At 75.5% G+C, this 46,770-nt stretch carries 47 protein-coding genes and 1 pseudogene; 25 read left to right on the top strand and 23 right to left on the bottom strand.

The features are described 5' to 3' along the window. Positions 1 to 61: 61 nt before the first annotated feature. Positions 62 to 2,212, bottom strand: coding sequence for a coagulation factor 5/8 type domain-containing protein (locus tag ACWEO5_RS19130; protein ID WP_452163481.1), 2,151 nt, complete (start codon positions 2,210 to 2,212; stop codon positions 62 to 64). Between the two features lie 247 nt (positions 2,213 to 2,459). On the opposite strand from ACWEO5_RS19130, the gene ACWEO5_RS19125 reads away from it, so the two are divergent. From ACWEO5_RS19125 to ACWEO5_RS19095, 7 genes are all read left to right on the top strand, one after another. Further along, on the top strand, positions 2,460 to 3,926 hold the full coding sequence (locus tag ACWEO5_RS19125; protein WP_452163480.1) for an aldehyde dehydrogenase: 1,467 nt from the start codon (positions 2,460 to 2,462) through the stop codon (positions 3,924 to 3,926). 29 nt (positions 3,927 to 3,955) lie between these two features. Next, positions 3,956 to 5,032, top strand: a complete 1,077-nt coding sequence (locus ACWEO5_RS19120) for a zinc-binding dehydrogenase (protein ID WP_452163479.1) — start codon at positions 3,956 to 3,958, stop codon at positions 5,030 to 5,032. 115 nt (positions 5,033 to 5,147) lie between these two features. Next, positions 5,148 to 5,768 (top strand): TetR/AcrR family transcriptional regulator, encoded by a 621-nt coding sequence (locus ACWEO5_RS19115; RefSeq protein ID WP_452163478.1) that lies wholly within the window; start codon positions 5,148 to 5,150, stop codon positions 5,766 to 5,768. An 83-nt stretch (positions 5,769 to 5,851) separates the two neighbouring features. After that, positions 5,852 to 7,039, top strand: coding sequence for a GDSL-type esterase/lipase family protein (locus tag ACWEO5_RS19110; protein WP_452163477.1), 1,188 nt, complete (start codon positions 5,852 to 5,854; stop codon positions 7,037 to 7,039). Positions 7,040 to 7,239: 200 nt separating this feature from the next. Then, positions 7,240 to 8,490, top strand: a complete 1,251-nt coding sequence (gene wecB, locus ACWEO5_RS19105) for a non-hydrolyzing UDP-N-acetylglucosamine 2-epimerase (RefSeq protein WP_452163476.1) — start codon at positions 7,240 to 7,242, stop codon at positions 8,488 to 8,490. Further along, positions 8,487 to 8,810: a hypothetical protein gene (locus ACWEO5_RS19100; RefSeq protein WP_452163475.1), complete on the top strand. Its 324-nt coding sequence runs from the start codon at positions 8,487 to 8,489 to the stop codon at positions 8,808 to 8,810. The genes wecB and ACWEO5_RS19100 overlap by 4 nt, the downstream gene beginning before the upstream one ends. Beyond that, positions 8,807 to 10,090 (top strand): glycosyltransferase family 2 protein, encoded by a 1,284-nt coding sequence (locus ACWEO5_RS19095; protein ID WP_452163474.1) that lies wholly within the window; start codon positions 8,807 to 8,809, stop codon positions 10,088 to 10,090. The genes ACWEO5_RS19100 and ACWEO5_RS19095 overlap by 4 nt, the downstream gene beginning before the upstream one ends. Here ACWEO5_RS19095 and ACWEO5_RS19090 read toward each other — a convergent pair. Further along, the gene (locus ACWEO5_RS19090) at positions 10,087 to 10,533 is read right to left on the bottom strand and encodes a winged helix-turn-helix transcriptional regulator (protein WP_452163473.1); all 447 of its coding nucleotides are present in this window, start codon (positions 10,531 to 10,533) and stop codon (positions 10,087 to 10,089) included. The two genes, ACWEO5_RS19095 and ACWEO5_RS19090, sit on opposite strands and share 4 nt — an antisense overlap. Before the next feature lie 101 nt (positions 10,534 to 10,634). Between ACWEO5_RS19090 and ACWEO5_RS19085 the strand changes: the two genes are divergently transcribed. The 5 genes from ACWEO5_RS19085 (at position 10,635) to ACWEO5_RS19065 (ending at position 14,847) form a co-directional block, all read left to right on the top strand. Further along, positions 10,635 to 11,489, top strand: coding sequence for an alpha/beta fold hydrolase (locus ACWEO5_RS19085; protein WP_452163472.1), 855 nt, complete (start codon positions 10,635 to 10,637; stop codon positions 11,487 to 11,489). A gap of 344 nt (positions 11,490 to 11,833) precedes the next feature. Next, positions 11,834 to 13,078: a S53 family peptidase gene (locus ACWEO5_RS19080; protein ID WP_452163471.1), complete on the top strand. Its 1,245-nt coding sequence runs from the start codon at positions 11,834 to 11,836 to the stop codon at positions 13,076 to 13,078. 429 nt (positions 13,079 to 13,507) lie between these two features. Continuing rightward, positions 13,508 to 13,882, top strand: a complete 375-nt coding sequence (locus tag ACWEO5_RS19075; RefSeq protein ID WP_452163470.1) for an EF-hand domain-containing protein — start codon at positions 13,508 to 13,510, stop codon at positions 13,880 to 13,882. 195 nt (positions 13,883 to 14,077) lie between these two features. Then, positions 14,078 to 14,608: an Asp23/Gls24 family envelope stress response protein gene (locus tag ACWEO5_RS19070; protein ID WP_452163469.1), complete on the top strand. Its 531-nt coding sequence runs from the start codon at positions 14,078 to 14,080 to the stop codon at positions 14,606 to 14,608. 50 nt (positions 14,609 to 14,658) lie between these two features. Beyond that, a complete protein-coding gene (locus ACWEO5_RS19065; RefSeq protein ID WP_452163468.1) occupies positions 14,659 to 14,847 on the top strand; it encodes a hypothetical protein in 189 nt (62 codons plus the stop codon). 24 nt (positions 14,848 to 14,871) lie between these two features. On the opposite strand, the gene ACWEO5_RS19060 is transcribed toward ACWEO5_RS19065, so the two are convergent. From ACWEO5_RS19060 to ACWEO5_RS19050, 3 genes are read right to left on the bottom strand one after another with little or no spacing between them, the layout of a single operon-like run. Beyond that, positions 14,872 to 17,004, bottom strand: a complete 2,133-nt coding sequence (locus tag ACWEO5_RS19060) for a xanthine dehydrogenase family protein molybdopterin-binding subunit (RefSeq protein WP_452163467.1) — start codon at positions 17,002 to 17,004, stop codon at positions 14,872 to 14,874. Beyond that, positions 17,001 to 18,005 (bottom strand): FAD binding domain-containing protein, encoded by a 1,005-nt coding sequence (locus ACWEO5_RS19055; protein WP_452163466.1) that lies wholly within the window; start codon positions 18,003 to 18,005, stop codon positions 17,001 to 17,003. The genes ACWEO5_RS19060 and ACWEO5_RS19055 overlap by 4 nt, the downstream gene beginning before the upstream one ends. Beyond that, complete coding sequence (locus tag ACWEO5_RS19050) at positions 18,002 to 18,571, bottom strand: (2Fe-2S)-binding protein (protein ID WP_452163465.1); 570 nt, start codon at positions 18,569 to 18,571, stop codon at positions 18,002 to 18,004. Before ACWEO5_RS19050 ends, ACWEO5_RS19055 begins: the two co-directional genes overlap by 4 nt. A 376-nt stretch (positions 18,572 to 18,947) precedes the next feature. Here ACWEO5_RS19050 and ACWEO5_RS19045 point away from each other — a divergent pair, with 376 nt between their 5' ends. Both ACWEO5_RS19045 and ACWEO5_RS19040 read left to right on the top strand, forming a co-directional pair. After that, positions 18,948 to 21,131, top strand: a complete 2,184-nt coding sequence (locus ACWEO5_RS19045; protein ID WP_452163464.1) for an MMPL family transporter — start codon at positions 18,948 to 18,950, stop codon at positions 21,129 to 21,131. Positions 21,132 to 21,254: 123 nt separating this feature from the next. Next, on the top strand, positions 21,255 to 22,184 hold the full coding sequence (locus tag ACWEO5_RS19040; RefSeq protein WP_452163463.1) for a DUF389 domain-containing protein: 930 nt from the start codon (positions 21,255 to 21,257) through the stop codon (positions 22,182 to 22,184). Positions 22,185 to 22,203: 19 nt separating this feature from the next. On the opposite strand, the gene ACWEO5_RS19035 is transcribed toward ACWEO5_RS19040, so the two are convergent. From ACWEO5_RS19035 to ACWEO5_RS19020, 4 genes are all read right to left on the bottom strand, one after another. Continuing rightward, entirely contained in the window at positions 22,204 to 23,832 is a 1,629-nt protein-coding gene (locus ACWEO5_RS19035; RefSeq protein WP_452163462.1) for an MFS transporter, read from the bottom strand. A 64-nt stretch (positions 23,833 to 23,896) separates the two neighbouring features. Next, complete coding sequence (locus tag ACWEO5_RS19030) at positions 23,897 to 24,394, bottom strand: flavodoxin family protein (RefSeq protein ID WP_452163461.1); 498 nt, start codon at positions 24,392 to 24,394, stop codon at positions 23,897 to 23,899. Between the two features lie 7 nt (positions 24,395 to 24,401). Further along, positions 24,402 to 25,292: a universal stress protein gene (locus ACWEO5_RS19025; RefSeq protein WP_452163460.1), complete on the bottom strand. Its 891-nt coding sequence runs from the start codon at positions 25,290 to 25,292 to the stop codon at positions 24,402 to 24,404. Between the two features lie 125 nt (positions 25,293 to 25,417). Continuing rightward, positions 25,418 to 27,808, bottom strand: a complete 2,391-nt coding sequence (locus ACWEO5_RS19020) for a glycoside hydrolase family 65 protein (protein ID WP_452163459.1) — start codon at positions 27,806 to 27,808, stop codon at positions 25,418 to 25,420. Positions 27,809 to 27,928: 120 nt separating this feature from the next. Between ACWEO5_RS19020 and ACWEO5_RS19015 the strand changes: the two genes are divergently transcribed. The 3 genes from ACWEO5_RS19015 to ACWEO5_RS19005 are packed head-to-tail and all read left to right on the top strand — an operon-like array spanning position 27,929 to position 29,995. Then, positions 27,929 to 28,699 (top strand): response regulator, encoded by a 771-nt coding sequence (locus ACWEO5_RS19015; RefSeq protein ID WP_452163458.1) that lies wholly within the window; start codon positions 27,929 to 27,931, stop codon positions 28,697 to 28,699. Between the two features lie 40 nt (positions 28,700 to 28,739). Further along, on the top strand, positions 28,740 to 29,021 hold the full coding sequence (locus tag ACWEO5_RS19010) for an SHOCT domain-containing protein (RefSeq protein WP_452163457.1): 282 nt from the start codon (positions 28,740 to 28,742) through the stop codon (positions 29,019 to 29,021). Next, a complete protein-coding gene (locus ACWEO5_RS19005; protein WP_452163456.1) occupies positions 29,009 to 29,995 on the top strand; it encodes an Acg family FMN-binding oxidoreductase in 987 nt (328 codons plus the stop codon). The genes ACWEO5_RS19010 and ACWEO5_RS19005 overlap by 13 nt, the downstream gene beginning before the upstream one ends. A gap of 22 nt (positions 29,996 to 30,017) precedes the next feature. Here the strand turns inward: ACWEO5_RS19005 and ACWEO5_RS19000 are convergent, their stop codons facing one another. Beyond that, positions 30,018 to 31,736, bottom strand: a complete 1,719-nt coding sequence (locus ACWEO5_RS19000) for a GAF domain-containing protein (RefSeq protein WP_452163455.1) — start codon at positions 31,734 to 31,736, stop codon at positions 30,018 to 30,020. 176 nt (positions 31,737 to 31,912) lie between these two features. On the opposite strand from ACWEO5_RS19000, the gene ACWEO5_RS18995 reads away from it, so the two are divergent. Further along, positions 31,913 to 32,956, top strand: a complete 1,044-nt coding sequence (locus ACWEO5_RS18995; RefSeq protein ID WP_452163454.1) for a zinc-dependent alcohol dehydrogenase family protein — start codon at positions 31,913 to 31,915, stop codon at positions 32,954 to 32,956. Between the two features lie 18 nt (positions 32,957 to 32,974). After that, the gene (locus tag ACWEO5_RS18990; RefSeq protein ID WP_452163453.1) at positions 32,975 to 33,658 is read left to right on the top strand and encodes a helix-turn-helix domain-containing protein; all 684 of its coding nucleotides are present in this window, start codon (positions 32,975 to 32,977) and stop codon (positions 33,656 to 33,658) included. Between the two features lie 20 nt (positions 33,659 to 33,678). On the opposite strand, the gene ACWEO5_RS18985 is transcribed toward ACWEO5_RS18990, so the two are convergent. Then, complete coding sequence (locus tag ACWEO5_RS18985) at positions 33,679 to 34,539, bottom strand: universal stress protein (RefSeq protein ID WP_452163452.1); 861 nt, start codon at positions 34,537 to 34,539, stop codon at positions 33,679 to 33,681. Positions 34,540 to 34,723: 184 nt separating this feature from the next. Between ACWEO5_RS18985 and ACWEO5_RS18980 the strand changes: the two genes are divergently transcribed. The 3 genes from ACWEO5_RS18980 to ACWEO5_RS18970 all read left to right on the top strand — a co-directional run bounded on the left by ACWEO5_RS18980 (position 34,724) and on the right by ACWEO5_RS18970 (position 36,972). Further along, entirely contained in the window at positions 34,724 to 35,170 is a 447-nt protein-coding gene (locus tag ACWEO5_RS18980) for a universal stress protein (RefSeq protein ID WP_452163451.1), read from the top strand. A 48-nt stretch (positions 35,171 to 35,218) separates the two neighbouring features. After that, positions 35,219 to 35,893, top strand: a complete 675-nt coding sequence (locus ACWEO5_RS18975) for a CBS domain-containing protein (protein WP_452163450.1) — start codon at positions 35,219 to 35,221, stop codon at positions 35,891 to 35,893. A 404-nt stretch (positions 35,894 to 36,297) separates the two neighbouring features. Next, positions 36,298 to 36,972 (top strand): hemerythrin domain-containing protein, encoded by a 675-nt coding sequence (locus tag ACWEO5_RS18970; RefSeq protein ID WP_452163449.1) that lies wholly within the window; start codon positions 36,298 to 36,300, stop codon positions 36,970 to 36,972. 935 nt (positions 36,973 to 37,907) lie between these two features. Here the strand turns inward: ACWEO5_RS18970 and ACWEO5_RS18965 are convergent. From ACWEO5_RS18965 to ACWEO5_RS18940, 6 genes are all read right to left on the bottom strand, one after another. Further along, a complete protein-coding gene (locus tag ACWEO5_RS18965; RefSeq protein WP_452163448.1) occupies positions 37,908 to 38,498 on the bottom strand; it encodes a TetR/AcrR family transcriptional regulator in 591 nt (196 codons plus the stop codon). A 28-nt stretch (positions 38,499 to 38,526) separates the two neighbouring features. Then, the gene (locus ACWEO5_RS18960; RefSeq protein ID WP_452163447.1) at positions 38,527 to 39,243 is read right to left on the bottom strand and encodes an ABC transporter ATP-binding protein; all 717 of its coding nucleotides are present in this window, start codon (positions 39,241 to 39,243) and stop codon (positions 38,527 to 38,529) included. After that, positions 39,240 to 40,361: an FtsX-like permease family protein gene (locus tag ACWEO5_RS18955; protein WP_452163446.1), complete on the bottom strand. Its 1,122-nt coding sequence runs from the start codon at positions 40,359 to 40,361 to the stop codon at positions 39,240 to 39,242. The genes ACWEO5_RS18960 and ACWEO5_RS18955 overlap by 4 nt, the downstream gene beginning before the upstream one ends. A 16-nt stretch (positions 40,362 to 40,377) precedes the next feature. After that, on the bottom strand, positions 40,378 to 40,689 hold the full coding sequence (locus tag ACWEO5_RS18950; protein ID WP_452163445.1) for an antibiotic biosynthesis monooxygenase family protein: 312 nt from the start codon (positions 40,687 to 40,689) through the stop codon (positions 40,378 to 40,380). Positions 40,690 to 40,828: 139 nt separating this feature from the next. Then, positions 40,829 to 41,065 (bottom strand): DUF1918 domain-containing protein, encoded by a 237-nt coding sequence (locus ACWEO5_RS18945; RefSeq protein ID WP_452163444.1) that lies wholly within the window; start codon positions 41,063 to 41,065, stop codon positions 40,829 to 40,831. Between the two features lie 27 nt (positions 41,066 to 41,092). Then, positions 41,093 to 41,515 carry a hypothetical protein gene (locus ACWEO5_RS18940; protein ID WP_452163443.1) on the bottom strand — a complete coding sequence of 141 codons (423 nt, stop codon included), beginning with the start codon at positions 41,513 to 41,515 and terminating at the stop codon, positions 41,093 to 41,095. Positions 41,516 to 41,851: 336 nt separating this feature from the next. Between ACWEO5_RS18940 and ACWEO5_RS18935 the strand changes: the two genes are divergently transcribed. Then, complete coding sequence (locus ACWEO5_RS18935; protein WP_452163442.1) at positions 41,852 to 42,550, top strand: CBS domain-containing protein; 699 nt, start codon at positions 41,852 to 41,854, stop codon at positions 42,548 to 42,550. A 51-nt stretch (positions 42,551 to 42,601) separates the two neighbouring features. On the opposite strand, the gene ACWEO5_RS18930 is transcribed toward ACWEO5_RS18935, so the two are convergent. Next, entirely contained in the window at positions 42,602 to 43,006 is a 405-nt protein-coding gene (locus ACWEO5_RS18930; RefSeq protein ID WP_452163441.1) for a putative PEP-binding protein, read from the bottom strand. A 154-nt stretch (positions 43,007 to 43,160) separates the two neighbouring features. Continuing rightward, a pseudogene (locus tag ACWEO5_RS18925) lies at positions 43,161 to 43,979 on the bottom strand (PEP-utilizing enzyme); the annotation flags it as partial. A gap of 85 nt (positions 43,980 to 44,064) precedes the next feature. On the opposite strand from ACWEO5_RS18925, the gene ACWEO5_RS18920 reads away from it, so the two are divergent. Then, positions 44,065 to 44,415 (top strand): beta/gamma crystallin domain-containing protein, encoded by a 351-nt coding sequence (locus tag ACWEO5_RS18920; RefSeq protein WP_452163440.1) that lies wholly within the window; start codon positions 44,065 to 44,067, stop codon positions 44,413 to 44,415. Positions 44,416 to 44,495: 80 nt separating this feature from the next. Here the strand turns inward: ACWEO5_RS18920 and ACWEO5_RS18915 are convergent, their stop codons facing one another. Continuing rightward, positions 44,496 to 45,050 (bottom strand): Rv1733c family protein, encoded by a 555-nt coding sequence (locus tag ACWEO5_RS18915; RefSeq protein WP_452163439.1) that lies wholly within the window; start codon positions 45,048 to 45,050, stop codon positions 44,496 to 44,498. A gap of 72 nt (positions 45,051 to 45,122) precedes the next feature. Between ACWEO5_RS18915 and ACWEO5_RS18910 the strand changes: the two genes are divergently transcribed. Then, positions 45,123 to 45,686, top strand: coding sequence for an alcohol dehydrogenase catalytic domain-containing protein (locus ACWEO5_RS18910; RefSeq protein WP_452163438.1), 564 nt, complete (start codon positions 45,123 to 45,125; stop codon positions 45,684 to 45,686). Here ACWEO5_RS18910 and ACWEO5_RS18905 read toward each other — a convergent pair. The 3 genes from ACWEO5_RS18905 to ACWEO5_RS18895 all read right to left on the bottom strand — a co-directional run. After that, a complete protein-coding gene (locus ACWEO5_RS18905; protein WP_452163436.1) occupies positions 45,603 to 45,950 on the bottom strand; it encodes a PRC-barrel domain containing protein in 348 nt (115 codons plus the stop codon). The genes ACWEO5_RS18910 and ACWEO5_RS18905 overlap by 84 nt on opposite strands. Positions 45,951 to 46,167: 217 nt before the next feature. Then, entirely contained in the window at positions 46,168 to 46,341 is a 174-nt protein-coding gene (locus ACWEO5_RS18900) for a CsbD family protein (protein WP_452163435.1), read from the bottom strand. Then, on the bottom strand, positions 46,338 to 46,770 hold a 433-nt coding region (locus ACWEO5_RS18895), incomplete at its 5' end, for a DUF5709 domain-containing protein (protein WP_452163434.1). The genes ACWEO5_RS18900 and ACWEO5_RS18895, both read right to left, overlap by 4 nt.

Below are 46,770 nucleotides of genomic sequence, written 5' to 3'. Positions count from 1 at the left end.
GTCGCCGCCGGCGCCAACCCGATGGCGACGTTGCGCAGACCCTCGCGGATCCTGCGGTCGGCTACGGGTAGGCGACCACGTTGACCGGGACGGTTCCGGTCGGGGTGACGCCGCCGGTGTCGTTGATGACGTGGGAGATGGTGCCCTGGTAGCCGAGCGAGACGCTGAGCACGTCGTGGAACTTCACGCCCGCCGTGTTCGGCACCTCGAACGCGTGGTACGCGTTCACCGCCGGGTTGACGTTGAAGTAGCAGTAGCTGCCCAGGCCCCAGGCCTCGTGGCTGGTGACGCCGGTGCCGACCTTGTAGGCGGCGTAGCCGTTCAGGCCGGACGGTGACTTCCAGGCGGCCTGGTTGGGCACGTCGTACGGCATCTCGTTCTGGAAGAAGATCGTCCGTCCGTTCTGGCCGTTCCAGGTGACCTCGTACTTCTGGTAGTGCTCGACGAACAGGCCGGTCGCCAGGACGTTGTTGCCGTTGACGACGACGCCGTTGTCGGCGGTGTTGACCGTCCAGCCGACGGTGCCCGCGTTGCCGTGGTCGGCGCGCCAGGCCCAGATGTGGTCGATGATCGTGTTGTTGCTGTTGACGACCAGGCTGGTGGTGGCCCGGCCGGCGATCTCGCCGCCGATCCGGAAGAACACGTCCTGGACGGTGGTCGGGTCGGCGGCGTGGCTCGCGGTGGAGCCGTTGGCGCCGACGGTCAGCAGGGCGGCCGAGTTGACGGTGCCCGCGTCGAACAGCAGGCCCTTGAGCCGGACGCCGTCCACGTCGGCGACCTGCATGGCGTTGACGCCGTTGTCGGGGACGAAGGTCGGGTAGCCGATGCCGAGGACCACGGTGTCCGCCCGGGTCACGTTGAGGGTCTGGTTGAGGTGGTAGACCCCGGGGGTGACGAACAGGTTGCAGCCCTGGGAGAGCGCGTTGTTGATGGTCGCGGCGGTGTCCCCGGCCTTGACCACGTAGAACCGGCTCATCGGCAGCGAGCTGCCGGGGGTGCTGCCGGACGCCCAGCTGGGGCCGGTGGCGTTGGTGCGCAGGCTGGGCAGGAAGACCCGGTACTTGCCGGAGCCGTCGACGTACAGGTAGGGGACGTCGCGGGAGACCGGGGTGGTGGCCAGGGTGGTCTCGGGCGGGTTGGGGAAGGTGGTGGCCGGGGCGCCCTGGACGCCGGAGAAGACCATGTTCCACACCCCGCCGTCCCAGCTGCCGAGGCTGCTGTCCCGGGTGTACCACTGCTGCTGGGAGATCGAGGCGGCCTGGCCGGTGACCTTGGTGTCGGCGACGTAGCCGCCGCTGGCCCAGCCGTAACTGGCCGGGTACAGCGCCAGGTTGCCGTGCACGTCGATCCGGCGGAACGGGGCCGCCTGGGCGACCGCCCAGCGGTTGGTGCCGCCGCCGGGGTTGATCGCCAGGTTCTCGGCGGAGCGCCAGAAGTTCTGGGTGGCGTTGCCCGCGTCGGAGGCGTTGAAGGCGTCGACGGTGACGTTGCCGTTGATGGTCACGTCGTCGGGGTTCTGGCCCAGGCCGGCGATCGAGGTGTAGAAGCCGACGTTGTCGTTGACGTTGTAGGTGCCGGGCTTGAACAGGTCGGCGACCCGGTTCTCGGAGAACTGGGCGCTCTGGGTGTCCTTCATCTGGTTGAAGTGGGCGTCCAGTTGGGACTGGATGGTGGCGCTGGACATGCTCGGGTCGTAGACGTGCACGTTGGGCCCGAAGTTCGGGGTGTCGGACTGCGCCGGGCAGGTGGTGCCGCCGGTGCCGCCGGTGCTGGTGGGGGTCGGGGTGGGGGTCGGCGTCGGCGTGGGGCTGGTGCCGGTGCTGCCGATGGTGACGGTGAAGTGCGGGCTGTCGTACTGCGGTCCGCTCTTCTCGTAGGTGAACCAGTACTCGACGGTGTTGCCGGTGGCCAGCGCGTTGACGGTCCAGTTCCAGGTGCCCGCGGTGTTGGTCATCCGGACGTTCTGCTGGTTGGCGCCGTTGACCAGGTAGTGCACGTCCACGTAGAGCGCGGGCGTGGTCGGGGTGAAGGCGATCTGCAGCTGGGTGGCGCTCGGCTGGGTGGCGCTCTGGGTGTAGTCGGCCGCGGCGGAGGCGGGGCCGGCGGTGGCGGCCAGGCCGAGCAGGGCCGCGACGGTCAGCGCCAGCGCGGTGAGCAGGGCGAGCACCCGCGGGTGGGGGCGGGGGCGGGAGAGGGCGGTCGTCCTTCGCATGGGGGTCCTCTCGTCTGGCTTCGCAAAGTGAACGCCAGATCGAAGTGGGGAAGGGGTGGTGTCGCCTTTCTGGCGGGTCCGATCGATTGAGAGCGCTCTCTGAACCCGTACGGAAGTGTTGGGGGGCTGAAGGCTCACCGTCAAGTGGCGTGCAGCGTTCACTTCTCGAAGGCAATCTCCGCCCCTGGACTCTAAACAGTCAGCTGTGTACGTTTAGGGGGTCATCGCAGAGCAGAAGGAGTCGGCCATGGCCGAGGCACCCGCCGTACACGGCACCCTTTTCATCGGCGGACGGTGGGAGACCCCCGCCGGAACCGACACCATCGAGGTCGTCTCGCCGCACGACGGGACGCTGATCGGCCGCGTCCCGCACGCCTCGCCGCAGGACGTGGACCGGGCGGTGGCCGCCGCCCGGGAGGCGTTCGACCACGGGCCGTGGCCCCGGCTGCCGCTGGAGGAGCGGCTGGCGGTGCTGGAGCGGATCCAGGCCCTGATGCTGGAGCGCAAGGACGAGTTCGCCCGGGTGATCAGCGCGCAGAACGGCTCCCCGGCCTCGTTCAGCACGGTCAACCAGGCCGCGGCGGCGGCCGTCCAGTACGGGCTGGTGGCCGCGGCCGCCCGGGAGTTCCCGTTCGAGGAGCGGCGCGCGGGCCTGCGGCAGCCGCTGCTGGTGCTGCGCGAGCCGGTCGGCGTGGTGGCGGCCGTGGTGCCGTGGAACGTCCCGCAGTTCGTCACCGCCGCCAAGCTGGCGCCCGCGCTGGCGGCCGGCTGCACGATGGTGCTGAAGCCCAGCCCGGAGACGCCGCTGGACGCCTACCTGCTGGCCGAGGTGTGCGAGGCGGCCGGGCTGCCGGAGGGCGTGCTGAGCGTGCTGCCCGCCGACCGGGAGACCAGCGCGTACCTGGTGGCGCACCCGGACGTGGACAAGGTCTCGTTCACCGGCTCGGTGGCCGCCGGGCGCCAGGTGATGGCGTCCGCCGCGCAGCACCTGGCCCGGGTGACCCTGGAGCTGGGCGGCAAGTCGGCGGGCATCGTGCTGCCGGACGCCGACCTGCCCTCCACCGTGGCGGGCCTGGTCGCCGGGTCGCTGCTGAACAACGGGCAGGCGTGCGTCGCGCTGACCCGGATCCTGCTGCCCGCCTCCCGCTACGAGGAGTTCGCCGGCGCGCTGACCGCCGTGTTCGCCGGGCTGCGGGTCGGCGACCCGCAGGACCCGCAGACCCAGGTGGGCCCGCTGGTCTCCAAGCGGCAGCAGCAGCGCAACCTGGACTACATCCGGATCGGCCAGGAAGAAGGCGCGACGCTGCTGGCCGGCGGCGGCGTCCCGGACGGGCTGGAGGCGGGCGCGTACGTGCGGCCGACGCTGTTCGGCGACGTCACCAACGAGATGCGGATCGCCCGCGAGGAGATCTTCGGCCCGGTGGTCTGCCTGCTCCGGTACGAGGACGAGGACGAGGCGGTGCGGATCGCCAACGACTCCGACTTCGGCCTGTCCGGCGCGGTGTTCACCGCCCGCACCGAGGAGGGCGTGGCGCACGGCGTCGAGCTGGCCCGCCGGATCCGCACCGGCACGTACACCGTGAACGGCTTCACCATCGACCTGCGCGGCCCGTTCGGCGGCTACAAGAACTCCGGCGTGGGCCGGGAGTTCGGCGCCGAGGGCCTGGGCGAGTACCTGGAGCACAAGACCGTCGCCCTGCCCGCCACCGTCTGACGAACCGTCAATAGCTAGGAGTACCCACCATGTTGGCTGCAATGATCACCGCCCCGGGCGCCACCGAGCTGGAGGTCCGCGACGACGTCGAGGCGATCGGCTTCGGCCCCGGCACCGTCCGGGTCGCCATCCGGGCGACCAGCCTGTGCCACTCCGACCTGTCCGGCATGAACGGCACCATCCCCGCGCCGATGCCGCTGGTGCTCGGCCACGAGGGCGCCGGCGAGGTGCTGGAGGTCGGCGAGGGCGTCACCCACGTCCGCCCGGGCGACCGGGTGATCGTCAACTGGCGGCCGTCCTGCGGCGAGTGCGCCTGGTGCGTGCGCGGGCAGGGCCAGCTGTGCCAGAGCGGCAACGCCGCGATGATGACGCCGGCGTTCCGCTCCGGCGGGCAGGACTTCTTCCGCTTCATGGGCGCGGGCACCTTCGCCCAGGAGGTGGTGCTGAACGCGGGCTTCGCCAGCCCCGTCCCCGACGGCGTCTCCTACGACGCGGCCGCGCTGATCGGCTGCGGCGTCACCACCGGCGTCGGCGCGGTGTTCAACACCGCCGGGGTGCGGCCGGGCGAGACCGTCGCGGTGATCGGCTGCGGCGGCGTCGGCATCAGCGCGATCCTCGGCGCCAAGGCCGCCGGGGCCTCGCACGTGGTCGCCGTCGACCCGGTCGCGGCCCGCCGCGAGTGGGCGCTGTCCTTCGGCGCGACGGCCGCCGTCGCCCCCGAGGAGCTGGCCGACGCGGTCGCCGGGGCCACCGGCGGCCTCGGCTTCGACCACGTGATCGAGGCGGTCGGCCGCCCCGCCACCTTCCGCTCCGCGTACGACGCCACCCGGCGCGGCGGCAACGTGGTGCTGGTCGGCGTCGGCGGCGCCAAGGACGAGTTCCCGATCAGCATGTGGGAGCTCTCGGCGGGCGAGAAGCGCGTGCTGCCCTCGTTCTACGGCGGCGACACCGTCACCCGCACCTACGCCCGGATCGCCGAACTGGTCCGCACCGGCCGCCTCGACCTGGAGCGGCTGATCACCCACCGGCTGCCGCTCACCGGGATCAACGAGGCGCTCGGCCTGATGCGCAGCGGCGAGGCGCTGCGCATCGCGCTGACCGTCTGACGACCCGTTCCGCCGCCCGACCCCGTGCTCCCCGGTGCCCTCTGAGCGGGCCCCGGGGAGCACGGCCGCCCTCAGCGCTCCCGGCCCGGCACCCGGGCGCGGGTAGGATTCCGGCATGCCCGCACCCTCCGACGACACCCGGCAGCGCCGGGTCCAGCAGCGCGCGCTGGAGACCAGGGACCTGCTGCTGCGCGCGGCGGTGGACGTGCTGTGCGACAGCGGGTACGCCGGGTTCTCCACCCTCGCGGTCGGGGAGGCGGCGGGGGTGAGCCGGGGGCGGCTGGTGCACCACTTCCCGACCAAGAACGCGCTGATCGAGGCGGTCACCGACCACCTGGTCCGTTCGTACGCCGAGCTGGCCCCGGCGCAGGTCCGGGAGTTGGCGGCCGCACCGCAGCCGGACCGGGTCGCGCAGGGCCTGGGGATGATCTGGCAGCTGATGAACACCCGGGACTACCAGGCGTTCTTGGAGCTGCTGATCGGTACCCGGCACGATCCCGAACTGCGGCCGGTGGTGCGGGAGTTCGAGCGTCGACTGGAGAGCGAGCTGATGGCCGCGGTGCGGGCGCTGTCCGGCCCGACCGCCGACTCCCCCGCGTTCGCCGCCTCGCTGCTCACCGCGCTGCAGGCGATGCGCGGGCTGCTGCTGATCTCCTCGGCGGGCGGGCACGACCTGGCCGCCGAGTGGGAGACCGTCCGCGGGCGACTGCTGCTGCTGTTCCCCCCGGTCGCCTGAACGCACCACTCGCACTGGTCCATTCGGAGGCGAACGGGCCTTCGGCCGTAACCCCGCGACGGGCAACTGCCGACACCGTGGGCATGACCTCTTCTTCTTCGTACAGCCGCAAGGGGCTGGCCGCGCTGGCCGCCGCCGTCTGCGTGGCGGGCGTGACCGGTTTCGCCTCCGCGCCCGCCTCCACGCCCGCCTCCGCCCACCGGGTGCCCGCGGCCGACGCGCCGTGGGTGGTGTCGCTGGGCGACAGCTTCATCTCCGGCGAGGCGGGCCGCTGGTCCGGCAACAGCAACGAGTCGGAGGACGGCTGGTCCGGCACCGACCGGGCGTACGACCCGGAGACCGACGAGAGCGACCCGTCCCGGGTCTACGGCGCCTCGTACGAGAACGGCTGCAACCGCTCCGACGTCGCCGAGGTGCAGTCCCTCACGCTGGACGTCCGCAAGCTCAACCTGGCCTGCTCCGGGGCGACTTCGACCGCCGTCAAGCTGCCGGAGCACGGCGGGGCGCCGTTCAAGGGCGAGCCCTCGCAGGCCGGGCAGCTCCAGGCGGCGGTGGACGGGCAGCCGGTGCGCGCCGTGGTGGTGTCGATCGGCGGCAACGACCTCGGGTTCTCGGACATCATCACCGACTGCACGAAGCGGTTCCTCAAGCCGATCGGCGGTTCCCCGTGCGCACCGGACGCGGCCAAGCTGGTCAAGGACCGGCTGCCCGGCGTCCGGCAGGCCGCGGTGGACGCGCTGTCCGACGTGAGGACCGCCCTGGAACGGGCCGGCCACCAGCCCGGCTCCTACCGGCTGGTCCTGCAGTCCTACCCCTCCCCGCTGCCCGACGCCGGCCGGGTCCGCTACCCCGGCCAGAAGTACGACCGCTTCATCGAGGGTGGCTGCCCGTTCTTCGACCGGGACCTCACCTGGGCGCACGACGACCTGGTCCCCGAGATCAGCACGACCCTCGCCGGGGCCGCGCACGAGGCCGGGGCGGAGTTCCTCGACCTGTCCGGCGCCTTCGAGGGCCGGGAGGTCTGCTCGAAGACCAGTCGGCAGGCCGACCTCCAGAACCCGCCCTCCGGCGAGACCAGCGAGTGGATGCGCTTCCTGACCACCGGCGCCGGGCAGGGCCAGCTCCAGGAGTCGCTGCACCCCAACCGCTTCGGCCAGCAGGCCCTCGGCACCTGCCTGAGCCTCCAGCTGGAGCAGGACGCCGCCGACCGCCGCTGCGCCAACACCCCCGGCAAGGGCCCGGCCGACATGACCCTGGCGCCCCTCGCCTGACCAGGCGTCAGCCGACCGGCGCAGCACGGCGGGTGCCGGGGCGCCGGTCGGTCCAGGATGGTGACCGTCCGTGGCCGCGGCAGTAGGGGAGCACAGTGGTGGAGCAGCAGCACGATCCCGGGACCGGCGGAGGCCGTGGCGGAGGCGGGGACGGGGGCCGTGACGGGGGCGGGGGCGGGGACCGGCGGACCCGGGTGCTGGTGGCGGTCGGGACCAGGCCCGAGGCGATCAAGATGGTGCCGGTGATCCGGGCCCTGCGCTCCAGCTCCCGGCTGCGGCCGCTGGTGGTCTCCACCGGGCAGCACCGGGAGCTGCTGGCCGAGGTGTTCGACCTGGCCGGGGTCCGGCCGGACGTCGACCTGGCGGTCGGGGAGCCGGGCCTGCCGCTGAACCACCTGTTCGCCCGGGTCCTCTCCGGCCTGCAGGACGCCCTCGCCGACCTCCTCGGCCCCGCCGACAGCGTGACGGTCGACGGCCCGGCCGCCCGCTACCCGGCCTGGGCGCTGGTGCACGGCGACACCAGCTCGGCCGCGGCCGTCGCGCTCGCCGCGTTCCACCTGCGGATGCCGGTCGCGCACGTCGAGGCCGGGCTGCGCACCCACAAGACCGCCACCCCGTTCCCCGAGGAGCTCAACCGGCAGCTGGTCGCCCGGATCGCCGCGTTCCACCTGGCGCCCACCTCGCTCAACGAGGAGAACCTGATCCTGGAGGGGGTGCGCCACGAGCAGGTCTTCGTCACCGGCAACACCGCGATCGACGCCCTGCTGTGGGCCGCCGCCGCCGTCCGCTCCTCCGGGCGGCCCGAGGTGGACGCGCTGCTGGCCGACCCCGGGCGCCGGATCGTGGTGGTGACCGCGCACCGCCGGGAGAACCTGGCCACCGGGGCGCTCGGCCACGTCGCCGCCGCGCTCGCCCAGGTCGCCGCCGAACGGCCGGAGACCGTCTTCGTACTGCCGCTGCACCCCAACCCGGCCGTCCGCGCCCAGCTGCGCCCGGCGCTGGACCCGCTGCCGAACGTCCTGCTGACCGAGCCGCTGCCGTACCCGGTGTTCGCCGCGCTGCTGGGACGCGCCGCGCTGGTGGTGACCGACTCGGGCGGCGTCCAGGAGGAGGCGCCCGCCCTGGGCGTCCCCGTGCTGGTCACCCGGGAGAGCACCGAACGCACCGAGGGCGTGGACGCGGGCACCCTGCGGCTGGTGGGCACCGAGACCGGCGCGGTCGCCGCGGCCGTCCGCCACCTGCTGGACGACGACCGGGCCCGGGCCGCGATGGCCGCCGCGGACAACCCGTACGGCGACGGGCATGCGGCCGAGCGGATCGTGGCCGCCCTGGAGCACCTGACCTTCCGCACCCCGAAACCGGCCCGCTTCGGCAGCGGCTACCGGCGGGCCGCGGTGCTGCGGGCGGCGGGCTTCGACGAGACCGCGATCCACCGGGCGGAGCGGGCGTGACGGCGGGCATCGAGGGCCTGGGGGGCGCGACGGGCGGGCGGCACGGGACGTGGGGGCGCCGGATGCTGTCGGTGCTGCTGGGGACGGGCGTGCTGCTGGCCGGGTGGGCGCTGGCCGGGTCGAACCGGCCGGCCGGGCGGGCCGCGTGGCTGGTGCTGCGGGACGGGGCGCTGACGCTGGCGGTGGCGGCCGGGCTGTTCACGGCCGTCGCGGGGCTGGCCTGCGCGCTGCGCGCCGTCGGGGTGCCGCGCCGCCGCGAGGCGCCGGTGGCCGGGCCGGTGCCGGAGGGCCCCGGCGGAGCACCTCGGAGGTCGCGGTGAACCTGCCCGTCGGTCCGCTGGCCACGTTCACCCTGCTGGTGCTGGGCTACGGGCTGACGTACTTCCTGGTGCTGCAGTTCTCCGGGCGGCTGCGGGTCCGGGCCGAGCTCCGGCAGAGTACCCGAGCCGCCCCGGCGGACGGGGAGTTGGTGTTCTGGTTCCTGGTGCCCTGCCTGGACGAGGAGGCGGTGATCGGCGCGACGGTGGCCAACCTGCTGGCCCAGGATCCGCTGGCCCGGGTGACGGTGGTCGACGACGCGTCCGCGGACGCCACCGCCGAGCGGGCCCGGGCGGCGGGCGGCGACCGCGTCGAGGTGCTGTCGCGGCGGCTGCCGCAGGCCCGGCAGGGCAAGGGGGCGGCGCTGAACGCGGCGCTGCCGCACCTGGTGGCGGCGGCGGAGCGGCTGGGCGTGCCGGAGGAGCGGGTGGTGGTGGCGGTGATGGACGCCGACGGGCGGCTGAGCCCCGGCGCGCTGGCGCACGTCGCCCCGCTGTTCGCCGACCCGGCGGTGGGCGGGGCGCAGTTGGCCGTCCGGATCCGCAACCGGGACCGGCTGCTGACCCGGATCCAGGACGCCGGGTTCTGGGGCGCCGCCGCGACCGCGCAGTACGGGCGCGACCCGTTCGGGACGGTCAGCCTGGGCGGCAACGCCCAGTTCGCCCGGCTGTCGGCGCTGCGCTCGGTGCCCGGCGCGCCGTGGACGGACTCGCTGACCGAGGACCTCGACCTGGCGCTGTCGCTGGCCGTCCGGGGCTGGCGGCTGCGCACCACCACCCTGGCGCACGTCGTCCAGGAGGGGCCGGAGCGCCTGCGGGCGCTGCTGCGCCAGCGCACCCGCTGGGCGCAGGGGCACATGGTCTGCGCCGGGCGGCTGGGCGAGGTGTGGCGCGGCTCCCGGCTGGGCACGGCGGCGGCGCTGGAGCTGGCGCTGTACCTGCTGCAGCCGTGGTGCCTGGCACTGCCCTGGTCGGTGCTGGCCCACCTGCTGGCAGTGCTGGGCGTGCTGGCGACGCTCGCGGTGGGCGCGCACAGCGGGGCGGCGGCGGCCGTGGCGACCGCGGTGGCGGTGTACCTGCTGGCCTTCGCGCCGCACCTGTACCAGGCCACGCTGTACCACCGGCGCACCCGGCACTACGGCTGGTGGCGCTCGGTCGGGCTGCACCACGCCTCGTACCTGCTGACGTACGTCACCTACCTGGCGACCTGGCGGGCGCTGTGGCGGATCGTCCGGGGGCGGCGGGACTGGGCGAAGACCCGGCGGGTGGCCCGGGCCGCCTAGGCGTTCCGCGGTTCCGCGGCGGCGGCCGACTCGTCGGCGAGCCGGTTGTTGCGGCTGATCTGCGACATGTGGGTCTCGGCCCACTCGCGCAGGGCGGAGAGCGGTCCGTCGAGGGAGCGGCCGAGTTCGGTGAGCCGGTAGTGGACGGCGGGGGGCACGGTGGGTTCCACCCGGCGCGCGACCAGGCCGTCGCGGACCAGGCTCTGGAGGGTGACGGAGAGCATCTTCTGCGAGATGCCCGGGACGCGGCGGCGCAGTTCGGCGAAGCGGAGTTCGGCCGGGGCCTCCTCGGCCAGCGCCTTGACCGCGATCGACGTCCACTTGGTGCCGACGCGGTCGAGCAGCCGGCGGGTCGGGCAGAGCGGGTCCAGCAGGTCGCCGCGTTCGCCGGGCTCGCCAGGCTCGCCGGGACTGCCGGGACTGCCGGACTTCGACGTGGTCACTCGGAGCTCACCACCTGAGGGGGAAGTGCCGTCTTGGAGCGGCCAGCATAGTTCCCTAGCGTGAGCTGGTCACCATTCCTCACCACCATGCTGGAGCCCTCGTGCCCGAACTGCGCCGCGTCCTCGCCAACGGCGTCGAACTGAACGTCGCCCTCGCCGGATCCGGCCCGGCCGTCCTGCTGCTGCACGGCTTCCCGCACACCTGGGAGGTGTGGACGGACGTCATCGCCGACCTGTCGGGCCGCTACCGGGTCATCGCGCCCGACCTGCGCGGGTTCGGTGCGAGCGGCCGGGCCGCCTCCGGGTACGACGCGGGCACCCTGGCCGAGGACGCGGCGGCGCTGCTCGGCGCGCTCGGCGTCGGCTCGGCCGCGGTGGTGGGCATCGACGCGGGCACCCCGCCGGCCGCCCTGCTCGCCCTGCGCCGGCCCGACCTGGTCCGGCGCCTGGCCGTCATGGAGTCCCTGCTGGGCCGGCTGCCCGGCGCCGAGGACTTCCTGACCGGCGGGCCGCCGTGGTGGTTCGGCTTCCACGCCGCCGCGCCCGGGCTCGCCGAGCGCGTGCTGGAGGGCCACGAGGCCGCCTACGTCGACTGGTTCCTGGACGCGGGCACGCTGGGGGACGGGGTGCGGCCCGCCCTCCGGGACGCCTTCGTCCGCGCGTACACCGGCCGTTCGGCCCTGGGCCGCGCGTTCTCGTACTACCGGGCGCTGCCCGAGAGCGCGGCGCAGATCGAACGGGCCGTCGCCGCCGCCCGGCTGACGGTGCCGGCGATGGCGGTGGGCGCCCGGCCGGTCGGCACCGCACTGGAGCGTCAACTTCGGCCGTTCACCGATGAGTTGACGGGGCACGTGATCGAGGACTGCGGCCACATCGTCCCGCTGCACCGGCCGCGCGAACTGCTCGCGCTGCTGCACCCGTTCCTGGCGGCGGACGGGGACCCGCGCCCGGCATGACCGCGGCGGCGGGGCAGGGGCGGTGGCGGCGCGACCGGGGCGGCGGGGCCGGACAGGGCGGGGCCGGAAACGGAGGCAAACCCTCCCCAGGCGAAGGGGCGTCGATCGACCAAGCGTCAGACCCCTTGGGCAAAGGGCTGGTTCGGATCGGCGCCGACTCCTTGTTGGGCATGAGCATGACCCCCTAGTGTCGAACGCCAGCCCGTCCCCGTACGGGCTGCCCGGCCGAACGGCGGCCCCGATCCCCGCCTTCGCGCCCGCCCCGCCGCGCTCCCGGACACCATCCGTCCGCGCGGCCCGGCATGCACCGCTTCCGGTCACCCCAGCCAAGGAGGCACTTCCGCATGCGCACTTCCGCCGCCGCCCGCCGCACGGCCATCGCCGTCGCGGGCACCGCAGCCCTCGCCCTCTCCGCCCTCACCACCGCCGCCCCGGCGGGCGCGACCGCCGCCCCGCAGGCGCCCGCCCGGGGCGGCACGTCCTGGGTCCGGGCGTGCGACACCCTCGCCCACGGCGACACCGTGGCCTGCCACGCCCTGCGCGTGACCAGCACCGTCGAGCCGGTCGCCGCGTTCGGCGTCAGCCCGCACCTCACCCCGTCCGGCTTCGGCCCGAGCGACCTGCTCGGCGCGTACAAGCTGCCCGCGAACGGCGGGGCGGGCACGACCATCGCGATCGTGGACGCCTACAACGACCCGAACGCCGAGGCCGACATGGCCGTCTACCGCTCCCAGTACGGCCTGCCCGCCTGCACGAAGGCCAGCGGCTGCTTCAAGCAGGTCAACCAGACCGGCGGCAGCACCCTGCCCGCGAACAACTCCGGCTGGGCCGGGGAGATATCGCTCGACCTCGACATGGTCTCGGCGATCGCCCCCAACGCCCACATCGTGCTGGTCGAGGCCAGCAGCGCGACCATGGCCAACCTCGGCACCTCGGTGAACACCGCGGTGAGCCTGGGCGCCAAGTACGTCTCCAACAGCTACGGCGGCGGCGAGTCCTCCGCCGACACCTCGTACGACAGCTCCTACTTCAACCACCCGGGCGTCGCCATCACCGTCTCCTCCGGCGACTCCGCGTACGGCGCCCAGTACCCGGCCGCCTCCAAGTACGTGACCGCGGTCGGCGGCACCGCCCTCAAGCGGGACAGCAGCACCCGCGGCTGGTCGGAGAGCGTCTGGCTGACCAACGCCAGCGAGGGCACCGGCTCCGGCTGCTCCAAGTACGACGCCAAGCCGACCTGGCAGAAGGACACCGGCTGCACCAAGCGCACCATCGCCGACGTCTCCGCCGTCGCCGACCCGGCCACCGGCGTCGCCGTCTACCAGACCTACGGCGGCAGCGGCTGGGCCGTCTACGGCGGCACCAGCGCCGCGGCCCCGATCATCGCGGGCGTCTACGCGCTGGGCGGCGCCCCCTCCTCCGGCTCCAGCCCGGCGTCCTTCCCGTACGCCCACACCAGCGCCCTGTTCGACGTCACCTCCGGCTCCAACGGCTCCTGCTCCCCGACCTACCTGTGCAAGGCGGCCGCCGGCTACGACGGCCCGACCGGTCTCGGCACCCCCAACGGCACCGCCGCCTTCACGGGCTGACCCCGGTACACCCCGATGGGGGCCGCCACGCCGTCCGCGTGGCGGCCCCCACCACCGGGCGGATGAGCACGCCGTGCCGGAACTGGCCCGCCTGAAGCGCTTCGAGCGCGACCTGCCCGACCGGGTGCTGTTCCCGGCGCCGGACCGGCTGGAGCCGCCGCCGGGGCGGGGCGGCGGAGTGGCGGGCCGCACCGCCTGGGCGCCACCTCGGCCCGGGCGCGCTGCCGAGCCGGCGGAGGTGGCGATGACCGGGGTGAACCGGGTGCTGGAACGCCAGATCGACGTGTGCTTCGGCTTCGCCGACCAGAACCGCGGCGGGGTGATCGACTCCGCCGACGTGCTGACCCTGACCGCCCGGCTGATCGCCGCCGCCGGGGTGCCGTTCGACTCCCCGAAGCCGGTCGCGGTGCTCCGCGTCGGCGCCGCCTGGTGGGAGGCGCTGCGCGCCGAGCTGGACGGCGACGGCGACGGCGACGGCGACGGCCGGATCGACCCGGACGAGTACCGGGCCGGGGCGCTCCGCCTCTCCGGCGCCCGGGCCGGCCCGCCGGGACGCTCCGGGCGCTGTGCGACCGCGACGACGACGGCCGGGTCACCGCGGAGGAGTTCACCCGCTTCCACCGCGCCCTGGGCCTCCCCCCGGGTACCGCCGGCCTGGCCTTCGAGCGGCTCGACCTGGACGGCGACGGCACCCTCTCGGTCGCCGAACTCGCCGCCGCCCTCTGGGAGTTCTGGACCAGCGAGGACGCCGGGGCGCTCGGCAACTGGCTGTTCGGCGACGCGTTCCTCACCGCCGCCGGCTGACCGGCCCGCCGGCGGCGGGGGTGCGGGGCCGGAGCCGCCCCGGGCGGTTCCTCCGGCGTGTGTGGTTCTTCCGGTTTGTGGGCATGCGCGCCCCCGGCGAGCCGACGCCCGCAGGAACCGCCCCGCGGGCGGATCGGCCGAGCCCCCGGCCGGGTCCGTACCGGGTCCGACCGGGCCAGCAGCTAGGAGGCCGTCATGACCGACACCGGAAACGTCCGCTCCCCCGGCAGCCCTCCGCAGTCCCCGCCGGGCGCTCCGCGCCCCGGTGCGGGCGCGGCGGCGGCCGGAGGGCGGGGGAGGACGACCGTCGCCGACGGGGTGGTCGCGAAGATCGCGGGTCGGGCCGCGCGGGAGGTTCCGGGCGTGCACGCGCTGGGCGCCGGAATGTCCCGGGCCCTGGGCGCGGTGCGCGACCGCGTCCCGGGCGGCGGGAGGGGCGAAGCCACCCGCGGGGTGAAGGTCGAGGTAGGCGAGCGCCAGGCCGCCGTCGACCTGGAGCTGGTCGTCGAGTACGACCTGCCGATACCCGGGATCGCGAAGGACGTCCGCGCGGGCGTCGTCGAGGCGGTGGAACGCCTGGTCGGCCTGGAGGTCGTCGAGGTGAACATCGCGGTCAAGGACGTCCACCTGCCCGGCGAGGAGGACGACGAGGACGAGGACGAGGGGGACGGGAGCGGCGAGGGCCGCGCGAGCGGCGCGCCCACCGGCCCCCGGCGGGTGGCCTGAGGGGCACGGCACGGCGGCCGTGACCGCCGCCGCGGAGAGGAGCGTACGAGATGAGTACCGCCGCCATCGGGCTGTTCGCCGGGATGGCCCTGGGGTTCGCCGGGTACTTCGGCGGCTTCTGGGCCTTCCTGCTGGTCCTCGTCCTCGGTGCGGCCGGCCTGGTCGTCGGCCGGTTCCTGGAGGACGGCCCCGACGTCAGGGAGTGGCGCAGGCCCCGCTCGGGGGACCGGCGCCGCTGACCCGCCGGCCGGCCCGCCGGCGCGTCACCGCCCGGACGGGTCCTCCCGCCCCCACGACGCCGGGAGGGCCTCCAGGGCGGGCAGCACCTTGTCCAGCGTGACGGGCAGGTCCCGCACGCGCGCACCGCAGGCGTGCCACACGGCGTTGGACACCGCGGCGGCCGTGCCGACGATGCCGATCTCCCCGATGCCCTTGGTGCCCAGCGCGTTGACGTGCGGGTCGTGCTCGTCGAGCCAGTGGGCCTCGACCTCGGCCACGTCCGCGTGGGCCGCGATGTGGTAGTCGGCGAGGTCGTGGTTGACGACGTGGCCGGTCCGGGGGTCGAGGACGCCGTTCTCGTGCAGCGCCATGGACAGCCCCATGGTCATGCCGCCGACGAACTGCGAGCGCGCGGTGCGCGGGTTGACGATCCGGCCGGCGGCGAAGACCCCCAGCAGGCGCGGCACCCGGATCTCCCCCGTGTCCAGGTGGACCCGGGCCTCGGCGAACTGGGCGCCGAAGGCGTGCATCGCCCAGCGGTCGTCCGCCGGCCGGACGGAGCCGGACGCCTCGGCCCGCTCCGGCGGCTCGCTCCCGTACCGGGCGCGGAAGGCGCGGGCGGCCTCGACCACGGCCGAGCCCCAGGTCGCCGTGCCGGAGGAGCCGCCCGCCACCGACGCCGTCGGGTAGTCGGTGTCGCCGATCCGCACCTCGACCCGTTCGACCGGGACGCCGAGCGCGTCCGCGGCGATCTGCGCCAGCGTGGTCCAGGTGCCGGTGCCGAGGTCCGCGGCGCCGATCTCGGCGACGTACCGGTCGCCCTCCCGCCGGATCACCGCCGTCGACTCCGACATCAGGTGCACCGGGTAGGTGGAGGCGGCGACGCCGGTGCCGACCAGCCAGTCGCCGCTGCGGCGCACGCCGGGCCGCGGGTCGCGCCCGCTCCAGCCGAAGCGCGCCGCTCCCTCGCGCAGGCAGCCGACCAGGTTCCGGCTGGAGAAGGGCTTGCCGGTCTCCGGGTCGGTGGCGGGCTCGTTGCGGACGCGCAGTTCGACCGGGTCGAGGCCGAGGCGCTCGGCCAGCTCGTCCATCGCCACCTCGGGCCCGAACATGCCGGGGCACACCCCGGGCGCGCGCATCCAGGACGGCACGGGGACGTCGAGGGCGGCGAGGCGGTGGGTGGTGCGCCGGTTCGCGACGGCGTACATCATCCGGGCGGGCACACCGGTCTGCTCGGCGAACTCCTTGATCCGCGAGGTCTGTTCGACCACGTCGACGGCGAGGGCGGTCAGCCTGCCGTCGGCCCCGGCGGCGAGGACGCAGTGCTGGACGGTGGGGGTGCGGTAGCCGGCCAGCGAGAACATCTGCTGCCGGGTCAGCGCGAGCCGGACCGGCCGGCCGGGGACGGCGCGGGCGGCCATCGCGGCGAGCACCACGTTGACGTGCGGGGTGCCCTTCGACCCGAAGCCGCCGCCGACGTACGGGCTGACTACCCGGACCTTCGCCTCGTCGAGGCCGAACACCGACGCCACGGCGCTCCGGGCGGGGTGGACGCCCTGGGTGGAGTCCCACAGGGTGAGGAAGCCGTCGCCGGGCTCCCAGCGGGCGGTGGTGGCGTGCGGCTCCATCGGGTTGTTGTGGTACGTCGCGGTGGTGTACGTCTGCTCGACCACCGCCGCGGCGGCGGCCACGGCGGCCGGGACGTCACCCTCCACGGTGTCGGTGGCGAAGTCCGGGTTCACCCGCTCGGGCGCGTACAGGTCGTCCCGGTCGGCCCGCAGTTCGCTGTCGTGCGCCTGTGGCGCGTAGTCCACCCGGACCAGGGAGGCGGCGTGCCGGGCCGTCTCGGAGCCGTCGGCGACGACCAGCGCGACGACCTGGCCGCGGAAGGCGACCTCGTCGTCCTGGAGGGCCGCCAGCTCCCGGTCCTCGGTGGAGGCCAGGCGTTCCGCGGTGGCGGGGGTGAGCACCGCGAGCACGCCGTCGAGCGCCTCGGCGGCGGCGGTGTCCAGCGCCGTGACCCGCCCCCGGGCCACGGTGGCCTGGACGGGGTGCGCGTAGGCGGCGTGCTCCACCGGCGTCTCGTAGGCGTAGACGGCGGTGCCCAGCACCTTGGCCGCGCCGTCCCGGCGGGGCAGGTCCAGGCCGATGGCGGCGGGGCGGTCGACGAACGTCATCGGGCGTCCTCCCGGACGAGTCCGCGCAGGGTGGCGGCGAGGGTGCGGCGCAGCAGCGGGATCTTGAAGGCGTTGCCGCCGTCCAGCCCGTCGGCCGGACGGGCGTCGGCGAGTTCGGCGTCCGCGGCGGCGCGGTAGGTCTCTTCGGCGGCCGGGGCGCCGCGCAGCACCCGCTCGGCCCGGTGCGCGCGCCACGGCACGTGCGCCACGCCGCCGAAGGCGACCCGCGCGTCCGTGATCACCCCGTCCCGCACCTCCACCGCTGCGGCCACGCTGACCAGGGCGAACGCGTACGAGGCCCGGTCGCGCACCTTGCGGTAGGCCGAGCGGTGGGCGAGCGGCAGGGCCGGCAGGTCGATCGCGGTGATCAGGTCCCCGTGGTCGAGCACCGTGTCCCGCTCGGGGGTGTCGGCGGGCAGCCGGTGCAGGTCGGTGAAAGGGATCGTGCGCTCGCCGTCCGGCCCCAGCACCCGGACCTCGGCGTCGAGGGCGGCCAGCGCCACCGCCATGTCGGAAGGGTGGACCGCGAGGCAGTGCTCGGAGGCGCCGAGGATCGCGTGGTGGCGGGTCCAGCCGCCGACGGCGGAGCAGCCCGAGCCGGGCTGCCGCTTGTTGCACGCCGTCGTGACGTCCTGGAAGTAGGCGCAGCGGGTGCGCTGCAGCGGGTTGCCGCCGGTGGTCGCCATGTTGCGCAACTGGCCGGACGCGCCCGACAGCAGCGCCTGGGAGAGCACCGGGAACCGCTCGCGCACCCGCCGGTCGGCGGCGAGGTCGCTGTTGCGGACGCCCGCGCCGATCCGGAGGGCTCCGCCGTCGAGCTCCTCGATCCCGGCGGGCAGCAGGTCGGCGACGTGCACGACCAGGTCGGGCGCGGCGACGCCCAGCTTGAGGTGGTCGACCAGGTTGGTCCCGCCGCCGAGGAACACCGCGCCCGGGACGGCCGCGACGCTGCGGACGGCCTCCGCCGCGTCGCCCGGCGTCCGGAACTCGAACGGCTTCATCCGGCCGCCTCCGCGCTCGACGCCACCGCCGTGCCGGAGGCGGCCGCGGCCTGCTGAACGGCGGGCACGATGTTGACATAAGCCGCGCAGCGGCACAGGTTGCCGCTCATCCGCTCGGCCACCTCGGCGCGGTCCAGCCGCGGCGGCCGGGTGCCCTCGGTGACGGCGCTCGGCCAGCCCCGCGCGAACTCGTCGAGCATCCCGACCGCCGAGACGACCTGCCCCGGGGTGCAGTACCCGCACTGGAACGCGTCGCGGTCGATGAACGCCCGCTGCACCGGGTGCAGCCCGTCGTCGTCCCGCTGCTCGCCGTCGTGCCGTGCACGGGCGGCGAGCCCTTCCGCGGTGACCACCCGGGCCCCGTCCTGGGTGACCGCCAGGGTGAGGCAGCTCAGCACCCGCCGCTCCCCGGAGAGCACCGTGCACGCGCCGCACTGCCCGTGGTCGCACCCCTTCTTCGGACTCGTCACCCCCAGCCGCTCGCGCAGGGCGTCGAGCAGGGTGGTACGGGTGTCGACGGTCAGCCGTCGCGGGGTTCCGTCGACATGGACGGTGATCTCGCTCATCACCGCACGAAGGTTCCCGACCCCGGCCCCCCTCACACGACCCCCGCCAGGACTCACCCGGCCGGGCGCCCGGCACCCCGGCCCGCGACCGGCCGGCCGACCGACCGACCGCCCACCTTTGCCCGCTTTATACCCCCGGGGGTATTGTCGAGGAACAGCGGCGGTCCGGAGGCGGCGAACGGGGCAGGTCGACGACGAGGCGCCCGGCAGGGCCGCCCGGACCACCCCGGCCGGCGCCCGGCCGCCCGCGCAGCCTGACGCCGCCCGCGTCAGGTCCACCCCGGAGGCCCGCCACCGGCGGGCCCGTTCTTCGGCCTTCCATATACCCCCACACGTATTTTTCGGCCCGCGTGGGCCGCTCAGGAATGGAGCACCCGTGAAACACTCCGCCAGCACCCTCGGCGGGTCGCCCGGCGTCCCCGCCACCGGCGCCCCCGCCACCGGGGGCCCCGCCCCGTCACCGGGCCTCCTGGGCCGGCTCGGCTCCTGGTCGGTCCGGCACGCCAAGGCCGTCCTGGCCGGCTGGCTGCTGCTGGTGATCGGACTGGGCGCGTTCGCCCCGCAGGTCACCACCGCGCTGTCCGGCGCGGGCTGGCAGGCCAACGGCTCCGAGTCGGTGAAGGTCCGCACGCTCGCCGAGGAGCACTTCGCGGGCAACGCCTCGTCCTCGATCCAGATCGTGGTCGCCGCCGACCGCCCGGTCACCGAGCCCGGCGTCCAGCAGGTGATCGACCGGGCCGGGGCCCTCGCCGCCGCCGACCGCCGGATCTCCACCGTCGTGGCGCCGCAGCCCGGCGCCACCATCAGCCAGGACGGCCGCACCGCCATCCTGCTGGCCGGCGCCAACGCCTCCCCCGACGACATGGTCCGCGCCGCCGACGACCTGAAGGAACCGCTGGGCGCTCTCTCCGGCGACGGCGTCGAGGTCCACGCCACCGGCGCGTCCGTGCTGTGGAGCGACTTCAACACCGCCAACCACGACGCGATGATGAAGTCCGAGATCATGTCCTGGCCGGTCACCCTGGCCATCCTGGTGCTGGCCTTCGGCTCGCTGGTCGCCGCCGGGCTGCCGCTGCTGCTCACCATGGCGGGCCTCGCCGCCTCGGCCGGGTCGCTGGTGCTGATCAGCCACCTGTTCCCGGTCTCGATCTGGGCGATGAACTTCGCCATGATGTTCGCGCTCGCCCTCGGCATCGACTACGCCCTGTTCCTGGTGGTCCGCTTCCGCGCCGCCCGGGCCGCCGGCAAGAACGGCCCGCAGGCCGTCGCCGAGACCATGGACACCGCGGGCAAGGCCGTCCTGCTCTCCGGCGCGACCGTGCTGGTCAGCCTCTCCGCCGTCATGCTCGTCCCCTCCCCCGCGTTCCGCTCGATGGCGGGCGGCATCATGCTGGCCGTGCTGTTCGTGCTGGCCGCCACCCTGACCCTGCTGCCCGCCGTCCTCGGCAAGCTCGGCCACCGCGTCGACTCCCTCGCCCTGCCCTGGGCCAAGCGGCAGCAGACCGCCTCCCCGCGCTTCGCCGCCTGGGGCGAACGCCTGTGGAAGCACCCGCTGCGCTGGGGCGCCCTCGCCCTGGCCGTGCTGATCGCGCTCGCCGCCCCGGTGATCGGACTGCGCACCGCGATGCCCTCGATCACCGTGCTGCCCACCGACGCCAGCGCCCGCGCCGGCTACACCGCCGTCCAGCAGGCCTTCGGCCCCGGTGCGCCCGGCACCCTGCAGATCCTCACCCCCGCCGGCCAGGCCGACAGCACCGCCCAGATGATCGCCGCCAACCCCGGCATCGCCGGCGTGATGCCCGCCCAGGACGCCGCCGACGGCTCCGGCTGGTCGATGATCCAGGCCGTCCCCACCGTCGACCCCTCCAGCCCGGACCTGTCCGGCACCGTCCACTCCCTGCGCGACGCGCTCCCCGCCGACGCGCTGGTCGGCGGCGCCGCGGTGGAGAACCTCGACCTGCAGCACCTGCTGACCGAGAAGACCCCGCTGGTGATCGGCGTCGTCATGGCCCTCGGCTTCGTCCTGCTGCTCCTCGCGCTGCGCGCCCCGCTGATCGCCGCCCTCGGCACCCTCGCCAGCCTGCTGTCCACCGGCGCCGCGTTCGGCGTGGCCCGGCTGGTCTTCCAGGACGGCCACGGCGCGAACCTGCTCGGCTTCACGTCCCAGGGGTTCCTGGACGGCTGGGCACCGGTGTTCTTCTTCGCGATGATCTTCGCGATCGCGATGGACTACACCGTCTTCCTGCTCGCCTCCGCCAAGGAGCAGTACGAACGCACCGGCGACCCCAAGCAGGCCATGGTCGGCGCACTCGCCCACTCCGGCCGGGTGATCTTCGCGGCAGCCGGCGTCATGGTCGCGGTGTTCTTCACCTTCGCCATCTCCGGGCCGCTGCCGCCCAAGGAGATGGGCATCGTGCTGGGCGTCGCCGTCCTCCTGGACGCCGCACTCGTCCGGCTGGTGCTGCTGCCCGTCGTCCTCCGCCTCACCGGGCGGGCCGCCTGGCACACCCCCCGCCGGCTCGACCGCGTGCTGCCGAAGATCACCTTCTCCCACGACTGACCCCGCGCGGCCACGGCGGCGGCCACGACTCCGCGGCGACCGGCGACCGGCGACCGGCGAGCGACGGCCCGGAACGGGCGGCTTAGGGTGGGCGCAGTCCGCGCCGCCCGTCCGGAGGTTCCCGTGCTGCAGCTCCGCCTGATCGTCCCCGCCGACCTGCGCGAGGAGGTCCTGGAGCGGCTCGACGCCTGCGTGGGCGTCGCCCACGTCGCGGTGCTGCCGGGTGCGGCGGTGCGGCCCGCCGGGGACGTGGTGCTGTGCGACGTGGCGCGCGAGGCGGTGGACGAACTGCTGGGCGAGCTGCGGGCGTCGGGCCTGGCCGAGCGCGGGGCGATCAGCATGGACGAGACCGGGCTGACCCTCTCGGCGGCGGCCGACGCGGCGCAGGAGGCGGCCCCGGGCGAGGGCGTGGACGCGCTGGTGTGGGAGGAGGTCGCGGAGGTCGTCCACGACGAGTCGACGCTCAGCGGGGTCTTCCTCGCCCTGCTCGCGGTCGCGACCATGCTGGCGGCCTGCGGCGCCGTGCTGGACAGCGCGGTCCTGATCGTCGGCGCGATGGCCGTCGGCCCCGAGTTCGGCCCGCTCGCCGGGTTCTGCGTCGCACTCGTGCAGCGCCGGCTCCGCCCGGCGCTGCGCTCGCTGCTGGCCCTGGCGGTCGGCTTCACCCTGGCGATGGCGCTCACCGTGGGCTTCGCGCTGCTGATGGACGCCCTGGGCCTGTTCAGCGACGCGAAGTTCGCGGCCGCACGCCCGAACACCTCGTTCATCTGGCAGCCGGACGCGATGTCCTTCGTCGTCGCGTTCCTGGCGGGCATCGCGGGCCTGCTCTCGCTCACCTCCGCCAAGGCGTCCGCCCTGGTGGGCGTGGCGATCTCGGTGACCACCGTCCCGGCCGCCGCGAACGCCGCCGTCGCCGTCGCCTACGGCGAGTACGCCCAGGGCTGGGGGTCCGCCGTCCAGCTCGCCCTCAACCTGTCGGGCATCGTGCTGGCCGGCGTCCTGACCCTGCTGGTCCAGCAGGGCGCCTGGCGCCTGGCCCACCGCGGACGCTGAACCCGCGCGGGGCGGGCCGCTACGGCGCGGAGGGGCCCTCCTCGGCGTCCGGTTCCGGGACGGGCGGGCGGCGGTCGGCGGGGAGGTGGCGGGTGAACAGCAGGGAGCCGCCGGCGATCACCGCGCAGACCAGGACGGCGGACTTCAGGCCCTGGATCTGCGCGTCCCGGTAGTGCTCGACCAGGGCGGCGGCCTCCTGCGGCGGCACCTCGGGGTGGGCGGCGAGGGCGGCGGAGACCTGGTCGGCGGGGACGAAGGAGATGCCCGCCTCGACCCGGGTGCCGACCTGTTGGGCGACGGCCGCGCCGACCCTCGGGTCGCCCTCGATCCGGGTGGTGACGGAGGTGGCGAGCGCGCCGATCAGGATCGCGCCGATCAGTGCCGTGCCGAGCGAGGAGCCGAGGTTCTGCGCGGTGTACTGCAGGCCGCCGGCCTCGCTGCGTTCGGCGGCCCGCACGCTGGACTGCACCGTGTTGCCGAGCTGCGAGGCGAGCATGCCCAGGCCCAGGCCGAGCAGGGCCATCGCCCCGGCGAACGAGGCGCCCGCCGGCTCCGGCCGGATCGCGCTGATCAGCCACAGGGTCGCGGCGAGCAGCACCGCCAGTCCGGCCCGGACGACGGTCCGGGGCGAGGCGAGGCGCAGCAGCAGCGTGCCGCTCATCGAGGCGGCCAGCATGGTCACCGAGACCGGCAGCAGGCGCAGTCCGGTCTCGAAGGCGTTCAGGCCCTGGACGACCTGGAGGTAGAGCGGGATGACGAAGAACAGGCCGAGCAGGACGGTGTTCTGGTTGAACAGCGCGATCAGTCCGGCGCACAGCGGCCGGTTGGCGAAGAGGGCGAGCGAGACCAGCGGGGTCGCGCCGCGGCGCTCCCGGCGCCGCTCGTGGGCGCAGAAGGCGTACAGCACGGCGGCGCCGAGGCCGACGGCGAACAGGGTGGGGGCGAACCCGAGGACGGTGAACGGCGGGTTGCGGGGTTCGATCCAGCCCCAGGTGCCGCTCTGCAGGACGGCCAGCACCACCAGCGCCAGGCCGGCGGCGGAGAGCACGACGCCGGGGACGTCCAGCCGGGGCCGGTCGGCGGGAGCCGGCTGCGCGGGGATCCAGCGCATCAGCAGCAGGATCGCCAGGACCAGCACCACCTCGCCGGCGAAGACCAGCCGCCAGGTCAGGTAGGTGGTGACCCAGCCGCCGAGCAGCGGCCCCACCGCGATGCCCGCGCCGGCCAGGCCGCCGACCACGCCGTAGGCGACCGCCCGTTCGCGCCCCCGGTAGGAGCCGGCCACCAGGGCGGCCAGGGCGGGCAGCACGAGCGCCGCGCCCAGGCCCTCGACCACCGACCAGCCGAGGGCGAGCACGCCGACGGTGGGGGCGACGGCGGTCAGGCCGGAGCCGACGCCGTAGACGACCAGGCCGACCACGAAGACGCGGCGGCGGCCGAACATGTCGCCGATCTTGCCGCCGGTCAGCATGAAGGCCGCCATCACCAGGGTGTAGAGGGTGATGACGGCCTGGATGGTGGTGACCTCGGTGTCGAAGTCCTCGACGAGCTGGCTGATCGACACGTTCATCACCGAGGCGTCCAGCACCATCAGGAACTGGGCGGTCCCGAGGACGGCCAGCGGTTTCCACGTGCCCGCTCTGGTCATCACGGTCTCCCGTTCCCGGGCCCGCCCCTGCGCGGGATGCCCCGGTGGTCGTCACGCCACGGTCTCACCGACGGGCGAGCCCCGCGCCCCAGGCCCTCGCCCGGTCCGTCTCGCCCGCGCGCAGCGGCCCGCCGGTGTCCTCCACCAGGAAGCCGGCGGGCTCGGCCGCGAGGTCCCAGTGGTGCCCGGCGAGGCGGGCGGCGATGCCGTCGGCCGCCGCGCCGGCGTGCTTCGCCTCGGCGCGGGTGTCGAACGCGGCGGCGCGGGCGCCCGGCCCGCCGTCGGGCAGCGCGCGGAGCCAGGACCGCAGGCCCGGACCGTGCTCGGGTGCGCCCGCCTTGGCGGCCAGGGTGCGGCTGAGCCGGGTGGACATCCCGCGCATGTGGGTGGGGCCGCCGACCACCAGCAGGTCGACGTCCCCGACGGCCGCGGCCGCGGCCTCGGCCACCGGCAGGCACCGCACTTCGGCGTCCGGGTCCGCCCGCCGGACGCCGTCGGCGATCGCGGCCGCGACCTGTCCGGTGTTGCCGTACGAGCTCTCGTAGACGATCACGGCACGCATCGTCCGCTCACCTCTCTCGTTGCAGTGGTTCCTCGGTTCCGGGACCGGCGGGGACGGTGACCACGGGACAGGGCGCGGCACGGATCAGGCCGTGCGGGACGGACCCGAGCCGCAGGCCGGTGAGGCCGCCCCGGCCGTGGCGGCCGACCACGACGGCCAGCGCGTGGGCGGCGATCCGGACGAGTTCCTCGACGGGATCGCCCGGGACGACCTCGTGGGTGAGGTCGAGGTCGGGTTCGTCGGCGGCGCAGCCCGCGGTGGACTCGAACAGGCGCCGCCGGACCTCCGCCTCGTCCTCCAGCGGCTCGAACGGCCGTACGGGGGTGCGCCGGACCCGCACGGCGCGCAGGGCCGCGCCCCGGCGGGCGGCCAGGTCGGCGGCGAAGCGCACCGCGGGGCCGCAGGCCGGGGAGCCGTCGACGCCGACCACGACGTAGGGCGGTTGGGGGGTGGTGTGCTCGGGCTCGCGCACCACGGCCACCGGGCAGTGCGCCTGGGCGCTGACCGGGACGGTCACCGAGTAGCGGCTGAGCACCTCCGCGAGGCGGCCCAGCCGTCGGGTGCCGAGGACCACCAGCGCGGCCCCCTCGGACTCCGCGCACAGCACCGGGGCCGGGGGGCCGTCGCGCAGCACCGACCGGAAGCGCAGCCCGGGACGGCGTTCGGCGACCATGCCCTCGGCCTTCTCCAGGGCCTGTGCCCCGGCGTCGCGCAGGGAGCTCAGGTAGGCGGGGCCCTCGCCTCGTCGGTCGCGGGGTTCGTCGGGGACGGCGTGCACCAGTCGCAGCGGCAGTCCGCGCCGTTCGGCCTCGTCGGCGGCCCAGCCGACCACCATCGGGCTGACCTGCCGGGCGTCGACGCCCAGCACGATCGGGCGGGGTGCGGTGGGCGATGTCATGGCTCCTCCACCGGCTGTGGCGGCCGTTGTCCGGTGACGGCCGGATCACTTCCACGCTAGACGCGGCCCGTCCGACGGGCGAGGGCCGACCGGCCCCACCGGGCGGGACACGGGGCCCGTCCCGGTCAGAGTGCGAAGGTGCGGCTCTCGCCGGGTCCGACCCGGGCGACCGTGCCGCGCAGGCGCACTGCGACGGGCTCCTGGTGGTCCGGGTCGAGGGCGACCGTCACGTTCTTCCGGTCGACGGTGATCCGCACGCCCCAGTGGCCCCGGTAGCGCAGGTCCATGGCGAGGGAGTCGAGCGCGGAGGGCAGTCGCGGGTCCAGCCACAGGGCGTCCTCGCGCAGTTCCAGGCCGGTGTAGCAGCGTTGCAGCAGGTCCACGGCGCCGGCCATCGCCCCGAGGTGGACGCCCTCCCGGGTGGTGCCGCCCTGGGAGTCGCGCAGGTCGGCGGTGAGGGCGTCGCGGAAGTGCCGCCAGGAGGCGCGGCGGTCGCAGCGGGTGAGCACCCAGGCGTGCACCACGGAGCTGAGGGTGGAGCCGTGGACGGTGCGCGGCAGGTAGTAGGAGGCGGTGCGGCGCATCAGTTCGTGGCCGGCCGGGTGGCCGAGCCGCCGCAGCAGGTCGCGCACCTCACGGGCGGAGAAGAGGTACCAGAGCATCAGGGCGTCGGCCTGCTTGGAGACCCGGTAGCGGTTGGCGCTGTCGCCCTCGGCCTCCAGGATCCGGTCGAGGCGGCGCAGGTCGGGGTAGCGGCGGCGGTAGGCGTCCCAGTCGAGTTCGGCGAGGCGCTCGTAGCCGTCGAACTGGCTGACCACCCCGTCGTGGAAGGGCACGTGCAGGTGGCGGCCGACCTCCTGCCAGCGGTCGAGCTCGGCGGCGTCGAGGGCGAGGCGCTCGGCGAGTTCGGCGCGGCGGCGGCCGGGGAGGAGGCCGAGGGCGTCGGCGGCGCGGGCCAGCACCCAGGAGGCGAGGACGTTGGTGTACGCGTTGTCGTCCAGGCCCGGCCCGTCGGCCCAGGGGTAGGCGTCGTGGTACTCGTCGGGCCCGAGCACGCCCCGGATCGACCAGCGCTGCCGGGCGGGTGCGTACTCGGCGGCCGAGGCCCAGTAGCGGGCGGTCTCCACCAGGGTCTCCGCTCCCGCCTCCGCGAGGAAGTCCCGGTCACCGGTGGCCTGGTAGTACTGCCAGACGTTGTAGGCGACGGCCGAGCCGACGTGCCGCTGCCGGTGGCTGTGGTCGGGCAGCCAGCGCCCCGACAGCGGGTTGAGGTGGACCCGGGCGGACTCCTCGCGGCCGTCGGCGGCGCTCTGCCACGGGTAGCTCGCGCCGCGGCGGCCCTCGGCGCGGGCGGCGTGCCGGGCGGCGTCCAGGCGCCGGTGGCGGTAGCGCAGTGCGGCGCGGGCGAGTTCGGGGAAGTGCAGGTCGAGCAGGCGCAGCACGAACAGTTCGTCCCAGAAGACGTGGCCCCGGTACGCCTCGCCGTGCAGGCCGCGGGCCGGGATGCCGACGTCCAGGTCGGCGGAGTGCTCGGAGTAGGTCTGCAGCAGGTGGAACAGGGAGAGGTGGAGCGGGCCGAGGCCGGGGAAGTCGGCGTCGATCCGGCAGCGGCGCCACAACTGCTCCCAGCGCCGGGCGTGTTCCTCCAGCAGGGCGTCGAAGTCGGGGGCCTCGGCGGCCGATCGCCGGGCGGCGTCGAGCGGGTCGCCGGTGGCCGGGTCGTGCGAGGTGTGGACGGCGACGGTCTTGTGGAGGGTCACGGGGGCTCCGGCGACGGCGTCCAGCGGGAAGGTCCGGGTGGTCAGGCCGGGCCGGGTGCCGCCGTCGGACGCGGACGCGGCGGGGTGCGGGCGGTGGCGGGCCGCGAGCGCGATCCGTCGGCCCGCGCCGGTGGACGCCTGCAGCCACAGCGTCCCGTCCGGTTCCGAGCCCTGGCCCAGTGGCGTCAGGTGGCGGTCGGTGAGGCCCGCGTAGCGGGGCACGCCGCCGTTGGTGACGGTGCCGTCGAGGGTGGAGCGGACCTCCAGCGGGCCGGACCAGTCCTCGGGGGTGAGGACGGTCTCCAGCGCGGCGAGGTGCGGCCTGGCCTGGCTGGCGATCCGGCGCTGGAGCAGCCGGGTGCGGCGGCCCTCGGCGTCCGTGCACAGGGCGCGGCGGGTGAGGACGCCGCGGCGCAGGTCGAGTTCGAGTTCCTGCTGCTCGGGCGGTCCGGTGAACCAGGCGCTGCCCGCGCGGCGGAAGGTGACGGGCAGCCAGTTCGGGCAGTTGACCAGGTCCTCGTGGGTGAACGTCCGGCCGCCGACGGGGGATTCGGTGCGGTCGTAGCAGCCGGCCAGGTAGGTGCCCGGGTAGTGCGCGCCGTCCGCGACCGCCTCGGGCGCGGCGCCCCGGGTGGCCAGGTAGCCGTTGCCGACGGCGCACAGGGCTTCGCGCAGCCCCTCCTCGGCGGGCTCGTACCCGCTCCACCGCAGGGTCCACGGGTCGGGCATCCGCCGTACCCGGGAGTCGTGGTCCACGGTCCGCCTCCTGTGGTGCGGGTCCGGGTTCCAGTGTGCGCGCCGCCCCGGCGCCGCGCCGGGCGACCGGTCGGCGGGCAGAATCGGAGGGGATCGGATCCGACGTCCCGGGGAGTCCTCATGGACGAGACCCAGTCCGGCACGGCCGGGCAGCGCGTGACGGTGTTCCTGCTCGACGACCACGAGGTGGTCCGGCGCGGGGTGCGGGACCTGCTGGAGGCGGAACCGGACGTCGAGGTGGTCGGCGAGGCGGGCAGCTGCGCGCAGGCGCTGGCCCGCGTCCCGGCGCTCCGGCCCCGGGTGGCGCTGCTGGACGTGCGGCTGCCGGACGGGGACGGGGTGACGGTCTGCCGGGAGCTGCGGGACCGGATGCCGGAGTTGGCCTGCCTGATGCTGACCTCCTTCGACGACGACGACGCCCTGCTGGACGCGATCATGGCCGGGGCCGCCGGGTACGTGCTCAAGCAGGTCAAGGGGGCCGACCTGCTCACCGCGGTGCGCACGGTGGCCGCCGGGCAGTCGATGCTCGACCCGGCCACCACCCGCAAGCTGATGGAGCGCCTGCGCCACCACGAGGAGAGCGGCGCGGAGGCGGCGCTGTCCCGGCTGACCCCGCGCGAGCGGGAGATCCTGGCGCTGATCGGCGAGGGGAGGACCAACCGCGAGATCGGGCACGAGCTGTACCTGTCGGAGAAGACCGTCAAGAACCACATCTCCCGGTTGCTCGGCAAACTGGGCGTGGAACGGCGCCTGCAGGCGGCGGTGCTGGCCGCGCACGCCGAGGACGAGCACCGCGCCGCCCGGCCGCCGCACCGGGACCCGACCGGACGGCCGGAAGGGGCCGCTCGGCCCATGCCCGGCGCGGCTCCCCCGGCGCACCGTGGACGGTGAGGGGCGCCGCCCCGGCGCCCACCGGCCCCGGGAGGCCGTGATGATGTACTGGCACGATCACGACGGGATGAACGGGTGGGGCGTCGGCCTGATGGCGCTGCTCACCCTGCTGGTGCTGGGTCTGCTGGTCGCCGCGGCGGTCGTGCTCCTGCGCTACCTGGGGCACCCCGGCAGGCAGCATCCGGCGCAGTCACGGCCGGACCCGGAACAGGTGCTCGCCGAGCGCCTGGCCCGCGGCGAGATCGACCCCGACGAGTACCGGCACCGGTTGGACGCCCTGCGCGGTGCGGGCGGCGAGGGCGGAACGGGGTGGACGCCGTGACCGCCCCGGTGCTGGACGCGCCCGCCCTGGAGACCCTGGTGTCCGCCGCGGTCGCGGCGCCGTCCCTCCACAACACCCAGCCGTGGCGCTTCCGCCTGGTGCCCGAGACCTCCGTGCTGGAGGTGCGGGCCGCCACCGAGCGCGCCCTGCCGGCCACCGATCCGCAGGGCCGGGCGCTGCACGTCTCGGTGGGCGCCGCCGTGCTCAACCTGCGCACCGCCGCCCGCCACCTCGGCTGGGCCCCCGAGGTGCGGCTGCTGCCCGACCCGGGTGAACCCGGGCTGCTGGCCGGGGTCCGGCTCGACGAGGGGGCCGGCTGCCGCCTGCCGGCCGTCGACGCGCTGTACGACGCGATCTGGCGGCGGCACTCGGCCCGTTCGCCGTTCACCGGACCGCCGGTGCCCGAGGGAGTGCTCGCCGGGTTCGCGGAGGCGGCCCGGGCGGAGGGCGCGGAGCTGCTGCTGCCCGACGGGGCGGAGACGGCGCGGCTGCTGCGGCTGACCGCCGAGGCCGAGCGCCGCAACACCGTCGACCCCGCCCAGCGGGCCGAGAGCCGCCGATGGGTCCAGGAGGCCGGTGCGCGGCCGTACGGCGTCCCCGTCTCCGCCCTGGGACCGCAGGACGCGGACGGGCGCCTGCCGATGCGGGACTTCGGCGCGCTCGCCCCGGAACGGCACCTGGCGCCGGCGCGGTTCGAGGCGCACCCGCGGATCGCCGTCCTGCTGACGCACGGGGACGGGCCGGAGGACTGGCTGCGGGCCGGCCTGGCGCTGGAGCACGTGCTGCTGGCCGCGACGGTGCACGGCGTGCGGGCCTCGCTGCTGCACCAGGCGATGGAGTGGCGGTTCCTGCGCTGGGAGGCCAGGGACGCCCGGCACGGGCCCGCGTTCGCGCAGATGCTGATCCGGTTCGGCTACGGCCCGGAGGGCGCGCCGACCCCGCGGCTGCCCGCCGCCGAGGTGATCGACGGCTGAGGTGCCGCGGGCGGTCCGGCGTTCAGTCGTCCGGCAGCGGGACCTTCCACACCAGTTCGGTGCCGCCGGCGGGCCGGGCCCGGGCCCGGAACCCGCCGCCCAGCGCGGCGGCCCGCTCGGCCAGGTTCGCCAGCCCGCTGCGCCGGCCGCCCTCGGGCAGGCCCGCGCCGTCGTCGACGACGGTGACCGTCAGGTGCTCCTCGTCCCTCTCGACCACCACCTCGACGGCGCTCGCCCCGGCGTGCTTGGCCGCGTTGGACAGCGCCTCCTGGAGGACGGCGGCGGCCTCGTCGGCGACCCGCCCGGGCACGCCGACGTCGAGCAGGCCGGTCATCCGCAGGGCGGGGGCGAAGCCCAGCACCCCGGTGGCCCGTTCGACGGCCTCGGCCACGGCGGCGCGCAGGCCGTGGGCGGCCGGTCCGGCCTCGCGCGCCCGCAGTCCGAAGATGGTGGCGCGGATGGTCCTGGCGGTCTCGTCGAGTTCGTCGATGGCCCGCAGCACCCGCTCCTCGGCCTGCGGGTGGTTGATGAAGCGGGTGGCGCCCTGCAGGGTCATGCCGACCGCGAACAGCCGCTGGATGGCGAGGTCGTGCAGGTCGCGGGCGATCCGGTCGCGTTCCTGGAGCAGGGCGACCTGCTCGGAGTCGCGGCGGCGCTCGGCCAGTTCCATGGCGAGGGCGGCCTGCCCGGCGAAACCCATGAGCGGGGTCGACTCATCGGGTTCGAAGAGCGGCGACCCGGTGGTCCTGGCCAGCATCAGCACGCCGCGCACGCCCAGGTCGGTGGTGCCGATGGGCACCGCGGCCGCGGGGCCAAGGCCCTCCCAGCGGGGCGGTCCGAAGGTGATCCGCGGATCGTGGTGGACGTCCGCACTGGTCACCAGGGTCGCGGTGCGGGCGGCCGCGCCCATGAAGGAGCCCTCCAGCGGGAGCACCAGGCCCCGGTGCTCGCGGTCGCCGTGGCCGACGGCGATCCGCACCTCCAGTTCGCCGCTCTCCGGCAGCGGCAGGGCGACCACCGCGAGGTCGGCGCGGGCGATCTCGGCGGCGCGGGCCACCAGCAGGTCGAGCACCTCCTGCTCGGCGCTGCCGGACAGCAGGCTGTTGGTGACGGCGGCCCCGGCGGCGAGCCACTGCTCGCGCAGCCGGGCCCGGGCGTACAGCCGGGCGTTCTCGATGGCCACGCCGGCCGCGACGGCGAGCGTCTCCAGCACCGACTCGTCCTCGGCGTCGAACTCCTCGGCGCCGCGCTTCTCGGTCAGGTAGAGGTTGCCGAACACCTTGCCGCGGATCCGGATCGGCACGCCGAGGAAGCTGTTCATCGGCGGGTGGTGCGGCGGGAAGCCGTAGGAGGCGGGATGGTCGGCGAGCCGGGGCAGGCGCAGCGGCTCGGGGTGGCGGATCAGCTCGCCGAGGATGCCGTGACCGGAGGGCAGCGGGCCGATCCGGCGGGCCTGTTCCTCGGAGAGGCCGACCGGGACGAACTGCGACAGCTTCCGGTCCTCGCCGATCACCCCGAGCGCCCCGTACCGGGCGTCGACCAGGGTCACCGCGGCCTCGACGATGTGCCGCAGCACCTGGGTCAGCTCCAGGTCGCGGCCGACCGCCAGGACGGCCTCCAGCAGGCTGTGCACCCGGTCGCGGGTGCCGCGCGCGGCGTCCAGGCGGCTCTGCAGCTCGTCCAGCAGGTCGTCGAGCTTGAGCTGCGGCAACGGGGTCGGGCTCTCCTCTGCGCTGCTCACCGTGATCCTCCGGGCTCGGTGACGGCGCCTTCCAGCGTAGGCGCGCCGTCCGGAGGGCGCCGTCCGATGGGGCCGGTCGGCCCCGGAGCCGACCCTGGCAGGCCCATGGCCGCCGCCCGGACGGCGGGGAGGCTGGAGGTGGGAGCACCCGCGATCGACACGAGGACGTGAGAGCGATGCTGGCACTGACCTACCACGGGCCCGGCCGCCGCACCTGGGGCGAGGTCCCGTTCCCGGTGCTCCGGGACCCGGAGGACGCGATCGTCCGGGTGGACGCCGTCACGATCTGCGGCACCGACCTGCACATCCTGAAGGGCGACGTCCCCGAGGTCACCGAGGGCCGGGTGCTGGGCCACGAGGCCGTCGGCACGGTCGTCGAGACCGGCAGCGCGGTGCGCACCGTGGCGACCGGCGACCGGGTGCTGGTGTCGTGCGTCTCGGCCTGCGGCCGCTGCGCGTACTGCCGGCGCGGCATGTACGGGCAGTGCACGGGCGGCGGCGGCTGGGTCCTCGGGCACCTGGTCGACGGCACCCAGGCCGAGTACGTGCGGACCCCCTTCGCCGACAACTCGCTGCACCGGCTGCCGGACGGCATCGCGGACGAGACCGCGCTGATGTTCGCCGACGTCCTGCCCACCGCCTTCGAGGTGGGCGTCCGCAACGGCCGGGTCGGCCCCGGCGACACCGTCGCGGTGGTCGGCGCGGGGCCGATCGGGCTGGCCGCGATCGCCACCGCCCGGCTGTACGGGCCGCGCCGGATCGTCGCCGTCGACCTGGCCGCGAACCGGCTGGAGGCCGCCGAGCGGGCCGGGGCCGACGAGGTGCTGCGCGGCGACGGCAACACCGAGGGCGCGGTGCGCGTGCTGGGCCCCGACGGGCTGGGCGTGGACGTGGCGATCGAGGCGGTCGGCGTCCCCGAGACCTTCGAACTCTGCACCCGGGTGGTGCGGCCCGGCGGGCGGGTCGCCAACGTCGGCGTGCACGGCGGGCCCGCCGTGCTGCACCTGGAGGACCTGTGGATCAAGGACGTCACCATCACCACGGGCCTGGTCGACACCGGCAGCACCCCGCTGCTGCTCGACCTGCTCGCCGCGGAACGGCTCGACGTGGACGGGCTGGTCACCCACCGGTTCGGCCTCGGCGAGATGCAGGAGGCGTACGACGTGTTCGCCGACGCCGCCGACACCGGGGCGCTCAAGGTCGCCCTGTTCCGGACCTGACCCCAGGAGGTGGGACCCGTGCTCACGCAGCCGCAGACCGATCCGGAGACCGCGGACGCGATCGCCCGCCGGATCGCCGACCGCCGGGCCGTGCTCGGCCTCGGCCCCGCCGCGCTGGCCCGCGAGGCCGGCATGTCACGCCCGTACCTGGAGTTCCTGATCACGGCCGGACCCGGCTTCGACCCCAACGGCTTCCTGCGGATCGCCGCCGCCCTCGGCCTGACCTACCGCGAACTCGTCGACGGCCGCTCCGACCGGCCCCCGGGGCAGGGCTCCCCCGCGCCCCGGCCGGTGCTGGTGCGCCTCACCGAGGAGGAGTGCTGGGAGAAGGTCGACGCCCGGGGCGTCGGCCGGATCGCCCTGCCCGGCGACCCGGAGCCCGCCGTCTTCCCGGTGAACTACACCGTCGACCGCGGCAGTGTCGTCTACCGCACCCACGAGCACGGCGCCGCCGCCGCCGCGCCCGGCACCGCCGTGTCCTTCGAGGTCGACCGGATCGACGACCACCGCCACACCGGCTGGAGCGTGCTGGTCACCGGCACCGCCGAACGGATCGAGGACCACGGGACGCTCCAACGGCTGATGCGCGACCTCGCCGTCCAGCCCTGGGCGGGCGGGCCGCGCACGCTCTGGATCCGGATCCGGCCGACGTCCGTCAGCGGGCGCCGGATCACCAGCACGCCGTCCGGCGAGGAGGACTGACCCGCGCCGGGGCGCGGCGGTCAGCCGTGCGGGACGACGGCGACCGGGGCCGTGCAGTGGTGCACCGCCGCGTGCGCGACCGTGCCGAGCCGGGTACCGAGGCGGTGCTCGCGGCGGCCGACCACGACCAGGTCGGCGCGGGCGGACGCGGCGACCAGCGCGTTCGCGGCGCCCCCGGTCCTGGTCTCGATCACGGCTTCGACGCCGGGGTGCGCCGAGCGGACGGGTTCGAGCACCTCGGCCAGTTCGTCCCGGATCTCGGCGCCCCGGAGTTCGACGTCCTCCCGGGGCGGCATCCAGCCCGCCGCCGTCCAGAACGGGACGGCCTCCCAGCCGTGCACCGCCCGCACCCGCGCGCCCCGGAGCTCCGCCTCGGCGAACGCGAACTCCAGCACCGCCGCCGAGGGCCCGCCCGCCACCCCGACCACGATCTCGGGGCGGTCGGCACCCTCGGCGCCCTCGGCGGAGGCGCCCTCGCGGACCAGCACCACCGGAGTGGCGCTGCGGGCGGCGACGGCCAGCCCGACCGAGCCCACCAGCAGCCCGGCGAAACCGCCGAGGCCGCGCGAGCCCAGCACCACGAGCCCGTGGTCGGCGGCGCGGGCGAGCAGGGCGTCGGCGGGGTCGTCGGCCACCGCCTCGGTGACCACCTCCAGCCCCGGATGGACGCCGCGCAGCCGGTCGGCGGTCCCGTCCAGCTCCCGCAGGGCGCCCCGGCGGGGAGCCGCCGCGGGCCCGTCGCCGTCGGCCGAGCCGAGCCAGGGCCAGGCGTGCACGACGCGCAGTGGCACGCCCCGCCGGGCCGCCTCGGCGGCGGCCCAGTCGACCGCGGCCCCGGAGCGCGCCGATCCGTCGAACCCGGTCACGATTCCGTCCGCCATGGCCGTTCCCTTCCGTTCGGCGGTGACCCGGTGTCCCGCCCGCGGTGTCATGCTGCCGCTCCCGCCGGCCGCCCCGGCAGGGCCCGATGGTCCCCCGGGTCGGCCCCAGCGGCCCTACGCCGCCGGGCGCCGCGGGGAGGAGGGTGAGGGCACCACCGGAACACGGAAGCAGGGGAGGAAGGCCATGCGGGAACAGGACGCGGCACCGCGGAGGATCGTGGTCGGGGTGGACGGGTCCTCGTCCTCCGTGGCCGCGCTGCGCTGGGCGGTCGGTCAGGCGCGCGCGGTCGGGGCGGAGGTCGAGGCGGTGACCGCCTGGCTGCACCCGTCCGCCCCGGGCTGGAGCGGGCACCTCGACGACGGGGAGTTCGGGGCCGGCATCGCGCGCAAGGTCCTCGACAACGCGGTCGCCGAGGTGTCCGACCACGGGCGCCCGGTGCGGACCACCACCCGGGTCGTCAAGGGCGGCGCGGTCGCGGCCCTGCTGGCCGCGGCGCGCGGCGCCGAACTGCTGGTGGTCGGGAGCCGCGGCCACGGCGGCTTCACCGGGGCGCTGCTGGGCTCGGTCGGCCAGCACTGCGTCCAGCACGCGCCCTGCCCGGTCGTCGTGGTCCGCCACGACGCGCCGTGAGCCGCGACCGTACACGGACAGCGACAGCGACAGACAAGGGGAGCGACGATGCGACACCGAACCGTGGGACAACTGATGACCCGTCCGGTGGTGAGCGTGCGACCCGGCACCGGGTTCAAGGAGATCGCCCGGCTGCTGGCCGAGCACGACATCACGGCGGTACCCGTGCTGGACGCCGAGGACCGGCCCGTCGGGATCGTCTCCGAGGCGGACCTGCTGCTCGGCGAGTGCGCCCGGGAGGACCCGTCCGGGCTGCTGCTCACCCCCGGCCTGCCCCCCGAGCAGGCCGCCCGCAGCCGGGCCACCACCGCGGGCGAGCTGATGAGCCGTCCGGCGCTGTGCTGCCGTCCCGAGTGGACGGCCGTCGAGGCTGCCCGCCGGATGCAGCACGCGCACCTCAAGCGGCTGCCCGTCGTCGACGAGGCCGGCCGGCTGATCGGCATCGTCAGCCGCGGCGACCTGCTGCGGGTCTTCCTGCGGCAGGACCGGGCGATCCGCGAGGAGATCCGCCACGACGTCCTCGACGAGACGATGGGCCTGTCCCCGGACGCCCTCGGCGTCACGGTCGAGGAGGGCCGGGTCACCCTGACCGGCACGGTGGAGCGGCGCAGCCTCGCCGACGTGCTGGAACGCCTGTGCCGCAGCGTGGACGGCGTCGTGGACGTCACCGTGCTGCTCGACCACCGCACCGACGACACCCTCCGCCCGGCTGCGGGGCGCTGAACCGCCGCCCCGGCTCAGCGCCGCGGCCGCCCGGACCCGGCGGCGATCCGCGCCGCCCGTTCGACCCGTACCTGCGCCGGCTGCGCCGCCGTCCGCTGCCCGGTAAGGGGCGGTGAGGGGCGGGGCGGTACGGCGCCGGTGCCCGTGGCCCGGGCGCTCGCCGCAGCCGTGACCGGCCTCCCGTGACCGGCTCCGCGCGAGCCGGTGCGCGAACCGCCCGCGCGGACCCGCCGACCGGTCCGCCCCGGCCCGCCCGCCCGACCCACGGCGGGCACCCGCGCCGGACAGGCCCCCTCCGTGAACGATCCGACGGGCGGGCCGGCGGCCGTCACGTCGGACCCCACCGGCGTACTAGGCTGCGGCGCTCCGGAACGATCACCGTTCCCCCGCAGGAGTGGAGCCCGATGCCCGCCACCGCCGCCCCGGCCACCGCCGACGAGCGTCTCGACCCGCAGGAGATGGTCGTCCTGCACCGCGTCTTCCGCCGCGAAGTACCGCTCCTGGCCGGCCTGGTGGAGGCCGCCGCCCCGGGCGACCGGCGGCGCACCGCCGTGCTTGCCGACCACCTCGACCTGGTCCTCGGCGCCCTGGGCGAGCACCACGAGGGCGAGGACGACCTGCTCTGGCCCAAGCTGCGGGAACGGGCCGCCCCCGGCTCGGACGTGGTCGCGCGGATGGCCGAGCAGCACCAGGACGTCGCCGGCGCGCTCGCCGCGGCCACCGAACTGACCCACCACTGGCGCGCCCGGGCCGACCGCGACACCGCGCTGCGGCTCGCCGAGGCCCTGCGCGTGCTCGACCGGCACGCCGTCACCCACATGGACGACGAGGAGGCGCACCTGCTGCCGCTGATGGCCGATCACATCACGCCCCGCGAGTGGTCCGAGGTCGGGGACCGCGGGCGCCGCAGCGTGCCCAGGACCAGGCTCCTGGTCTTCCTCGGCGCGATCTTGGAGGACGCGACCGAGCAGGAACGGCGACTGTTCCTCGGCCAGATGCCCGCCCCCGCCCGGCTCCTGTGGCGCACCCTCGGCACCCGCCTCTACCGGCGCACCACCGCCCGCGTCCGCCGGGCGTAGCCGCTCACCCGCCCGGGGGGGCGGGCGCTACGCCCTGCGGTGCCGTGCCGGCGTCACCGCGTCCAGCGGGTCTCGACGCCGCCGCAGGCGTGGGCGGTGGAGGAGGAGGCGCGGTAGGTGCGGGTGGCCGGCCAGGGGCTGAGGACCGTGCGGCCGGGGTCGGTGAAGCCGGTGCCGGCGGAGCCGGGGTCGGTGAAGAGTCGGAGTTCGTCGGGCGGGTCCGCGCGGAGCAGGCCGGAGGCGAGGCCCGCGCCGCCGAAGCAGACCAGGTCGCCGTCGGCCGCCGCCTTCGCCCGGGTGACCAGGTCGGCCAGGTCCCGTTGAGGACGGTGGTGCGGGGCCGGTCGCGCTCCGGCCGTCCTTCGCGGCTCGCCACGAAGACGGGCAGGGAGCCGATGGCGCGGGCGAACTCCCGGTCGGGGTCGCCGGGGTGCTGTTCGGCCGTCCGGGCCCAGTGTGCCAGGTGACCGTCGTCCGCCATGGGGCGGCTCAGCAGCAGTCCGGCGGCCCCGGCGAGCAGTTGGTGGAAGGAGGCGCGCAGGTCCGCGCTCCAGGGCCGGTCGGGGTCGGGCGACCGGCCGTGGCCGGCTTCGAGGGCTTCGACGCTGGTAGCGGGCCGGTCGCGTTCGGCCGTGCTCAGGGCGCGAGCGGCGAGGAGCGTGCCGCGGCGGAACGGGTCGGGGGAGGAGGCCGAGGCGGGCGGCGAGGGTGGAGAACCGCATCCGGCGCCGATCTCGGCATCGGTGGGCCCGGCGGGGCGCCGGAGGAGTTGGGCGGCGCCCGGGTACGGCGAGTTGCCGTCCGGCGTGACCGGGTCGCTCACCAGCACGTCCCGGGCCCCGGCGCCCGCGGGCGGCGGCGGTCGACGGGCAGCCGGGCTCGGACGCGCCGGAGCCACGGGACGGACACCGCCGGCCGGGCGGCGGGCTCCACTCCTAGCCGGTCGGCGGGGTCAGGCCGTGGCGCAGGAGGGCGAGGGCGCGGTCGGCGACGCGGTCGGGGTCGGCGCCCTGCTCGACGGCGGTCATGGCGGCCTGGACGGTGCCGCCGACGAGTCGGGCGGTCAGGTCGGGGGTGTCGGCTCCGCCGGTCAGGGCGGTGATCGCGGCCTGGAGGGGGGCGTAGTGCCGGTGGTGGAGTTCGTGGACGCGGGCCAGGCACTCGGGCGGGAGGTCGGCCTGCAGGAGGGCCCTGGCCGGGCGGTGGGCGCCGCGGGCGGCGAGGAGGAGTTCGGTGCGGACGAAGGCGTCGAGCCGGGCGGCGGGGTCGTGGACGTCGGCGAGGGCCCGGGCGGTGGCGGTGTCGGCGGCGGTGAACGCCTCTTCGACGATCGCGGCGAGCAGGGCGGCGGCGGAGGGGAAGTACTGGTAGAAGCTGGAGCGGGCGAGCCCGGCGCGGGCGCCGACCGCGGCCGGGGTGACGGCGGCGGCGCCCTGTTCGACGAGGACGTCGACGGCGGCCCGGATCAGCGCGGCGCGTTGCTGGGCACGGTGCTCGGCGACGGTGGCGGCGTTGATCTTCGGCATGCGGCGGGGGCGCCTTTCGTGGGCTCGGTCAGCTCAGGCGGCCGTCCCGCAGGGTCAGGACGCGGTCGGCCGCGTCCAGTATCTCGTGGTCGTGGGTGACCATGACGGTGGCGGTGCGGTGGGCGCGGGTCCGCTCGGCGAGCAGGTCGACGATGTCGCGGGCGCGGGCGCGGTCCAGGGCGGAGGTGGGCTCGTCGACGAGCAGGACCTCGGGGGCGAGGACCAGGGCCCGGGCGATGCCGACGCGCTGGCGCTCGCCGCCGGAGAGGCGGTCGGGGCGGTGGTCGGCGCGGGCTGCCATGCCGACGGCTTCGAGGAGTTCGTCGGCGCGCTGCCGGGTCTCGCGGTCGAGGCGTCCGGCGACGTGGGCGGTGAGCAGGAGCTGTTCGCGGGCGGTGAGGGAGGCGAAGAGGTTGGCGTGCTGGAAGACGTAGCCGATGTGGCGGCGGCGGTGGGCGGTGCGCTGGTGCTCCTTGAGGGTGGTCAGGTCGACTCCGGCGATGTGGACGGTGCCGGCGGTGGGGGTCTGCAGGCCGCCGGCCACCGCGAGGAGGCTGGACTTGCCCGAGCCGGAGGGGCCGGTGACGGCGACGAGCTGCCCGGGGGCGACGGCCAGGTCGACGGCGTCGAGGGCGGTGACCTGCTGCCGGTCGCTGCCCAGGCGCAGGGTGACGCCGGTCAGGCGCAGCGTGGCGGCTTCGGCGGGGGCGCCGGCGGCGCCGCGGGTGGGTGCGGGGTGGGTCATCGGTTGGCTCCGAGTGCGCTGAGGGCCTGGACCTTGGTGATGCGGCGGATGGCGGCCGCGGCGCCCGCGAGTCCCAGCACGATGAGCAGCAGGGCGGCGAGGGTGACCTGGTCGGCCTGGAGGGAGAAGGGGGCGGAGCCGTTCATCGCGCCGCCGAGGGCCAGGCCGACGGCGGTTCCGGCGGCGGTGGCGGCGAGCAGGACGGCGGCGGCCTGGGTGAGGGCGTCGCGCAGGATGTAGCGGGTGGAGGCGCCGATCGCCTTGAGCAGGGCGATCTCGTGGCGGCGCTGGATGGTCCAGACGGTGAAGAACGAGCCGACGACGAGGGCGGAGATGGCGTAGAGGAAGGCGCGGATGAGGGTCATGGTGCTGGATTCGGCGGTGTAGCCGGGCGAGGCGCCGTAGCTGCCGGCCTTGTCGACGGCCCGGGTGCCCAGGGCCTGGTCGGCGGCGGCGGTGTCGGCGTGGGGGGCGAGTTGCAGGGCGACGGCGGTGGCCTGGTGGGCGGCGGCGTCGGGCAGCGGGCCGGGCAGGCCGTAGTGGAGCTGCTGCCACAGCGGCAGGGGTGCGTAGACGACGCCGACGTGACCGAAGGAGGCGTGGCCGAGCGTGCCGGTGACGGTCAGTTCGGTTCCGGCCTGGCCGGCGGTGAGGCGGTCGCCGATCTTGACGCCCTCCTCGATGATCTCCGCGCTGACCAGGACGCCGTTCGGGGCGGCGTCGGCCAGTGGCTTCCCGGACAGCGGCGCGGGGGCGAGGAAACCGCCGGGCTCGACGCCGAGGACGGCCAGGTCGAGCTGCTTGCCGCCGGGGCCGCCGAGCTGGGCGTGCACGAGCTGCTGGCCGAGCGGCTCGGCCTTGCAGACGCCGGGCCGGTCGGCCCAGCGGGCGGCGGTGTCGGTGGTGACGGTGGAGCGGGAGAACAGCTCGCCGGTGGCGGAGCGGTCGAAGGCGAGGTGGGTGACGGGCAGGGCGCGCAGCGCGGAGACGCCGGAGTCGGCGAGGCCGCTGGCCAGCCCGGACAGGATGACGCCGAGGACGGCGATCATGCCGACCACGGCGCCGATCAGGGCGAACCGCCCGCGGGCGAAGCGCAGGTCACGGAGGGCGAGGAACACGGCAGGACCCTTCGCTTCAGGCGCCGACGGGGGCGACGGTCTCGAACGTCTCCACGCCGCCGCCCGCCCCGTCGGCGGACGCCCCGCCCTCGGACGGCCCGTGCGCGGCCCGGAAGGACTCCGAGCGCGTCCAGGCCGCGAACGCCGCCTCGTCCGCGAAGTCCGTCACCGCCACGTAGACCCCGCCCTCCTGCTGCGGACGCGGCAGCCGCGCCCCCAGCAGTCCGTCCACCCCGGGCAGCGTCGCGCGCATGCTCGCGGCGAACCGCTCCTCGAACGCCTCCGCATCGACTGCGGGGACCGCCATCCGGTTCATCACCGTGTACATCCGAATTCCACCTGTTCCAAGGCGCGGGAAGGCATCGACAGGGTTTACCGACACCAGTGTCAGCATCCTAGCCCAGGTTCCCGACACTCCTGTCGATAAAATTGGGCTCGTCGGCACCTGCCCGCCCCCGGCCCGACCGTCAGTCCGCGAACAGGTGCGGACGGGACGGCGGTTCGGGGTGGGCGTAGTGGTGGATCCGGGCGTCCGGGCCGGGGAAGTACTCCGAGACCCGGCCGGTGTCCGACCAGCGCACGTCGTACGGCGGGCTTCCGTCGGCGTGGTGCAGGGCGACGACCTCGCCGTCGCGGCGGGCGGCGCCGGGGCGGGTGGCCTCCACGATGATGCGGTCACCGACCGCGGCCCTCACGGTGCTCATGGCATTCCTCCTCTTTCGATCGGTCCGTCAGCGGACCAGGTCGCGGGCGCGGGTGCCCTCGACCGCGCAGCCGACGATGACGACGGTGTTGCGGGGGTCGGGCAGCAGGTGGCGCAGGTGGTGGACGACCCGGCCGCCGGTGGCCATGCCGGAGGCGGAGACCAGGGCCGCGGGGCCCGGGCCGTGCTCCAGTGCCAGGGTCTCCTGGAGGGAACGGACCGGGTGGAAGGGCTCCGGGCCGATCGCCGCCCCGCCCCGTTCCAGGACCTCGGGGCGCAGCTCGGGGGCCTTGTCGGCGAAGGCGTCGCGGTGGATCCGCAGGGTGGCGAGCGCCATCGGGCTGTCCACCTGGACCGGGACGCCGGCCGGGAGGCGGCCGGTGCGGCGCAGTTCGGCGAGCTGGTGCAGGACGACCTCGGTGCGGTCGACGGCGAAGGAGGGGATGACCACGGTGCCGCCGCGGGCGAGCGTCCGCTCCAGGGCGGCGGCGAACCAGGCACGGGCCGCGGTCGATCATGACGCGGGCGTGGTCGGTCTCGACCAGGAACTTGCTGCCGGTGACGGTGCCGACGCCGCCGAGGAAGGTGAGCAGTCCCGGGCGGGGCGTCGGGGCGGGCTGGTTCTCCATGGCGGCCTCCTGGGGGCTCGCTTCCAGCTTCCGTTGCCCGCCGGGCCGCCCGCGTGGGCCGCCGGGGCCCGGTACGGGGTCCGGTCGGCCCTGTCGGGCCGGTGGCGCGCGGGCCGATGGTGGAGGTGGCGGAACCGAGCGTCCGAGGAGTGAGGACCATGCAGCACCGGAGCGTCCGCGAACTGATGACCCGCGAGGTGGTGACGGCCCGGCCGGACACCCCCTTCAAGGAGGTCGCCGCACTGTTCCACCGCAACGACGTCACCGCCGTGCCGGTGGTCGACGACCAGGACCGGCCCGTCGGCGTGGTCTCCGAGGCGGACCTGCTCCGCAAGGAGGCCGTCCTGCCCGACCCGGAGGACCGGCACCCGGGCCGCTGGCTGCGGCCCACCGAGCAGGCCCGCGCCGAGGCGGAGACCGCGGGCGGGCTGATGACCAGCCCCGTGGTGACCGCCCGTGCGTCCTGGAACGTCGGCGAGGCCGCCCGCCAGATGGACCGCCACCGGGTCAAGCGGCTGCCGGTGGTGGACGAGGCCGGCCGCCTGATCGGCATCGTCAGCCGGGCCGACCTGCTACAGGTGTTCCTGCGGCACGACGGCGCGATCCGCGAGGAGATCCTCCACGAGGTCCTCGGCCGCGCCCTGTGGCTGCCCCCGGAGGCCGTCTCCGTCGCCGTGCACGACGGCGTGGTCACCCTCACCGGCCGGCTCCCCCGCCGCAGCCTCGTCCCGCTCGCCGAGCGCCTGTGCCGCGCGGTGGACGGCGTGGTGGCCGTCCACCAGGCGCTCGACTGGACCGAGGACGACGCGGACACCTCGTTCGAGCATCCCCGGGCCTACCGGGCGGGCGGGCGCTGAACGGCCGGGGCCCGGGCCGGCGGACGGTTCGCCAACCCGGGCCCCGGTGCGTCAGCCTTCGTTCTCCGCCTCGGCGGCGCACTGCTTGACGGCGGCGAAGCCGTCCGGCGCCACGGAGACCGAGTCGATGCCGCAGCGCACCAGGAAGCGGGTGAACTCCGGTTCGTTGCTCGGGCGTTGGCCGCACAGGCCGACGGGGCGGCCGGCCGCGTGGGCGGCGGTGACCAGGTGTTCGATCGATCGGGTGACGGCGGGGTCGCTCTCGTCGAAGAGGTGGGAGAGCAGGTCGGAGTCCCGGTCGACGCCGAGGGTGAGCTGGGTGAGGTCGTTGCTGCCGATGGAGAAGCCGTCGAAGCGGGCGGCGAACTCCTCGGCGAGCACCCGGTCGGCCTCGCCCGGGGTGGGGCAGAACGGGATCATCACCACGAGGTTGGTCAGGCCGGTCTCCTCGCGCACCCGACGCAGCGCCCGGCACTCCAGCGCGAAGCCCTCCCGGTAGCGGTCGTCGTAGTAGCGGCTGGAACGGGCGGCCGCCGAGCAGGCGGGCGTACTCGTTGCTCTTGAAGTCGCTGGTGCGGACGACCACCGGGTCGGGCCACCGGGAGGCGGCGAGCTGGGCGACGCCCTGGGCGAGCCGGTCGACGAAGTACTCGGTGACGAAGTACTCGGTGCGGTCGGGGTACCCGTCGGTGAGGGCGTCGACGGCCCGCCGGTCCTCGGCGTCCAGGCGCTCCGGGCGGACCAGGGCCATCGGGTGGACCCGCACCTGGTGGACAACGACGAACTCCGTGCGGGCCAGGCCGACCCCGTCGGCGGGCAGCCGCCACCAGCGCAGGGCGGCGGCCGGGTCGGCGAGGTTCAGCATGACGCGGGTGCGGGTGGTCGGGAGCGCGGAGAGGTCGGTCTCGGTCTCCTCCCAGTCGACCCGCCCGGCGTAGACCCGGCCCTGTTCCCCCTCGGCGCAGGAGACGGTGACCTCCTGCCCGTCGGCGAGGACCGCGGTGGCCCGGCCGGTGCCGACCAGGGCGGGGACGCCGAGTTCGCGGCTGACGATCGCCGCGTGCGAGGTGCGTCCGCCGTGGTCGGTGACGATCGCCGCCGCCCGCTTCGGTCGTGGAGCGAACCGGGGGATGGTGTCCTGCCACCGGACCGCCGGCACGGCCGGCACCCCGGCCCAGCCGACCAGCAGCGCCGCGGCGGACCACCACGGGCCCGCCGCCACGGGCGGGCACGGAGAGTCGACGGCCCCGCGGCGGGCGCGGTGCGCAGGGGGTGCGCTCGTGCTGGACCCGGGCTCCCCTCGCCGTGCGGGGTCCTTCCGCCCCCGCTGTCCCCGCCCGCGCACAACACGCCGGTTGCACGGGGTGGCGCCGACGGCCGGGGAAGCCGCCCGACCACGGCCGGGGCTGGGCCGACTTCCGGGCCGCATCACCCTCCGCACTCGCACGGGCACTCCTTGTTAGTATCCGTACGGTCCGATACGAGCCCCACCCGCACCCCAGGGAGTCCGCGTCATGCTGAAGCGACGGATCGCCGTGGCCGCCGGAACCGCCGTGCTGGCCCTGACCGCCGGCGCCGTGCCCGCCCACGCCACCAACGAGGTCAACTTCGCCGAATGCCTGTTCGTCGGCGACTACTTCACCATCGGCGTCACCAACGACAACGGCACCGGCTTCCGGCGGTGCTTCGCGAACGCCGGCGACATCTGGATCGACCAGTCGTCGGTGACGAGCTTCAGCAGCGGCAACAACGCCGGCTACTTCGAGTACGAGCCCGGCGACGGCTCCCTGTACCGCCACACCTTCGGCAAGAACGAGGCCCTCACCAAGAACTACGGCACCGTCACGACGCTCCACATCAACTGACCCCCTCCCGGGCGGAGTCCGCGGATGACGCGTCCGGTTCGCCGCCCGCCGGACCGGCGACGGAGGCGTCGGCGGGCGCGTCAGCTCGGCTGGCGGCGGGTCCAGCGGGGTTCGACCTGCTGCCACTCGGCGTCCCAGCGGGCGTAGCGGCGCCGGTCGAGGACGCACAGCGTGCCCTTCCAGGCGAGCACGCTGACCAGGGGCAGCGCGGTGGCGGTGACCAGGGCCGCGGTCCACCCCGCCGCCGCGGCCTGGCCGGCGGTGGCGGGCGCGTGGACGACCGTGCCGTCCGCGTCCAGCCAGATCCGCACCGGGACGCCGACGCCCTGGCCGGATTCCACCTCGACGACGGCCCGGTGGACGGTGCCGCCGGCGGTCCAGGTGACGGCGGCCGGCACGGTGCGGGTGGCGAGTCCGGCCGGTACGTCCTCGGCGAGCCGTGCCGTCACCGGGTGCCGGGCGGCGGCCTGGACCTGTGCCGCCCGGGCCTGGGAGTGGTAGGACGCCAGGCCGGCGGCGACGGCCGCCGGGAGGCCGGCGAGGGCGAGCACCAGCAGGAGCCGGGACACCCACCACTGGACGCGGTCGCTGCTCCGCCTGAGCGGGTTGCTCCGCTGCCTCGGTCGCGTCCGCACGACGTCCGCCTCCTCAACCGGCCGGGCTCCCCCGTGTCCCCTCCAGCCTCCCTGGGAGCGGCCCGGTACCGCATGGGTCCGAACGGCCCTTTCCACCCGACAACGGACCCGGGTGACAGCCCGGCTCGGCACCGGGCGGGTACGGGAGCCCGCTGGAGGGGAGCCGCGCACGGACCGACCCGCCCGTGCGGACAGCTGCGGGAGAACGGAGTGGACGATGGAGAACGCGCGACCGCCCTCCGCGGAGAACCGGGCTTGGGTGGTGGCCCGCCCCGGACCGGTGGGGGCGACCGGTGCCGGCCGCTCGTCCTGGAGCGCCGGCCGCCGCCCGTCCCGGTGCGGGCGAGATCCTGGTGTGAGGTGGAGGTGGAGGCGTGCGGCGTGTGCCGCACCGATCTGCACCTCGCCGAGGGGGACCTCCCGCCGCGGCTGCCGCGGTGCACGCCGGGCCACGAAGTGGTGGGCCGACGGGCGCGCGTTCCCGGCCGAGGCCGCCCGGGCCCGGCCGGGTGCGGCGCGGGACGGCCCGCCCGCGCCGCACCCGGCCGGGGTTCAGGCGGTCCCCAGGTAGTAGGCACCGAGGGCTTGGTGGTAGTCGGAACCGTCACCGTGGACGTCGGGGTCGAACTCGGGTGAGTTGCGGACGTCCTCCATGGTGCGGTCCAGCCACACGGACCTGTCGTCGTGGTCGATCCGGTTGATGGTGCCCGCGGGGACGACCACGGTGCGGCCGAAGATCCACGGACCGGTGTCGACCACGAGATGGGCCCGCCCGACCTCCTCGCTGTGCTTGTCGACCTTGCCGATGCGGCCGTCCGCGGCCTCCACCCGGTACCCCGTCAGGTCGTCGCCCGCGTTGTACCCCTCGGCACTCTCGTAGTCCCAGATGCCCCTGGCCACAGCTGCCTCCCTTGTCATCGATGCACGGCTTCCACTGCCCTGCCGCCCTCGCGTTCCGCCGGCCGCCCGCCCCCGCCGCGGGACCACCGGCGGGTGCGCGGTGGACGGCCGGAGCGGGCGCCGGAGGGAAGGACGGCGACAGGCACCCTCCCGACGCGGACGTGCGTGGGTCCGCCCGACGGCCGGGCGGACCCACACGCGAACTGCTCGGTGACGTCTAGCTCTTGAAGGCGTCCTTGACGTGCTCGCCGGCCTGCTTGAGGTCGCCCTTGGCCTGGTCGGCCCTGCCCTCGGCTTCGAGGCGCTCGTTGCCGACGGCCTTGCCGGCGGTCTCCTTGACGGTGCCCTTGAGCTTGTCACCGGTGTTGTGGATCTTGTCGCCCGTGCTCATCGCGTCCTCCTCGAACCGTCTGCGCCGCTCGCGCCCTTTCGCTGACGGGCTCCGCCTACCCCGGTGAACTGGGGAGATTCGTAGGAATATTCACCGCGGCCCGGGGCATCCGGCGATGCCACGATCCTGCTCCCCCTCCCGGAGCGGGTCCGGGTGTCCGCCGACCCGCGATCCCGGCCGACCGACGGGGTGGGGTCGTCCGAACGGCCCCTCGGGCCAAGCACGACCGGGACGCCCGTCACCGCTTCGGCCCCTTCCCGGTCGGTTTCCCGCCCTTCTCCGCCTTCCCCGCCTTGTCCCCCTTCTTCACGTCGTCGGCGCGGCGTGCTTCCGTCGGGTCGGCCCGCGGGCCGGGCCCGAGGGTACACCAGGTGCACGGCGGCTTCTTCCGCGGTCGCGGCGCCGGCATCCGGTCCGACGTCGGTGCCC

Source organism: Kitasatospora sp. NPDC004272 (assembly GCF_053603035.1).
The sequence above is the reverse complement of the archived record's forward strand: the minus strand, read 5'-3'. Positions and strand labels throughout refer to the sequence as shown.

What these genes read in the sequence shown, in the direction of transcription:
- ACWEO5_RS19130 (WP_452163481.1), bottom strand. Translation starts at nt 2,212, where the DNA reads ATGCGAAGGACGACCGCCCTCTCCCGCCCCCGCCCCCACCCGCGGGTG.
- ACWEO5_RS19125 (WP_452163480.1), top strand. Translation starts at nt 2,460, where the DNA reads ATGGCCGAGGCACCCGCCGTACACGGCACCCTTTTCATCGGCGGACGG.
- ACWEO5_RS19120 (WP_452163479.1), top strand. Translation starts at nt 3,956, where the DNA reads ATGTTGGCTGCAATGATCACCGCCCCGGGCGCCACCGAGCTGGAGGTC.
- ACWEO5_RS19115 (WP_452163478.1), top strand. Translation starts at nt 5,148, where the DNA reads ATGCCCGCACCCTCCGACGACACCCGGCAGCGCCGGGTCCAGCAGCGC.
- ACWEO5_RS19110 (WP_452163477.1), top strand. Translation starts at nt 5,852, where the DNA reads ATGACCTCTTCTTCTTCGTACAGCCGCAAGGGGCTGGCCGCGCTGGCC.
- ACWEO5_RS19080 (WP_452163471.1), top strand. Translation starts at nt 11,834, where the DNA reads ATGCGCACTTCCGCCGCCGCCCGCCGCACGGCCATCGCCGTCGCGGGC.
- ACWEO5_RS19070 (WP_452163469.1), top strand. Translation starts at nt 14,078, where the DNA reads ATGACCGACACCGGAAACGTCCGCTCCCCCGGCAGCCCTCCGCAGTCC.
- ACWEO5_RS19065 (WP_452163468.1), top strand. Translation starts at nt 14,659, where the DNA reads ATGAGTACCGCCGCCATCGGGCTGTTCGCCGGGATGGCCCTGGGGTTC.
- ACWEO5_RS19060 (WP_452163467.1), bottom strand. Translation starts at nt 17,004, where the DNA reads ATGACGTTCGTCGACCGCCCCGCCGCCATCGGCCTGGACCTGCCCCGC.
- ACWEO5_RS19055 (WP_452163466.1), bottom strand. Translation starts at nt 18,005, where the DNA reads ATGAAGCCGTTCGAGTTCCGGACGCCGGGCGACGCGGCGGAGGCCGTC.
- ACWEO5_RS19050 (WP_452163465.1), bottom strand. Translation starts at nt 18,571, where the DNA reads ATGAGCGAGATCACCGTCCATGTCGACGGAACCCCGCGACGGCTGACC.
- ACWEO5_RS19035 (WP_452163462.1), bottom strand. Translation starts at nt 23,832, where the DNA reads ATGACCAGAGCGGGCACGTGGAAACCGCTGGCCGTCCTCGGGACCGCC.
- ACWEO5_RS19030 (WP_452163461.1), bottom strand. Translation starts at nt 24,394, where the DNA reads ATGCGTGCCGTGATCGTCTACGAGAGCTCGTACGGCAACACCGGACAG.
- ACWEO5_RS19025 (WP_452163460.1), bottom strand. Translation starts at nt 25,292, where the DNA reads ATGACATCGCCCACCGCACCCCGCCCGATCGTGCTGGGCGTCGACGCC.
- ACWEO5_RS19015 (WP_452163458.1), top strand. Translation starts at nt 27,929, where the DNA reads ATGGACGAGACCCAGTCCGGCACGGCCGGGCAGCGCGTGACGGTGTTC.
- ACWEO5_RS19010 (WP_452163457.1), top strand. Translation starts at nt 28,740, where the DNA reads ATGATGTACTGGCACGATCACGACGGGATGAACGGGTGGGGCGTCGGC.
- ACWEO5_RS18995 (WP_452163454.1), top strand. Translation starts at nt 31,913, where the DNA reads ATGCTGGCACTGACCTACCACGGGCCCGGCCGCCGCACCTGGGGCGAG.
- ACWEO5_RS18985 (WP_452163452.1), bottom strand. Translation starts at nt 34,539, where the DNA reads ATGGCGGACGGAATCGTGACCGGGTTCGACGGATCGGCGCGCTCCGGG.
- ACWEO5_RS18980 (WP_452163451.1), top strand. Translation starts at nt 34,724, where the DNA reads ATGCGGGAACAGGACGCGGCACCGCGGAGGATCGTGGTCGGGGTGGAC.
- ACWEO5_RS18975 (WP_452163450.1), top strand. Translation starts at nt 35,219, where the DNA reads ATGCGACACCGAACCGTGGGACAACTGATGACCCGTCCGGTGGTGAGC.
- ACWEO5_RS18970 (WP_452163449.1), top strand. Translation starts at nt 36,298, where the DNA reads ATGCCCGCCACCGCCGCCCCGGCCACCGCCGACGAGCGTCTCGACCCG.
- ACWEO5_RS18965 (WP_452163448.1), bottom strand. Translation starts at nt 38,498, where the DNA reads ATGCCGAAGATCAACGCCGCCACCGTCGCCGAGCACCGTGCCCAGCAA.
- ACWEO5_RS18960 (WP_452163447.1), bottom strand. Translation starts at nt 39,243, where the DNA reads ATGACCCACCCCGCACCCACCCGCGGCGCCGCCGGCGCCCCCGCCGAA.
- ACWEO5_RS18950 (WP_452163445.1), bottom strand. Translation starts at nt 40,689, where the DNA reads ATGTACACGGTGATGAACCGGATGGCGGTCCCCGCAGTCGATGCGGAG.
- ACWEO5_RS18945 (WP_452163444.1), bottom strand. Translation starts at nt 41,065, where the DNA reads ATGAGCACCGTGAGGGCCGCGGTCGGTGACCGCATCATCGTGGAGGCC.
- ACWEO5_RS18935 (WP_452163442.1), top strand. Translation starts at nt 41,852, where the DNA reads ATGCAGCACCGGAGCGTCCGCGAACTGATGACCCGCGAGGTGGTGACG.
- ACWEO5_RS18920 (WP_452163440.1), top strand. Translation starts at nt 44,065, where the DNA reads ATGCTGAAGCGACGGATCGCCGTGGCCGCCGGAACCGCCGTGCTGGCC.
- ACWEO5_RS18910 (WP_452163438.1), top strand. Translation starts at nt 45,123, where the DNA reads ATGGGTCCGAACGGCCCTTTCCACCCGACAACGGACCCGGGTGACAGC.
- ACWEO5_RS18900 (WP_452163435.1), bottom strand. Translation starts at nt 46,341, where the DNA reads ATGAGCACGGGCGACAAGATCCACAACACCGGTGACAAGCTCAAGGGC.